We start from the raw sequence: 55967 nt of genomic DNA, 5'->3' as shown, positions 1-55967 counted from the left end.
TTCCGTCCCCTTTTGCCCGGCCGAATCGAGTATCTTGTCCACCAATGGGGCGCCATCTTCGGCCACGACGGCCAGAATGTCGGCGGTGATCTCAATGAGATAAGAATCCAGCTTACCCCGATTCCAGTCACTAAAAATGCGGCTCATCTTTGCCGGGGACAGACCCAACACAGTGCGCATCAGGTCATAGACCTCGCTGATCAACTGCATATCGCCATATTCAATGCCATTGTGGACCATTTTGACAAAATGGCCCGCGCCTTCTTCACCAACCCAATCACAGCAAGGCGTGCCATCGGCTACTTTAGCGGCGATGGATTGGAAAATCTCTTTGATGTGCGGCCAGGCGGCCGGCGAACCGCCAGGCATCAGCGAGGGGCCATGCCGCGCACCTTCTTCGCCGCCAGAAACGCCGCTGCCGACAAACAGGAAACCCTGAGCTTCAAGCGCCTGCGTGCGGCGCGTGGTATCCTGATAGTTGGAATTGCCCCCGTCTATGATGATGTCGCCCGGTTCCAGAAGGGGAACAAGCTGGGCGATGACATCATCAACCGGCCGACCGGCTTTGATCATCAACATCACCCGGCGCGGCCGTTTTAGTTTGCAACCAGTTCGGCTATGGAGTAAACGCCAGTCAGGTTGCTTTCTTGGGCGCTGCCGGCCAAAAATTCTGTGGTTATTTCGTCTGTGCGGTTATAAACCGCTACAGTGAATCCGTGGTCGCTCATATTCAGGGCTAAATTTTGCCCCATCACGGCCAGGCCGATCAGGCCGATGTCGGCCATTGTCTGTTTAGAATCGTTCATCAGGCTATTCTCCTCGAATGCGATTTGATACAAATGACGTGGTGGGAAGATACCAAAGTGACGCAGCGAAACGGGCAGTATGACGCGCCACATTCGCTAAATTAGGTTAGAATGCAAGAAACCAGTGAACATCGTTAGGGTAAAATGATGATCTATGGCATTTACAGGCCAGATGTCATGGAGTATTCTAAAAAAGAAACCCAAGCCATCGCAGTGTACATTGTTGTCTATTCTAACCCCAATTGTCATGAATGAACGGCCGTATCCAGCAAACTCTTATCGAAACCACGTCCGAACTCACTCGGCATACAGGAGCGTGTGATGGTCATTGAATTTGGAAGAGACGTTTGTGGCGATTTAGCCAATACGGAACGGCGCGAATGGCTGGTCACCAACGGCATCGGCGGGTTTGCATCGGGGACAATTGCCGGTTTACTCACGCGCCGCTATCATGGCCTGCTGTTTGTGCCCATGCAGCCGCCGGTCGGCCGGATGTTGTTGGTGTCTAAGTTGGAGGAAACGGCCGTTTACGACAACCACGACTACCCCCTATACATTGATCGCTGGACGGGCGGCGTCCTCAAACCGACCGGTTATCAATACCTGGAAGAATTTTGCCTCCGTGGAACCACTCCTGTCTGGAACTTCGCGTTTGCCGATGCCTTGTTAGAAAAGCGTATCTGGATGCAGCAGGGGGCCAACACCACTTACGTCCAATACCGTTTACGTCGCGGCATAAAACCCCTGAAATTAAGCGCCCGTGTCCTGGTAAATTACCGTAACTCACACAATAACTCTCACGCCGATAACTGGAATATGAAAATTGACCCCATCAAAAAAGGTCTCAAAGTGACCGCCTATGATGGGGCTGTGCCTTATTATTTGTTAAGCGACCGGGCCACTACCACGCCGCAGCACGATTGGTATCGCCGTTTCTTCCTCATGCGCGAGGCCAATCGCGGCCTGGACGCCATCGAAGACAATCTGCACGCCGGAGATTTTGAGATCACTTTGCAGGCCGGCGAATCGGTCACATTTGTGTTTAGCACCGAAACGACGCCCAAATTGGACGGCACGGCCGCTTACACCAAACGGGAAGAATATGAAGCCTCTTTGCTAAACAAGGCCAGCCACATCTGCTCCGACCCCGCCTACCAACCCTACATGAACCAACTGGTGCTGGCGGCCGACCAGTTTGTGGTGAAACGGCCGTTACCCACCCGACCCAACGGCCGTTCCATCCTGGCAGGGTATCATTGGTTCAGCGATTGGAGCCGCGACACCATGGTCGCCCTGCCCGGGCTGCTGCTGACCACCGGCCGGCATGAAGACGCCGCCACCATTTTGCGCACCTACGCCTACTTCATAGACCAGGGCATGTTACCCAATCGCTTCCCCGACGGCGCCGAAAAACCGGAATACCACGCCGTAGACGCCACCTTCTGGTACTTCGAAGCCATCCGCGCCTACTACGCCGCCACCCAAGACATGCACCTCGTCCGCGAACTCTATCCCGCGCTGCAAGACATCATCGCCTGGCACCAACGCGGAACGCGCTACAACATCGGCGTAGACCACGCCGACGGCCTGCTCTTCGCCGGTGAACAAGGCCATCGCCTCACCTGGATGAACGCCGAAGCCGCCAACTGGGTCGTTACGCCGCGCATCGGCAAACCGGTGGAGGTGAATGCCCTCTGGTACAACGCCCTGTGCATCATGGCCGAATTTGCCGCCATCCTGGGTTACGAAAGCCTCAATTACGAAGACCTGGCCGCTAAAGCCAAAACCGGCTTTGCCCGCTTCTGGGACGCCGAAAACCAGCGCTGCTTCGACATTATAGATGTACCCAAGCCCGATGGAAGCAAGTCCAACGATGCCCGCCTGCGCCCCAACCAACTTCTGGCCGCCTCTCTGCCCTACAGCCCACTGACCCCCGAACAACAAAAAGAGATCGTAGATGGCTGCGGCCGTCACCTGCTGACCTCCCACGGCCTGCGCACCCTCACCCGCAGCGATCCGGCCTATATCGGCAGCTACGGCGGCGACGAACAGCAGCGCGCCGCCGCTTACCACCAGGGCACAGTGTGGAGCTGGTTAATGGGGCCATTTGTCCAGGCCCACTTACGGGTTTATAATGACCCGGAACAGGCCCGCTCCTTCCTGACCCCTTTGCTCCATCACCTGTCGGATTATGGGGTAGGCAGCATCAGCGATGTTTTTGATGGCGACCCACCCTTTACGCCGCGCGGCTGCATTGCCAAAGCGTGGAGCGTCGGCGAATTATTGCGCGTTTGTCAGGCTACGTTTCAGTACGGAAGATTGGACAAATCTTCTGAGATTTATCCAATCTAAACGTGTAGATTTTTCAAATCTCGTTCCTTAGAGATCACTATGCAACAATTATTTGTACCTAAACTTGAAGAACGGTTTATCCGTTACGTGCAAATTGACACCCAGAGCGACGAACAAAATGCCGGTGTGCCCAGCACAGCAAAGCAGTTCGATTTGTTACGGCCGTTAGCCGATGAACTCCGCGCGCTCGGCGCAGCTGACGTCTGCCTGACCGCGGATGGTTTTGTGATGGCCACCATTCCGGCCACCATTCCGGCCAACGACGTCCCCACCGTCGCTTTTTTGGCCCACGTAGACACAGCGCCGGCGTTCAGCGGCACGGCCGTTAAACCCATCATCCACCGCCAATACGACGGCCGTCCCATCACCCTGCCCGACGACCCTACCCAGGTCCTCCACGCCGCCAACTCGCCCGAACTGGCCGGTAAAATCGGCGAAGACGTGGTAACGGCCAGCGGCCTGACGCTGCTGGGAGCCGACGACAAGGCCGGCATCGCCATCATCATGACCCTGGCCGAACATTTGCTGGCAAACCCGGAAATCCCACACGGCCGTATCCGCATCTGCTTCACCCCAGACGAGGAAATTGGCCGGGGCGTGGGCCACCTGAATCTGGACGACCTGGTCGCCGACGTGGCCTACACCCTGGATGGCGGCGATGTTGGCGAAGTGACCTACGAAACCTTCTCGGCCGACAAAGCCGTCGTCAAAATCAGTGGCGTCTCCACCCATCCCGGCACGGCCAAAAACGTCCTGGTCAATGCCCTGACGCTGGCATCCAACCTGATCCAACGCTTGCCCCAAGACAGCCACACCCCGGAGACCACCAGCGGCCGCGAGGGCTTCATCTTCCTCCACAAGCTGCAAGGCACAGCCGCCGCCGCCGAACTGCAATTCATTCTGCGTGACTTTGAAGTCGAGGGCTTGCAAGTCTACGGCGATCAGATTCGCGCCGCCGCCCAACACATTCAGGCCGCCGAACCCCGCGCCCAGATAGACGTTGCCATCACGCCGCAGTACCGCAACATGCGCTACTGGCTGGAACAAGATAAAACGCCGGTAGACATGGCCGTCCGCGCCGTAGAAAGAGCCGGCATCCCGCTCATCATCCGCCCCATTCGCGGCGGCACGGATGGCTCCTGGCTGACGGCCAAAGGGCTGCCCACACCCAACCTGTTCACCGGGATGCACAATTGCCATGGCCCGCTGGAATGGGTGACGCTGCAAGACATGGCCCGCGCCACCGAAATGTGCGTCCACCTGGCCCAAATCTGGGCCGAACCCCGCCCAGCATAGGCAAACAAATTCACCCATTTGCTCTTACGCCCCGACGCCGGGAAAGCGTCGGGGCGTTTATGTTCACCCTGGCAGGCTGGCGGAAAAGTAAGAGAATTGATACACGGATTGAACGGATTTACACGGGTTTTCTAATGGTCACGATTTGGTTGGAAGCACTGTCATTCTGACGAGTCTTCGAGGAAGAATCCCCTTACAGCCGACAACCCTGGGAGCGCAGGCGTCTCGCCTGCCGGGGGCGGACGAGACATCCGCGCTCCCATTTTCAGAGGAGAAGCCAATGAAACCAACCATTGACCCAGACTTCACCCGACAAACGCTGGTGGATTTGGTCCAGATCAACTCTATCAATCCTCACCTTTCGCCTGACGGCCCTGGCGAAGCGGCGATTGGCGCTTATGTGGCCGGGGCGCTGCAAGATATGGGCCTGGAAGTGACCACTTATGATCTCGGTTCCAACCGGGTGAATGTGGTGGGGCGGCTGAAAGGCGCGGGCAACGGCCGTTCCCTGCTGCTCAATGCCCATATGGACACAGTAGGCGTGGGCGGTATGGCCGATCCATTTGGCGCGGTGGTGCGCGACGGCCGTCTCTACGGCCGGGGCGCGCAAGACATGAAAGGCAGCCTGGCAGCGATGATGGCCGCCGTCCGAGCATTGGCCGACAGCGGCGTGCCATTGGGCGGCGATGTGCTGCTTACGGCCGTCGCCGACGAAGAATACGCCAGCATCGGCACAGACGACCTGATACGCCGCCTCACCGCCGACGCAGCCATCGTCACTGAACCAACCGACATGCGCCTCTGCCGCGCCCATCGCGGCTTCATCTGGTTCGACGTGGCAACAACAGGCCGCGCCGCCCACGGCAGCCGCTACCAGGAGGGCATAGACGCCAACATGCACATGGGCCGCTTCCTGGCAGAACTGGAAAAACTCAGCCAGGAACTTATCCAACGCCCGCCCCACCCGCTGGCTGGCCCACCATCGCTGCACGCCTCTCTGCTGCACGGTGGCAGCGAAATCAGCGTCTACGCCGCCCACTGCCGGCTGAAAATAGAACGGCGCACCATGCCCGGCGAAACGGTGGCCCAAGCCACGGCCGAACTGCAAGCCATCATAGACCGACTGGCCGCCGCCGACCCAACCTTTCAGGCCAGCGTCCATCCATTTTTTGACCGCGACGCTTTTGCAGTGGCCGCCAACACGCCCATCGTGGGCGCGCTAGAAAAAGCGATGACGGCCGTTTTACCAGCCCCACCCACCCATACTGGCGCAACCTTTTGGACCGACGCCGCTATTTTGGCTGCTGCGGGCATAGATACGGCCGTCATCGGCCCCATCGGCGCCGGGCTGCATAGTGACGATGAGTGGGTTGAGGTACAATCTGTCCTTGATTTCGCGCAGATTTTGGCGGAAACGGCCGTCATCTTCTGCAAGTAAAAAGCTGTAAGCTACAAGCTGTTAGCCTGAAGCCGCCAACTATCAACTATCAACTGTCAACTATCAACTATCAACTGCCCATGACTCAACAAAGCCGCTTGAATCAACAAAAAATAGCCCGCCGCCGCCAGGAGATGCGCGCCAGCCTGATTTTGCCCATCGGCATCACTTTTGCCGTCTGGCTGGCCGGGCTGGTCGCTTTTCTGCTGCTGCCGGAGCAATTTTACGCCATCGTCACCCTGCTCATCGGCGTGGGCATGTTCATTTTCCTGGCCATTTGGACGCGCAACGCCACGCCGCGGGTGCGCCGTCTGGCTGTTGCCCTGGCTGTTCCGGCGCTGATTGGCATTGCTCTGGGCATGGTATACGGCCGTGCCAGCTATGCCTTGCTGGGCGTGGGCATCACGATGGCCTTGTTACTCTTGCAGCGCATCGTTGACACCCCCATCTCTTTCCGGTTTGCGTCGCGCCAGTTTCAAAATGGCAGCATCGAAGCCGCCCTGGAACTGGTTAACCGGGCCATCAACGCCCGGCCCGATTTCTGGCAGTCATACCAGCTCCGCGCGCTGATTTATCTGACCAAACTAGACTTTTTGCGCGCCGAGAAAGACGCCCAATCAGCCATCGAGCGCAACCCCAAAGCCCACCCCGCCTATAATACCCTGGGGCAAGTTTATCTGGCCGATGGACGCTTTACCGAAGCCGCCGACGTGTACAATCGGGCGCTGGACCTGGCGCCCGATTACGCCCTGTATTATTACCACCTGGGCCTGGCGCAGTATCGGTTGGGCCGATACGACCTCGCCGCCGATTCGCTGGCCTCCGCTTCCCAGGGATCTTTGCCCATCGTCGAGTACGATCTGCAAGCCTATTATTACTTGGGACGCAGCCTGGAAGAAACAGGCGAGAACACCCTGGCTGCTGAAGCGTTCATCGAGATGGCAAAATTTGCCAATGGCCTGTGGCCGCTCACACGACAACTGGAAAACCAACCCGACTATCCCCACCTGGCCTACCTGCGCGCCGACCTGGCCGACATTGAACGGCGTTTACCGGCGACAAGCAGCAGCCAGACCACACAAACCAACGTTTAGGAATTTATTATGCACCTTTACATGATTCGTCACGGTCAGAGTTATGTTAATCTGCCAGATTGGGACAAGGGCAATACCGATGAGGGCCTAACCGAATTGGGTCAGCTTCAGGCGGAAGCCCTGGCAAAATGGCTGCCGGCCCGTCTGCCCCACATAGATGGCCTGTACGCCAGCACCATGCAGCGCACGCGGGAAACCGTCGCGCCGCTGGCGAGGGCCTATGGTGTGGCAGTTCAATTGGACGACCGCCTGCGCGAAATCGGCAACAATCGGCTGGACCACACGCCCTGGCCCAGTGACGGCCTGCCGGAATACAGCGACTATTGGGGATCGGAACGGCCGTTTGCCTCCATCACCCCGGACTACGACAACGGCGAGAGCCTGATGCACTCCCGCGTGCGCGTGGGCATGTTTATCGAAAGCGTGATCGAGCGTCACCGCACCCAAACAATCGTCGCCGTCTGCCACGGCGGCGTCATCGAGATGGCCTACGACCACATCTTCAACATTGGCCCCTGGCGGCGCTGCGAAGTATGGACCAAAAACACGGGCATTACCCGCTTCGAGCTGGTCGAACACCCCGCCCGCGAAACCTGGCGGCTGCACTACCACAGCCGCACCGAACACCTGGCCGATCTGCACGAACGCATGGCAGCGCCAAAAGATGTTTCATAGCCGACTGGTTGGTTGGCTAACCAACCAGCCAACCAGCCAACTCTCCACAAAGCGTTTCACCTGAAACCCAATTTGCGTTATACTGGTGGCGGGAGATAGAAATTCATCCTTCATCTGGCTAAACTATACAAGAAAGACTTCATGAGTGAGGTTTAGAGTTGTCAAATCTTAAAGATTTGACAACTCTATTTTCAAGGGAGACATCATGGGAAAAAGCGAACCCTTGTCCAACGTAGACGCCGCCTGGTTGGGCATGGAAGATCCTACCAACCTCATGATGGTCACGGGCGTCCTGACTTTCAAGGAAGTTGTGGAACTCGAAGTGATCAAAGATGTGCTGCGTAAGCGGTTTCTCAAGTTCGACCGCTTCCAGCAGCGGATCATGCCCAATCGCCTCCCGTTGGTGGCTCCGTATTGGGAAGATGACGCAGATTTTGACCTGAACGCCCACATTCATCGCGTCGCGCTGCCGGCTCCCGGCGACCAGACCGCTCTGCAAGAACTGGTCAGCGATCTGATGAGTACACCGTTGGACTTCAGTAAACCTCCCTGGCAAATGCACCTGGTGGAAAATTTCGGCGATGGCTGCGCTATTTTTGTGCGTCTGCATCACGCCGTCGCCGACGGCATGGCCCTCATTTACGTCTTGCTGTCATTGACCGATATGACGCCGGAAGCGTCGCTAAACCATCCGCCCGTGGCCGAAACGTCCACAGGAAATGGAGGGCGTGGCGGTTTGTTGGGCGCGTTGGTTAAGCAAGCGACGGGCACATTGCGCACAGCCCGCCGCATCACCGGCTGGGTATGGGACGAAGGACGCGAAACCCTGATCAACCCATCCCACGCGCTTGATCTGGCCGTGCAAGGGACCGATGCGGCCGTTGCCGCCGGCCGTCTCATTTTTCGCACACCCGATCCGCCCACTATTTTCCGTGGTGGGTTGGGCGCGGCCAAACGGGCCGCCTGGTCCAAACCCATCCGCCTGAAAGACGTGAAGGCCATCAAAGCCGTCACCGGCAGCACCGTCAACGACGTGTTAATTGCCGCCATGGTTGGCGGGCTGCGACGCTATTTGCTGGCCCGCGAACAACCCGTTGACGGCCTGAATTTCCGGGCAGCCGTGCCGGTAAATCTGCGCAAACAGGCTGAGATGGGCACGTTGGGCAACAAATTCGGCATTGTATACCTGTCGCTGCCGGTGGGTATTGCCGATCCGCTGGATCGCCTGCAAGTGGTTCATCAGCGCATGGAACAGCTCAAAAACACGCCGGAGGCCGTGGTGGCCATCGGCATTTTGAACGCCATTGGCTTGTCGCCTTCGGAATTGCAGGCGCAGTCGGTGTCTATGTTTGCCAGCAAGGCAACGGCCGTTATGACCAACGTCCCTGGCCCGCCCATCCCACTTTACCTGGCCGGTAAAAAGATCGAAAACCTGATGTTCTGGGTACCACAGGCCGGTCGGGTGGCCTTGGGCATTTCCATTCTCAGCTACGCCGGCAAAGTGTACCTGGGCGTCAACACCGACGCCGGTCTGGTCCCCAACCCGGATGAGATTATCGAGGGCTTTTACGAGGAGTTTGACGCCTTGCTGGAACTGGTGCATCAGGTGGAATATGAACCGCAGCAGGCGACGTCGCAGCCCTTGCCCATCGTCAACATCAATACCGCTTCTGTAGCTGAGCTAGATGCGCTGCCGGGCATTGGCGAGACGATGGCGCAGCGTATTGTGGATTACCGGGCGGAAAACGGCCGTTTCACCACCATCAACGATTTAACCAATGTCAGCGGCATCAACACCGCCAAACTGGCGCTCATTCAGGAGCAAATCACACTCTAAAGGTTCACAAATCGGACAGGTTTGAGGAGGGATAGATGGCTAAACGAGAACCGCTTTCCAGTGTAGACGCCGCCTGGTTGGGAATGGAAGACCCCACCAACCTGATGATGGTATCCGGCATTTTGACATTTAACGACACGCTGGACTTCGATGAGTTTCGCCAGGTAGTCGTCCATCGTTGGCTGCGATTTGACAGGTTTCGGCAGCGGGTAACGCACCCGCGACGGCCGTTGGCCGGCCCGCAGTGGGAATTAGACCCCACCTTCAACATCAATGCCCACATTCACCGCGTCGCCTTACCCGCCCCTGGCGATTATCATGCCCTGCAAACCATGATCAGCGACCTGATGAGTACCCCACTCGATTACAGCAAACCGCTGTGGCAGGTTCACTTCATTGAAGGTTACGAACAAGGCACGGTGGTGATGTCCCGCCTGCACCATGCCATTGCCGATGGCATCGCCTTGATGTACGTTCTCCTCGCCATGGCCGACGTGACACCCGAAGCCTCTTTGTCCCATCCACCAGTTCACACCGAAGAAATCCGGCAGCAGCGGGGCAGCCGCTTTGGGTTATTGGGAACCCTGGCAAAACAAGCCTCGTCAGCCATCCACACCGCCCGCGAAGTCACCGAACTGTTGGTGCATGAAGGGCTAGAAAGCGTCAACAACCCCTCCCACGCGGTTGATCGGGCCGTCCAGGGAACCGAGGCGGCGCTGGCCGCCGGCCGTCTGGTTTTCCGCACGCCAGACCCCAAGACCATCTTCAAAGGGCATTTAGGCGTCGCCAAACGTGCCGCCTGGTCCAAACCCATCTCGTTGGCCGAAATCAAAGCCATCAAAAACGTCACCGGCGGCACAGTCAACGACGTGCTGGTATCGGCCATGACCGGGGCGGTGCGCGCCTACATGCAGCAGCGGGGCGCGCCGGTGGATGGCGTCAGTTTCCGGGCGGCCATGCCGGTAAACATCCGGCCGCCGGAAAAAATGGAGGAGTTGGGCAATCAGTTCGGCATTATTTACCTGACGCTGCCGGTGGACATCGCCGATCCGTTGGACCGGCTGCTCGAGGTGCGGCGGCGGATGGAAGAACTGAAAAATACGCCGGAGGCCGTGGTGGCGTTTGGCATTTTGAAGGGAATTGGCCTGTCGCCGGCCGAGGCGCAGACGCGCATGGTGGATATGTTTGGCAGCAAGGCGACGGTGGTGATGACCAACGTGCCTGGACCGCAGATTCCGCTGTACATTGCCGGGAAAGAGTTGGCCGGGATCATGGCCTGGGTTCCGCAGTCTGGCCGGGTGGCCTTGGGTCTGAGCATCCTCAGCTATAACAGCAAGGTGTTTATTGGCGTCAACACCGATGTGGGGCTGGTCCCGGACCCGGACGCCATTATCGAAACGTTTTACGCGGAGTTTGAGGAGTTGTTGGAATTGGCCCGCCAGGTGAAGGCGCTGCCAGCAAAAACGCATCTGCCAAAACAACAGCCGGTGGCGCGGGTGAATGTGAACACGGCCGTACTCGCCGATCTAGAAGCGCTGCCTGGCGTGGGCAGCAGCATCGCCCAACGCATCATCGCTTACCGCGAAGAAAATGGCCCGTTTGCGACAATTGAGGCGCTAACGGCCGTGAACGGCATTGGTCTTAGAAAGCTGCAACTGTTCGCTGACCAGATCACCATCTGACGGCTGGCGCATGACCGGTCACACGTCCGGCGTCACAAACCAGACATATCCCGCAGGTAGCGGCGCGCCCCGGCGCGGCTGATTTCTTCGTCCAGCCGCAGTTTGTAGATTTCTAGATTTTCTAACGGCCGTTTCAAATTATAGCTCTCCACTGCTTTGTTTAGCTCCACCGCTTCCGCTTCGAGTTTCCGTACTTCATTGTCCCAGCCGATGATTAACCCACTGCGGATGCCGTCGTCCTGAGCGTAGTGGTATTCGCGTTCATAACGCTGCCAGACCCGCCCCAATTTTTGCCGAAAGTTCTGAATTTTCTCCTGCAAGGCATTGCGCTGCATCAGCCAGGCAGGGGACATCTGATTATCTTTGAGCAGGCTGTTCGCCAATTGCTGGCTGCCGGCGTAATGGTTTTGGTTCAGATCCAACGGTTTGCCTTTGCCCGGCAGGTTGTCGAAAAGACCTTGTTGACGGCCGTCTTCGATCAAATCGTCAATCAAATTATCGCGGTCGAAGCGCAGCCGCAAACGATGCTCAATCAATCGCTCCCGTTCTTCTTGTTGGGCCTGCAATTCCTCCGGCGTTTCCCGACGTTCGTCGCTCATAATCGCTCCTTCGCACAGTGGCAAGATAAGCGCATTATACCTGCTGCCAGCGCCACAACGGCGTTTATTAATCCATCATTTAACGCTGCTCCGCCTCTGGTGGATACATCGGCCCCGGCAGCGGCAGCGCATCCTGCCCATCACCCCAGGGCAATCGCTCTAGACTCTGCGAATCATACAAACCGGTCCACAACTGCGCGACATCTACAACCGCCGTTTCTGGGACGGTCAACGTGTGCCGGTCCAGCAGCCGTTCGCCGGGCAGCCAGGTGGTGGTGGGGCGCGTGCCAAACAGCGGTGCGCCATCATGTTGGGCAATCAGACGGCCGTCGGCGTCTAGCAGATGGACAAACATGGTGTAATCGGCCGGGGCCGGGGCCAGCGCGCGCCAGATCAGGGTCACGGCCACCTCCGCCCCAGGGCGCAGCGCGGTGTGCGGCGCGCCGCCTACTGTGATGTAATACCCCTCCAATTCTGCCCAATCGCCCACCGGCAGGCCAACCGGGACCATCACTTCATCTACGGCATGAGCCGGACGATAAGCTGTCAGGGTCAACTGCTGAAACGAGGAGGAGGCTTCTATCAGCGTGTGGTAATCCAACCAGCGGTGAACAACGGCCGTGCGGTCCCATTCGTCGCCAGCTTCCGGCACAAACCAGAGGCGGTCGTGCTGCCCGGCCAGCTCGGCCAGACTCTGTTCAACAGCCTCCGGCGGCGCCCCTACATCGGCCGGCTGCATGAGATAGGGCACGTCCAGGTGACGCAAATAATAAACCAGGGCTGGGTCGGGGAAATTTGCCACGAAGAGATCGTTGTCCATCTGCTGGCGCATCACATGGGCCGCCAGGCTGCGATAGCCCTGGGTACGGCCGTATTCCGTAGGACGGCCGTAATAATTGCCCAGGCTCCACCCGGCGGCCAGGAGGAGAGCCAGGGCACTGCCTACGGCCAGCCCTTTCGCCCAACGGCTGCGCCCCTGCCACAAGCTGAGGATGCCCAGCCCCACCAACGCCCACCAGGCCGGGGCGGCCGGGCTGACATAATAAGCGTTGAAAATACTGCGGCGCAGCAGCACCAAAAAAACGCCGCCTAGCGCCCCCCACAACCAGGCGCCCAGGATAACGGCCGTTACCCGGTCCCGCGCCCAGATTGCCCGCCAGCCCCAAAAACTCAGCAGCAGCGCCGCCAGAAAAAGCCAGCGCCCCGGCCCTGGCGGGAAGGCCGGCCCGGTGACTAATTCCCGCCCGACACGCTGCAAATAAGGCGCTAACTCAATCTGACTGGGATTGGTAAGCTGCACCACCCAGCCAGAAAATGTCACCAGCAGCCAGGGGGCAAACAGCAGCGCCGCCGCCAACCCAGACAAACCATAGGCCAGGAGATGGCGGCGGTAGGCAGGCAAAACCAGCAAAGCCAGGCCATGCGCCAGCAGCACAAAAATGCCGTAATAATGGCTGTAAATGGTCAGGGCGCAGGCCAGAGCATACCAGGCCCAGGCTGCCCGGCGTGGGCGTTCCAGGGCGCGCTGGAACAACCAGGTTGCCAGCGAGCCAAAGAAGATAACCATCACATACTGGTTGCGCACATCCTGCCCCAACCAGACCAGCGACTGCGACACAGCGGCAATAACAGCCAGCAGCAGGCCCAGGGAACGGCCGTGCCAGCGCCGCCCCAACTGCCACAACAGCGGCAGCAGCAGCACCCCCGGAATCACCGCCAGGAAGCGCATGGCAAACTCGCTGTCGCCCACCAACCGAATCCAGCCATTCAACATGATGTAATGCAGCGGCGGATGTTCCTCGCCCAGGGCGGCAATGGCCCGCAGCATCTCCACCAGCGGCAAACGCAGGAAGGGGTAGCCATACGCCTCGTCGCCACGCAGCTCCTGGCTGCCCAAAGTGTGCAGCCGCAAACCAAACGCCAGCCAGATAAGCAGCATGAGGACGGGCAAGCTGTGGGCAAACAACCGCCGACCAACAGCAACAAGCTGGGTGGCCTCAACTATGCGCCGCGGACTGCGGGTCAATGGGGGGGTACGATTTGGCGGACCGGTGATGACTACTTCCGGCTGCCAACGCCAGGCCAACAACACGGCCGTAATCAGCGTCAACAGACTCAGCGCCATGCCCACCGGCACATCCCACGGCCGAAACGCCACATCTACCTGATGACGACCAGCCGGCAGCCGCAGCCCTAAAAAGGCATAATCAGCCGGAAACAAATCGGCCGGCTGCCCATTTACCCAGGCGCGCCAGCCAGGATAGCGCCATTCGCTCAACACCAGAATGGCCGCCGTCTCCGTTGCCACATCCAGGCGCAGCGTGCCGCGCCCCAGGCGGCTGGCCGCCACCATCGGCGGCCGTTCCGGCGGCTGAATGCCGGTCAGGTCGGGGATCGCTTCATGCAGCACCACCTGTTCGGCCGGGTTAAACGCAGGGTCCGCCAGGGTTTGGCTGGCGGCCGCCTCACCATCCACCACCACCGGCCGATAACTGAGCCAGGCGCGGGGCAGCGGCGGCGGCAGTCTCCACACCTGCGCTTCGATGCGCCGCTCCGGGTAGATATGTTGGCGAATCGGAGCTATGGCTTCCGCGTTGGCTGTTGGCGCTTCATGGCTCAGAACATGCGTTACGCCCAGAAGCTGCCAAAAGCGTTCACGGGGTAATGTTCCCAGAGTACCCAGCCAGAGCGGTTTTAGCGGGCTGATACCGCCAACATCTTCCAGGTTGTAAACTGCGCCCAAATTGGCGTGCAGCAGATTCTGCGAATCTATGCGCGCCAGAGGCGGCAGTTCGGCGCGAAGCTGCTGCATCCAGGCTGTCTGGGGCCAAAAAGCGGCCGGGGAGCCGGGACGACGGTCTACGCTGCCGGCCGTGTTCACGAACAAATCGGCCGCCAACAGGGGGATAAGCAGCAGCAGGATGGCCCGACCACGGGCCGGAGAGCGTTGGGCAGCCACCAGATGTGCGCCCAACAACAAGGCGCTGATACCTAACAAAACAACCTGTCGCCCCCACAATATCGGCCACGGCCGGGCGCTGATGTGGGGATCGGCCAGGGCATACAGGCCGGCCGCCAGCAGGAATACGGCCGTCGTCAGACTGCTCTGCCACAACAACCGGCGGCGCGAAGGCGAATCGGCTTGCAGCCAGACGGCCGTGCCCAACGCCGCCAATAAGGCCACGCTCAGGCTCACCAGACTGAGCAGCCGTTCTTGCTGTTGAAAGAGGCGGAAACCAGGCAGCAGGCCATAGGCTGCTTGAAAGAGGATGCCGTTATCGCCCAAAGCCAGCCAACCGGCCACCAGCGCCATGCCCGCCCAAAAGGTGATTTCGGCCGTTTGTGGGGCGGTGGTGCTACGGGCGCGACGGCCGTACCAGGCCACCAAAACCAGCAGCAGGGCGGCCACGCCGCTGTATTCAGGAACCCAATGCGAACGCAAACCGGGCAGCATCAGTTGGACATAATCTTCCAGCGGCAGGCCGCTGGCGGTGAACTGATAGCTGACGCTGCGCCGGGTGGTGTAGAACATGTAGTGCAGCGTAGGCAGCAGGGCCGCGCCGGCCGTGCCCAGGGCTGTGCCCATCACCACAGCGCCCAATTTGCCCAACGTGCACCAGGACCAGCCGGCGCGCACAGCCAGAAACAGGAAATAGGCCGCCGCCGCGTAACTAACATGCAAGAAAGTTTGGGGATGACCGGCCAGAGCGCTGAGGCCCAGGCCAACACCGGCGGCCACCAACCAGGGAACCGGCCGGCTGACGGCCGTAGCCCGACGCAGCAGCCAGAGGACGAGCGGTAGCCAGATAACGCTCTCCAAGACGGCCAGCTGCAGCATGGGGTAAGCCGTCAGGTAGCCGCCTAGACCAAAAGCCAGGGCGGCCAGGCTGGCGGCGCTGCACCGCCTGGTCATGTCATAGGCCAGCAAGTAGGTGAAAACCCCGGCCAGCCAGATATGGGCGATGGCCTCCAACTGCAAAGCGTAAACGGGGAAGTCCCAGGGCTGGAAGAGCAGGAGGGTAAGCCAGCGCGGGGGATAAAACACGGCCGTTTGCGGATCAGCGGCGAAGGGAAAACCGCCATAACTGGCCGGTGACCAAAGCAGCCCTTGTCCACCGGCATCGTCGCCCAAAAGCGCCCGCCCCTGATAAACAGCCTCCGCATGGAACTGACCGAGGAAATCGCCATCAGGCAAATGGGTTGTGCCCCGCAGCAGAGAAGCAAAAAAAAGCGCGCAGACAAGGCTCCACAGCAGCAGCGGGATAAGGTGTGCGCGACGTACAGACATAAGAGAAGGTCTCCGCACGGTGTAATAAAGCGTCAACGTTCACCGTCAGGCGCGTGGCTGTCTTTGCGCAGCACCAGGCGCACCCATAACCCGGCCAGGTCGCGGGCTACATGCAGTAGACGACGAAGGTTAAAAAACTGCGATTTGCCGTAGGCGCGATGATAATGATGCACAGGCGTCTCTGTCAAACGAAATCCGGCGTCTTGCACCTTCTTCATTAATTCCACACAGATAACGCCGCTGTCGGCTTCCAGATGCACTTTGTCGAACACAGCGCGGCGCATCAGGCGAAAGTCGCAATCTACGTCTTTCAGTTTCAGGCTAAAGAGCAGCTTAATCGTATGCTGGTAAAGGCGACCGATGAGAATGCGATGCAGCGGGTCGTTGCGTTCAATCTTCCAGCCATTGATAAAATCCACCTCGTCAGAAACCAGCGCGACCAGATTTTTTAGTTCACGGGGATCATACTGGGCATCGCCATCGGTGTAAAAAATCCATTGTTTGCCCGCCTGGGCAAAGCCGGAGCGCAATGCACCGCCATACCCTTTGTTTTGCGGATGATGGACGATCCTTACCTCATTGGGATAGATACGCGCCAGTTCATCCAGCAGCGGGCCGGTATGATCTTTGCTGCCATCGTTGATCACAATGACCTCATAATCGTCGGTGATTTCGCGCAGGGTAAGCAGCACGGTGATGACCATACTGGGGATGGTTCCGGCGTCGTTGTAGGCCGGGAAGAAGGCCGAGATGCTCATGTCAGATTTCATGGGAACTCCAGTTGGGGTTTGTGAAAGATCAGGTTCCATCCGGGCCTGATGGGTCTTTGGCTTCTGGTTTACGGCCGATGGCAATGACGGTAAGGCCATAAGGCAAGTTGTGGCGGACAAGCCAACGCGCTTCGGCGCGTAAAAAGCGCACCAACAAGTTGTCTAGCCAGGGAGGATTGGGCTTCACATCGGATGTTTCTCCCTGAGGTGGGCGCAGCCGTTCGGCCAGACGGCTGAACAAAGCCAGAGGAAAGAGCAGGGTGTTGGCGTAGGTGAGTTTTTCGGGCAAGAAGCCAGTTTTTTGGAAGGCGCGGCGCAAATCCTGGGTGGTGAAACGGTGGGCGGTATGAATGACCTGGTCGTGGTGGGCGCGCAGCCAGTTGTAGGCGGGCAGGCGCAGGAAAAGCCGGCCGCCGGGTTTGAGGACGCGGTGAAATTCAGCCAGAGGGGTGTAATAGTCGCCAACGCTGCGGTGATAGAGGACGTCGAAGGAGGTGATGAGGTCAAAACGGCCGTCGCCAAACGGCAGTTCACGCACACTCCCCTGGTACAGGCGCACCAGTCCGCGCTGGCGGCAAAAAGCCAGAGCCAGCGGCGAGTAGTCGCAGCCCGTTACCCGGCCAAAAGGTTCCAGATAACGCATAGCTGCCCCTGTACCACAGCCGGCATCCAGAACAAAACGGCCGTCTAACGGCCCATAATACTGATGCAGCAAGGCGAGGCTAATTTGCTGCATCCCTACGTACCACCAATGACGATCTTCTACGGTAAACATGGTTTGGTATTCGCTCGGTTCCATGGCGCATAACTATAGTCAAATTGCCCCATTTAAGCTATGACCCACCACCATTCCGGTTGCTGTAGATGTCCACAGAAATCTTCGCGCAATTTGTAGAGCGATTTTCCAAATCCTCCTACAACCGCAGGAAAAGGCTTTTCGGGGTAGCAATAATAAGGTACCCCCTACTATTTGGGATAAATATCCCCTATAATATAGGTTCAGCATCACGCCATGCGGAGCCTGCACCTTTAACCCAAACCGCGCACTGTACATACTGAGCTTATTGATCGGAGGTGGGCCAACTGTCATCCATCAAACTCGGAGGTCAAGATGCGCAAATTTATCCTTTCCATTTTCCCTGGCATTTCTATTAGGGGCCGTCAGTCTCAGCCTCATACAAACAGCTCGCGGGCAAGGTTCAGGCAGCCCCAACATCCTCAGCCGCGAGGCGCAAGGCGAAAGTCAGCGGGAAATCGAAGGCGATCCTCAGGCTGAAAGTCCACAGGTACCCAATATCGGTTTCATAGATTCGCCCTCCGCCACCTGTTACCAACCCGATCCCTCTCGGGACGAGTGTTTCCTCACCTGGTACTATCTGGCCGTAGACGCCGCGCCCAATTACATGATCACCATGACCCTCACGTTGAACAACAGCGGTCCGGTAGCCCATACCCAGGGCTTCTTCCAAACCTCCATGTACGTGCCATACAACATGTTGGGTAAGGGCTTCAAAGTGGCCTGTGGTTCTCTTGGCGCCGGCGGCAATCCAACATTGGGCAACGTCTACGCCTATACCATTCGTGCCAGAGACAGCGCCAACTTGGGATCAGCCAACTATGGCACAGCCTACTGTCCGGCCTACCAGCCATAAACCAGACCATGAAACCCTATCAAAAGTTGAAGGCCTTATTGGGCGTTCTGGCGCTGTTTGTGATACTCAGCCTGGTGATGGTCCGCGCTATGCAGGCAACCGTGACTACGGCCGAGGCCGGGCCAGATCAGCCATATCGGGAGATTGACAGCAATGCCGAATCCCCGACCATTTCTTTTATAGACAGCCCCAGCGCCACCTGCTATCGCCCTGTGGCCGGGACCAACGCCTGTTACATTGAGTGGGACTATCTGTACGTGGCGGCTAATTCGGGCCAATACATTATCAGCATGACCGTCGCCATTGATAACCAGATACGGGCGTATCACGCTGGCTTTTTCCAGTCTTATATGTACATTCCAGTGAGTATGACTGCCCCCGGCTACAAGGTGGCCTGTGGACCACCGTCCAGCGTGACCGGATTGGGCAGCACCTATGCCTACACAATTCGGGCGCGGGAAACGGGTGGCTTGTCCGCGACTAACTTCGGTTCGGTCACTTGCCCTGGGGACATCATCAACCTCTTTCTACCTTTGATTCAGAGGTAGTACAGCTATCCAGAAAAGTCTTTTCCTGCGATTGTAGGGGGATTTTCCAAATTACCCAGTGAACGATTTGAAAAATCGTTCTACAAATTGGGCGACCAGACCTGGCAGGTCTCAGAGACCTGCCAGGTCTGGTCGAATCGTTGTCGGTCGTCTCATTTTCTATTCCCCTTTGCATAATCATTGCCTCCGCCAATCCCGACGGTTACAATCAGAAATTATCAGTAGCGCGATTTGGCAAGTAAGGAGTTAACCATGCCCGGAGTCATTTCTGCTGGTGGGCCGGAAACGGCCGCTGCCGGAGCCGCCATCCTCCAACAAGGGGGCAACGCTGTAGACGCAGCCATCGCCGCTGCCTTTGCCTCGTTCATCGCTGAAGTGGGTGTGGTCCACCTGGGCGGCAGCGGCATCGCCCATATTTTCGACCCGCAAAACGGCCGTTCCCTCGTCTACGATTTCTTTTCCACCACCCCAGGGGTGGACACCCCAGGGGTGTCCACCTCTGGGCTAGACGGCCGTCCACCCACCAGCATGGACTTCCAGGCTGTTACCATTGATTTTGGGGCTACCACCCAGAGCTTCCACCTGGGGCGCGCCTCCGTCGCCGTACCGGGCAACATTGCCGGGTTGTGTATGTTAGCCAGTAATCACGGCCGTCTCCCCCTGTCCACCCTGCTGCAACCGGCCATCCAACTGGCCGAAAACGGCACAGCCATCGCCCCATTCCAGGCCGATACCTGCGCCCTGTTGGCACCGCTGTATACCCATACCGCCGGGATGCGTGACATTTTTGCGGCCAACGGCCGTATCATCCAACCTGGTGAACGGCTCTTCATCCCCCACCTGGCCGACACCTTACGGGCGCTGGCCGTTGAAGGAGCCGATTATGCGCGGCACGGCCGTCTGGCCCAGGCCATCCTGGCCGACCAGCAGCAGCATGGCGGCCTGCTCACCGCCGCCGACCTGGCCGGCTACGAGGTGCGCCAACTACCTTCCATCCGCCTGCCCTACCGCGAGTTTGAACTGCTGCTGCCGCCGCCCAGTTCCACCGGCGGCGTCCTCACCGCCTTCACCATGAAGCTGCTCGCCGGTTTCAGCGTGCGCACCATGCGTCACGGTTCCGCTGCCCACCTTCAATTGTTATACGAAGTGATGGCGGCGGCCAGCCGCGCCCGCGCCCACTGGGAGCGCGACAGCGAAACGCTGCCGGTCCGCGAAGCGTTAGCCCGCTTCCTCAGCGATGAGTATGTGGCAGGTTATCACGCCGAAGTGGAAGCCGCCCTGTACGACAAAACCCCCTCCAGCGGACCAACCGAGCCAAAAAGCGCCAACAACACCAGTCACCTCAGCGTCATTGATGGCGACGGGTTAGCCGTTGGCCTGACGACGACGGCCGGGGAATCGGCCGGATTCGTCGTCCCTGAAACCGGCTACATCCCCAACAACATGTTGGGCGAGGAAGATTTGCACCCGCAAGGCTTCCACACCCGCCCCGCCGGGCAGCGCCTGCCCACCATGATGACGCCGACCATCGTCCTGAAAGATGGGCAGACGCGATTGGTGCTGGGCAGCGGCGGCAGCGTGCGCATCCGCAGCGCCATTTTGCAAGTCCTCAGCAACCTGCTCGACTTTCGCCTGCCGCTGCACGACGCCGTGAACACCGCCCGCGTCCACATCGAAAACGGCGTGCTGCAATGTGAACAGGGGTATGACGAGACGGCCGTCGCCGAACTGGAATCAATGGGCTACGCTGTCAACCGCTGGCCGACACGCAGCATCTACTTTGGCGGCGCGCACAGCGTCTCGCGCACGGCGGACGGCCGTCTGGTGGCCGCCGGTGATGATAGACGGGGTGGGGCAACGGCCGTTGGGTAAACTGGACAGCCGCAGAATTTCCCGCTAAAGTAGCCAGTCATGAATGATTTGCACACTCCCACGACAACCAACGGCCGTTCCCTCAAGCAGCTTTTAGCCGACTGGGCTACGGCCGTTCACCACACCCATCTGCCCCAACCACCGGCCTACGACGGACCCGACGTACACCTGACCCACCTCACCGAAAACACCAACGACGTCGCGCCGGGAGCCTGTTTTGTGGCGCGGGTGCGGGCCACCAGCGACGGCCACCCTTATATCGGGCAGGCGTTGGCGCGGGGAGCCAGCCTCATTCTGGCGCAGCGCCCCGCGGCGCAGCTAGACCTGCCCATTCCGCCAGACGCGGCTTATCTGGAAGTGGCCGACACGGCCGAAGCGCTGGCCTGGCTGGCCGCCGCCTGGGAAGGCTTTCCCAGCCGCCAACTGGTGATGATCGGCGTCACCGGCACAGACGGCAAGACGACGACGTGCAGCCTGCTGCACAGCATCTTACAAGCCGCCGGGCTGCGCGCCGGGCTGCTGAGTACGCTTAAGGCGGTGGTCGGCGAACAAGAGGAGCCATTGGCTCCCCACGTCACCACACCGGAAGCGCCAGTGGTGCAGCGTTATCTGCGCCGCATGGTAGACGCCGGTTTAACCCACTGCATTCTGGAATCCACATCGCATGGTCTGGCGCAGCGCCGGGTGACGGCCGTAGATTTCGACATCGCCCTCATCACCAACATCACCCACGAACACCTGGACTACCACGGCAGCTACGAGGGGTATTTTGCCGCCAAAGCCCGCCTGTTTACCGGTCTGCTGGCCGACGACTGGGCCATTGAAACGCAGAATCCGGCCAAGAAGCGGGTGGGGAAAACGGCCGTACTCAACTACGACGACAGCTCCTTCACCCGTCTGTCGGCCATTCCTGTGCCCCATCACGTCAGCTACGGCCTGAATGCCGCAGCGGACGTGACCGCCCACAACATCAGCTACGAAGCAGACAAAACGTGGTTCCATCTCCACTTCAATCAGCCGTTAGGCCGACTGCGCGGCGAAACCCAAAAAGCGCAGATGGACTTTAAGGTCCCCGGATTTTCCCACTTGTTGGGCGAATTTAACCTGTACAATATACTGGCGGCCGTCGCCGTCGCCCGTGTGCTGCAAATTGCGCCCGACGCCATCCAGGAAGGATTAAAAAAAGTATACGGCGTCAGCGGCCGGATGGAGCGCATCAACGGTGGGCAGGCTTTTTTAACCATCGTGGACTTTGCCCACACGCCCAACTCGCTGGCCCGGTCTATCGCCGCCGCGCGGCAAATGGTGGCCGACCATCACGGCCGTGTCATCACCGTGTTTGGCAGCGCCGGCAAACGAGACGTGGAAAAGCGGCGCATGATGGCTGAAATTTCAGCCCAACAGGCCGATATAACGATCCTAACGGCCGAAGACCCACGCACCGAATCGCTGGAAGACATCTTAGACATGATGGCTTTTGGCTGTCGCAGCAAAGGCGGCGTGGAAGGCCGGACCTTCTGGCGGCTGCCGGATCGCGGCGCGGCTATTTATTTTGCGCTGACACTGGCGCAAAAACATGACGTGGTCCTCATTTGCGGCAAAGGCCACGAGCAAACAATGTGCTTTGGCATCACCGAATATCCCTGGGATGACCGTAAAGCGGCTTATGCGGCCATCAAAGCCTTTTTGGCCCAAGAACCCATGCCCAACCTGGGTTTACCCACTTTTTATTGACGATTGGTCCTGAGCTTGTCGAAGGATTGACCATTCGTTATTTTCCACCATAGAGGTAATCATGCTCTCAGAAATCATCAGCCGGACACGGCGTAATCATGGCCTGGAACATGCCACCATTCATGTGCTTAGTGAAAAACACAAAAATTTCAACGCACAAGGCAATTCCGACCATCGGGGATTTTATTTGAATGTGTACGGCAATTTGCCAGAAGCGACGGTGGTTACGGCCGTTGAAGAAGCCTACCGACGCATGAAAGGGGGCGAGGCCAACCTGGCCGTACATCCCAACTGCGGCACGGTGCTGCTGACCACTGCGACGATGGCGACGCTGGCCGCCCAAACCACCCTGGCCCTGGAGCAAAGACGGCAAAAACGGCCGTCCTTCGATTTAAGCGTGTTTGCCAATGCGCTGCCGTCGGCGATTTTGGCGGTGGTGGTGACCTTGATTGTGTCACGGCCGTTAGGCATTTACCTCCAGGCCCAATACACCACCGAAGGCAACCTGGGCGACATGCAGATCGTCAGCATCGAAAAAATCCAGCCCTCGCCCATCACCCGGCTGTTCCAACTGCTGCTCACCGGCGGCAGCCAGACCCACCCGGCCACCGCCTATCGCATTCGCACAAGGGGATAGTTGTTAGTTGGGAGTTGATAGTGGATAGCCGACTCCCAACTCCCAACTAACAACTAACAACTGCCAACTACTATGTTCTACATCTTCCACGGGGACGATACCCACTCGCAAAAAGAAACGCTGGCCGATTTAATGGGCAAATTAGGCGATCCGGGTCTGTTGGACCTGAACACAACGCGGCTGGATGGCCTGGTTTCGCTGAACAATTTGCGGCAGGCGTGCAGTGTCATGCCCTTTCTGGCAAAAGTCCGGCTGGTGATTGTTTCTGGCCTGTTCATCAGCAAACCAGACAAAGCGTATCTGAAGGAGTTGGCCGCCTACCTGCCCCAACTGCCGGAAACCACCCGGCTGGTTTTCCTGGAACCAGAAGCGCTGCCCGACAGCCATGCTATCGTCAAATTGGCGCGAGCAGAGAAAACCGGTTTTGAAAAACTGTTCACCCGACCAGAAGGCCCGCAGTTAGACCGGTGGATTCGGCAGCGGGTGGAAGAGAAGAACGGCCGTATCACCCCCCACGCCATCCACCTGCTGGCCACCAACATCGGCAACAACCTGCAAATCCTGGACAACGAAATCGAAAAGCTGGTCATCTACAAAATAGATGGCGAAATCAACGGCGAAGACGTAACCATTTTAAGCCCCTATCTGGCCGAAGCCAGCATTTTTGACCTGGTAGACGCCTTGGGCAACCGCAACAGCAAAAAAGCGGCGCTGCTGCTGCAACAAAAATTTCAGGAAGGGGCCGACCCCTTCTTCCTCTTTTCCATGTTCGTGCGTCAGTTCCGGCTGCTCATTCAAGTACGAGAAATGGTAGACGCCGGCGGCCGCCCCCCGGCCATCAGCCAGCGGCTGAAGCTGCACAGTTTTGTGGCCGGCAAACTGCACCAACAAAGCGCGCAGTTCAGCCTGCCACAGCTAGAGCAAATCTACCGCCACCTGCTCGACGTAGACGTAGCCGTCAAAACCGGCCGCAACGACATGATCACCGCCCTCAACCTGTTTGTGGCCGCCCTGACCGCCCCATAACCGGACAATCTGGTCGCTTCAAAACCAGCAGCAGATATAATTAAGACCTGACAGGTCTATAGATTGAAAAAAGGAGCTTCATTTTTCATGGCAAACGTGAACAAAACAAAAGGGGTCATTGGCATCCTGACCGGCGGCGGCGACGTGCCGGGCCTGAATCCGGCCATTCGCGCCGTAACCATCCGCGCCATCCGCGAAGGCTATACAGTGATTGGGCTGCGCCGCGGTTGGGCCGGTATCACGGAATTAATCCGTGATCCCAAAGCCGACAACAGCTACAACTACCAGGTATTGACCGAAGAAGTCGTCAACAAAGCCGGCCGCACCGGCGGCACATTTTTACACAGTTCGCGCACCCGCCCCAGCCACATGCGCAAAAACGACGTGCCCGAACATCTACGCGACACCTACAACGATGAAATCAACGACCTGACGCCGGAAATCATCAAAAATCTGGAGTATTTGGGCATTGAGTACCTGATCCCCATTGGCGGCGACGATACGCTGAGTTATGGCGTGCGCCTCTACCAGGAAGGGGTGAAGGTGGTGGCTATCCCCAAAACGATGGACAACGACGTGCCCGGAACCGATTACTGCATCGGTTTTAGCACCTGTGTCACCCGCACTATTCAGATGACCAACAGCCTGCGCACATCGGCTGGGTCGCATGAGCGCTTTTTGGTGCTGGAAGTGTTTGGCCGCTATGCTGGTTTCACGGCCATGCTGCCGACGATGGCCGGGGCCGCCAACCGCTGTGTCATCCCGGAATATCAGTTCGACGTGGATTTGTTGACCGGTTTGTTGGCCGAAGATCGGTATAAAAATCCCAGCCGTTATTCAGTGGTGCTGGTTTCCGAAGGGGCGACGTTTGCCGGGGGTGAAATGGTGTTCAAGGAAGCGGAAAAGGACGCTTATGGCCATGCTAAATTAGGCGGCATTGGCGACATGGTGTCGGCCAAACTGAAGGAATTGTCACCCAAGTACAACAATGGCAAAGCCATTAACGTCATTAACCAAAAATTGGGCTATCTGGTGCGCGGCGGCGACCCCGACGCCATTGATTCGATTGTGCCGATGGCTTATGGTAACCTGGCGTTGGACCTGATTTTAAATAATATCTACGGCCGTCTGGTAGTCCTGAAGAACGGCCGTTACGATAACGTGCCAATCACCGTGGTCACCAGCAAGAAAAAGTTCGTCAACGTCAAAGAGTTCTACAACACAGAGCGTTTACGGCCGCATTACAAGAGCTTTGAGATGAAGCCGTTGATGATCATGACCAGCGAAGGGTAAAGTTTGCCGTTTACCAGCAGAACAGACAACTATAGAAACGGGGCAAGCCAATAGGCCAAGGGGTCAATGGCTTGCCTTTTTTTATGAACGGCCGTTGAGCCACACATCCATTTTTGAAGGAGACACAGATGAAAATTGGCATTTTAACCGGCGGAGGCGACGTGCCCGGCCTGAATCCATGCATCAAAGCCGTCGTCAACCGCGCGGTGGACCAGGGGCACGAGATTGTGGGTGTGCGCCGTGGCTGGGGCGGGCTGCTAGATTTTAACCGGGACGACCCGGAGAGTTTTGAGAAAAACTTTATCAGACTAGACAACCAGGTCGTGCGGACGATTGACCGCACCGGCGGCACATTTTTACATACCAGTCGCACTCATCCGGGCAAGGTAAAGCCCAGCCGCGTGCCCGAATTTCTAAAAGACCCGGAGCATCTGGCGGCGGAAGCCGAAGACACGCGCCTGCGCGACTTTACGCCGCACGTTTTGGCGAATCTGGAATTTCTGGGTATAGATCGGCTGATTCCCATTGGCGGCGACGATACATTAAGCTACGGCGAACGGCTGCACAGCGAAGGCTTCCCGGTAATCGCCATCCCCAAGACGATGGACAATGACGTATATGGCACAGATTATTGCATTGGTTTTAGCACGGCCGTTACCCGCAGCGTCCTCTTCCTCAATCAACTGCGCACCAGCACCGGCTCCCACGAACGCATCGCCGTGGTGGAACTGTTCGGCCGTAACAGCGGCGAAACCAGCCTGATCAGCTCCTACCTGGCCGGGGTAGACCGGGCCATCATCTCCGAAGTGCCCTTCGACCCGGAAAAACTGGCCGAACTGGTGCTGCAAGACAAGCGCACCAACCCCAGCAATTACGCCATGGTCACGATCAGCGAAGGGGCGCACATGGTGGGCGGCAAAGTGGTGGAATACGGCGAAACCGACGCCTATGGCCATCGCAAATTGGGCGGTATCGGCGAAATTACCGGCGAAGCGCTCAATAAAATCACCGGCGAAAACATCATCAACCAGCGCGTGGGCTACCTGATGCGCTCCGGCGCGCCCGACGCCCTGGACCTGATGGTGGCCGCCAATTATGCCCACATGGCCATGGACCTGATTGAAGATGGGGTCAGCGGCCGGATGGTGGCGCTGCGCGACGGCACATACACCCACATCCCCATGAGTACCGTCGCCACCGGCGTCAAGCGCGTAGACGTGGACGAACTGTACGACAAAAAGGAATACCGCCCTAAAGTCCGCCAGGTGATGGGTAAGCCGATGTTCCTTTATTAGCGAGAGCGAGAGCGAGAGCGAGAGGAAGAATGAACTCTTCCTCTAGCTCTATACTCTAGCTCTAGCTATATACTCTCGCTCAGGGTTTGGGCCACCAGGTCGCCCATGGCTTGTGTGCCGATGGGGGTTTGTCCTGGGGCGGCGATGTCGGCGGTGCGGTGGCCGGCGGCCAGGATGTGGGAAACGGCCGTTTCCACCGCCGCCGCCTCTGTGTACAAGCCAAAACTCCAGCGCAGCATCATCGCCACGCTCAGAATCGTCGCCAACGGGTTGGCAATGCCCTTGCCGGCAATATCCGGCGCAGAGCCGTGAATCGGCTCATACAGGCCAATAGAACCCGGCTCGCCCAACGACGCCGAGGGCAGCATCCCCAACGAGCCGGTGATCATCGAAGCCTCGTCAGACAAAATATCGCCAAACATATTGCCCGTCACCACCACGTCAAAATCGGCCGGGCGATTGATGAGGTACATCGCCATGGCGTCCACCAGCACGTCTTCATAGGCGATGTCCGGGTATTCGGCGGCCACTTCGTGGGCCACTTCACGCCAGACGCGCATCGTCGCCAGCACATTGGCCTTATCCACCGACGTAACTTTGCCACGACGGCCGCGCGCCAGTTCAAACGCCACCTTCAGCACCCGCCGAATCTCCAATTCGTTGTAACGCATTGTATCGTGACCGCTGCGCCCTTCCGGGACCATCTCCCGGCCCGATGGCTGCCCAAAGTAAATACCGCCGGTCAGCTCGCGCACAAACATGATGTCCACGCCCCGCACGCGCTCTAGTTTCAGCGGGCTGGCGTCGGCCAGAGCATCGAACACCTTCACCGGGCGCAAATTGGCGAAGGCGTTCAGCACTTTGCGTAGTTGCAGCAGCCCTTGTTCCGGCCTGACGGCCGCTTTTGGATCGCTCCATTTGGGGCCGCCCACCGCGCCTAACAGCACGGCGTCGCTGTGCAGACAGGCGTTCAGGGTTTCCTCTGGCAGAGGATGGCCGGTTTCGTCAATGGCAATGCCCCCGGCAAGCTGCTGGTTAAAGGTGAAGGTATGGTTGTATTGAGCGGCGATGACCGCCAGCACTTTATGCGCCTCAGCCACAACTTCCGGGCCGATACCATCGCCGGGCAGTAGGGTAATTTTTGCTTGCATCATGTCTCCTCTGAAAATGGGAGCGCGGACGTCTCGTCCGCCCTGGCAGGCGAGACGCCTGCGCTCCCAGGGTTTTCATCCGTGGTGGTGGGTAACCCACTCATGAAATCTCCTCTGAAAATGGGAGCGCGGACGTCCCGTCCGCCCTGGCAGGCGAGACGCCTGCGCTCCCAGGGTTTTCATCCGTGGTGGTGGGAAACGGCCGTGTCAACACCCAATTCCCCGATTATACCAAATCAGACGATATGATAAGATGGTTGTGGTGAGTTAGACTACAAGATTGGGTGTAAGCAACTGATACATCTTCACCGTAACTGTTCGTAACAATATAGTTACCGGAAATGTGAGAAAATGAACGAGAGAAAGCTTTCGGTGCATCAAATTATACGAGTATTACTGCCACTTTTGCTCATAAGCCTGGTGTATGAATATGCCAGCAGCGCGCCCGACAAAGATGTGGCAACTATTGTGCTGCCCAACGACAACTGCCCCGATGGTTGGAGTCCGTCGGACGCCAAGCGGGTGAAAGTGTGGCCTAAATATGTGTATAACTCCACGTATGGTTGGTTTGATACGACCCACTTCGCCACCGGCAGCCCGCACCAACTGCTGGCCGATGTGCAAACGGCCGTTGCCCAGGGTGGCGGCGTCATCACCATTACTCAGGGACTACACGACAATTTTACCGGCTACACCGCTCAATACCACGTAGCTGGCAGCGTGGCGGAAAACGAGATCATCGGCGTGGCCCTGGGCATTTATGGCGATTGGAGTTGGCGGTTTGAAGACTGGCAGGGCAGTCTGCCGCGCAGCCTGGTTAATCCGATGACCCCTTTTGCCATTGAAGATTTGCCCAGCCAATACGTCGGCTTTTTCGCCGCCGTCCGCAACCTGACACACAAGCAGGTATTTGCCTGCTACCTGGGCGGCGTTAAAGCAGCCCAAGAAGAACCGCCACACCTGGTAATTGCCACAGACCCGACAGACCCCAATGCCCTGCCGGGCGTGCAGCGGTTGACCAATGAATCATTTGAGCCGCTGGTGGAAACGGAAGATGGCTGGCAGCACCGCCCCTGGCCGGCGGCCATGCGGTTAACGGCCGTGCCCGGCGGTCCGACTACCTGGCTGTTCCTGGCGCAAGAGACATGGTATTTTGCGGAGTAAAAGACGGAATACGGATTACCGAATACGGGTAGTAGTTACCTTATTTCTTCAAATCGGCCGATTGAATTGTGTGGATTTGCGCCAACGTTTCTGGTTGAATGGCAAACACGGCAAAGGGCGTGCCGGCCGCCGCCCAAACCACCGCAAACGACAACAAATCTTCATCCAAAAACGTCGGCAGCGGCGACACATGGCCAAAAGGGGGTACGCCGCCAATGGTAAAGCCGGTAGACGCCTTCACCATATCGGCGTCGGCGCGCTGCACTTGTTTGCGGCTGACGCCGGCCAGGGCGGCCAGTTTGCGCTCGTCCAATTGGTTGGCCCCGGAGACCAGACAGATGGTGGCACGGCCGTTCACCACAAAACAGAGGCTCTTGACAATCTGCGCCACCTGGCAGCCAATGGCGTCGGCCGCTTCCTGCGCCGAGCGCGTGGTCTGGGCAAACTCCACAATCTCAATATCCAGACCCAAGACCTGGGCCGCGTCTGCTACCTTTTGCGCCGAAGGATGCATGGGCAATTTTCAATGGTGAATGGGCAACAGCCAATAGTCAACGGTTAGCAATTGACCCTTGGCTGTTGACCATTGACAATTCATTCCAAGTCCTCTTCATCATAAGAAAACCGGTCGCGCCGCCGATGGGTCCATTCCTCAGCTTGCGTGTCTGGGTCTTCTTCAAAGGCGTATTCCAGCGAAATCTCCCATACGGCGTCGGCGTAGGCATCGCCATCCAGCGGCGATTCTGCGCCAGAATTGAACTCGACTTCTTGTTTGAGTACGTCGCGTTCTACCAGTTTGCGGGTGATTTGCTCCTGGAGCTGGGCTTTGATTTCTATCTGCCAATCACGGCCGTTTTCTTCCGCCTGCACCGCCTGCCGCATTAATCGGGCGCTCTTGTGCTTTTCCAGCCGCGCCATTTCCTCTTTGATTTCCGCCAGCCGCCGCTGACAGCGTTCCAATTCTCGCAGCAGCACCTCGGCCAGGTGTTGGTCGCTGTCCGCCAAATCCAGCCCGTGAACCGAGTCCGGTTCCAAGACCAGTTGGCGCAGCTTTTCTAGATCGCCGGCCGCATAAGCGGCGTTAATCGCCATCATCAACTGCGTGCGATACTCACGGTCCACTGCGTCAACCGCCAGGTCAGGATGAAAACGCCGCGCCAGTTGTCGGTACAACCGCTTCAGCTCCGCCCCTTCATCTTCATTCAATCGCACCGGCGCTTGTTCTGGCCCGGCCGCCCGGTAACGATACGCGCCAGACGCCTGCGGGCCGTGTCCGGTAGCCACGTATTCCACGTCATCCACCGACCAGCCGCCTTTGCTGCTCCTCCCGTCACCCCACTGATTATCCAGCCCGCGCAGTTGGTCGCGCAACTGGCGAATTTCCGATTCCAACTGCTCCAGACGAGATACGAGCTGGCTGGTGGCCGCCCGCAGCTTAAATTCAAAGGAGTTGATGGCCGCCAGGCGTTCGGCCAGCTCTGTTTCGGCGTCAATGAGTTCGGCGCTGGCAGCTTGCAGCAATTTTTGCAGCTCTGCTACCTTTTCGCGCCAGTTATCAGGGTTTTCGATGAGGGTACGGTCAAACGTAGACATGTGAATCAACTCTCTAACCGGTGGGTGGCTTAACTTCGCCCACAATACGCCGAACTTCAGCCGACGAAATATCAGATTGGTCTGATTTTGAATAGATCGTTATGAGGATGATACTGGAATTGGTTTGAAGATAGTATAAAAGACGATAACCGGCGCTTTTCCCTTTCTGCAAATCGCTGTTGCGGACGCGCACTTTGTAAATCGTATAACCGATATGAGGGACCTGTTCTCCGACAATATTCCCAGCCTGAAGCTGGTCTATGACCGTCTGCACATCGGAACGAATATGCCGATACTTCTTGGCTAAAGCACGAAGATTACGTTTGAATTCCGGGGTAAAACGGATTTCAAACTGGTCTTTTGTCTCATTGGGCATCAATGCCCGCCCACAAATCATCTAAGGGCATAGTTTCGCCAGCAAGCGCTTCTTGCCATCCCTGGCGAAAGCTCTCGTCTGCCGGGTTCAGAGACACACTCTGGCGGTAAGAGCGCACAATGTTGAGCAAAGTAGGTAAATACTCTTCTGGAGTCGCTTCGATTTCCTGAAGGAGTTTCTCTTTATAGACGATTGGATAATTGATCATTCCACTTTCTCCATAGTCTGTGTCTGACCCAATTGTACTCAATTTTTTCAAGATATGGTCATTCAGGATATGGTCTTATAAGTCCCTGGTACTTTCGAAAGTACCAGGGACTTATAAGACCATCTTTATTTATTGCAGCAGGGCGTATTCCATGCTGTCGGCCAGGGCCAGCCAGCTTGCTTCGATGATGTTGGCGCTGGCCCCGATGGTGCTCCAGCGGTTGTGGCCCAGTTGCGTATCAATGAGAACGCGGGTGGTCGCGGCTGTGGCATTGTCGCTGTCTATGATGCGCACTTTGTAATCTACCAATTTCACGTTGGCTAGCTTGGGATAAACGTCAATCAGCGCCGCCCGCAGCGCGCCGTCCAGGGCGTTGACGGGACCGTTGCCTTCAGCGGCCGTGTGCAAAATCTTAGGCCCGACGCGCACTTTGACGGTGGCTTCGGCCAACATGCCGCGTTTGCGCCGCTGCTGAACCACGACCATGAAATCAATCAGCTCAAAGGGTGGTACGTAGGCAGGATGGGTGCGGCGCAGCATCAACTCCACCGACGCTTCCGCGCCTTCGTAGGTGAAGCCTTTGTTTTCCAGCGTTTTGATCTGTTCCAGCACGGTGCGCAGGTCCAGACTTTCGGCATCCAGGCCAAATTGCAGCGCTTTATCCACGATGTTGCCCCGGCCGGAAAGCTCAGAAACGACGCTGCGCTGTTGGTTGCCCACCAGGGTCGGGTCTATGTGCTGATAGCTGAGCGGGTTTTTAAGCATGGCGGCCACATGGATGCCACCTTTGTGGGCAAAGGCGCTGGCCCCGACGAAGGGGTAATGGCTGTCGTGGGTCAGGTTGGCCACTTCGGCCACGTAGCGCGACAGTTCGGTGAGGTCGCGCAGTTTTTCTGGCGGCACGCAGTCGCGGCCCATTTTTAGCTGCAAATCGGGGATGACGATGCACAGATTGGCATTGGCGACACGCTCGCCATAACCGTTGATGGTTCCCTGTACCTGGTTGGCCCCGGCGCGCACGGCCGCAAGGGTGTTGGCGTTGCCCATGCCGCCGTCATCGTGGGTGTGAATGCCAACGGCCGTGTTGCCTAACTGCGCCTTCACGTCACGTACAATCTCTTCTACTTCCCAGGGCAAAGAGCCGCCGTTGGTATCACAAAGAACCACGGAATGGGCGCCGTTGATAGCGGCCGTTTTCACCGTCGCCACGGCATACTCGGCGTTGGTTTTGTAACCATCAAAAAAGTGTTCGGCGTCGTAGATGACTTCTTTGCCCTGCTGGCGGCAGTAGGCCACGCTCTCGCCGATCATCGCCAGGTTTTCTTCCATGGTTGTTTCCAGCACGTCGGTGACGTGCAGGTCCCAGCTTTTGCCCACCAGGGTGACGACCGGCGTATTGGCGTCTAGCAGCGCCTTGATGTTGGGGTCGGTGGCGACGTCGGCGTTTTTGCGGCGGGTGCTGCCAAAGGCGGCGATTTTGGCGTGTTTCAGTTCCAGGTTGGCGGCTTTGCGGAAAAATTCAACATCTTTGGGATTGGAGCCGGGCCAGCCGCCTTCGATGTAATCAATGCCAAATTCGTCCAGTTTGTGGGCGATTTTGATTTTGTCGTCCAGGGAATAGGATATGCCTTCGCGCTGCGTGCCATCGCGCAGGGTGGTGTCGTACAGGAATACTTTGCTCATCGTTTCTCCTCATAAAAAAGATTGAAGACTAAAAATTGGTGGGCTTCTTCAATCTTTAATCTTCAATCTTGAATCCGTTGCTTATCAAAGGATGGCTAACGGCTAAGGGCGTTGACGCGCGCCGGATGCGCCGCTTCATAGGCGGCGACGTGGTCGCTTTGCTTAAGCAGGTAGCCAAGTTGGTCCAGCCCTTCAAGCAGGCAGGTTTTGCTGAAGTTGTCTATGGGGAACGTGACGGAACGGCCGTCGCCCAGCATTAGCTTCTGGCTCGCCAGATCAATACTCACCTGGGTTCCCGGTTCCTCGGCCACCAGACTGAGAAGCTGCCGGTGCGTATCCTCATCCACAATGATGGGCAGCAAGCCATTCTTCAGCGAGTTATTGCGAAAAATATCGGCAAACGACGTGCTGATAATCGCCTGAAAGCCAGAATCCATCAGCGACCAGGGGGCGTGTTCGCGGCTGGAACCACAACCAAAGTTGTCGCCGGCCAGCAAAATGGCCGCGCCTTCCGCTTCTGGCCGGTTCAGCGGAAAATCCGCCTTCGGCGTACCATCCTCGTTGTAGCGCCAATGGTAAAACAGATTCTTGCCAAGCCCCTGTTTGCTGATGGTTTTTAGAAATTGCGCCGGAATGATCTGGTCGGTATCAATATTTTCTGTCGGAATCGCCACCATATGGCTGGTTAATGTGGTAAATGCTTGCATAGTATCCTTTCAAATAAGGCGGCATGGATACACGGATGGGACGGATTTTCACGGATAAAAATCCGTCCCATCCGTGTTATCCGTGTACCTATTGAATCACAATCACGCCATCCTCTTGTAACTGGGTTAAAAAATCGGCGGTGATCCAGCCGCCAAAGAGGGTGCATTGGCGGAATTTGTTGTGGGCGGCAAAGAGGCGGCGGTCTTCGCACTCCAGAAACAGGTGGACGATGTGCGAACGAATGCCCACGTGCTGCAACACAGAGGTTTTAAGTTGATAAGCATTGGCCTGATTGAGTGGAATGGTGACACGACTATGCAGCGGGGCAAATAAATCGTCGCCGGTTTCCTCTTTGTGGGCTTCATCGCGTACCAGCCCGGCCAGACCAATGCTGCTAAAGCGGGACAAATCCCCTTCCAGCGTCAGCCAGGTGTTTTCAACTGCCTGGTCAATGAGCTGGCGCAGCAGTTCGATGGACTGCCGCACTTCGATCACATGGGTCTGGCTGATGACCGCCGGCCGCTGGCGCGGCTGTCGGGCCGCTTGTTTATATAGTAAACGGCGTTTCAGTTGGTTTTGGAAACGATCACTGGTTTCGTATGGTTGCATGGTTTACTCTCCGTATAGCTTGCCGGTTAGCCATCATGGCGATTGCATACAGAATGAACAAAACAATTTGCGTGCTGGAAATGCCGATTATCTGCCAGTGGGACATGGTAAACCTCTCGATTCTTAGATTGGACCAATCTCAGAGATTGGTCCAATCTTGCCGTTAACAAGTTTGCGCAATGGTACGAACATCGGTGACAACGCCGGTGAGGGCGGAGGCGGCGGCGGTGAGTGGGCTGGCCAGAAACGTGCGCCCGCCTTTGCCCTGCCGCCCTTCAAAGTTGCGGTTGCTGGTGCTGATGGCGTATTGGCCGGGCTGCAACTGGTCGCCGTTCATGGCGATGCACATGCTGCAGCCGGCTTCGCGCCACTCGGCCCCGGCTTCTTTGAAGATGACGTCGAGCCCTTCGGCTTCGGCTTGCTTTTTCACCTGCTGTGAGCCGGGCACAACCATGACGCGCAGACCTTCTTTTACTTTGTGACCTTTCATGAGTTGGGCCGCCAGACGCAAATCGGAGATGCGCGAATTGGTGCAGCTGCCGATAAATACGACATCGAGGGGATGGCCGAGCAACGGCCGCCCCGCCTCCAACCCCATGTACTCCAACGCCTTGATCACCGTGTTGCGCTGGCTGATATCGCCAATGCTCATCGGGTCGGGGATGGTCTGGCTGATAGAAATGCCCAGGCCGGGATTCGTGCCATAGGTGATCATCGGCTCCAGGCTGCTGGCGTCTATGGTAATTTCTTTGTCGAAGGCTGCGCCGGCGTCGCTGGGCAGCGTGCGCCAATAGGCCACCGCTTCGTCCCAGGCCGCGCCCTGCGGCGCATGTTCCCGGCCGGCCAGATAGGCAAACGTGGTTTCGTCCGGGGCAATCAGGCCGGCGCGCGCGCCGCCTTCGATGCTCATGTTGCAGATGGTCATGCGCTGTTCCATCGTCAGGGCGCGAATGGCCGAGCCGCGATATTCAAAGACGTGGCCGGTGCCACCGCCTACGCCGATGCGGGCGATGAGCGCCAGGATAATGTCTTTAGAGGAAACGCCGGGCTTGAGCCGCCCTTCGACGTTGACGGCGTAGGTTTTGGGTTTGGTTTGCAGCAGGCATTGGGTCGCCAACACGTGTTCCACTTCGCTGGTTCCGATCCCGAAAGCCAGCGCGCCAAACGCGCCATGCGTGGCCGTGTGGCTGTCACCACAGACGATGGTCATGCCCGGCTGCGTCAGCCCCAATTCTGGGCCGATGACGTGGACGATGCCCCGATTTTCGCTGTGCATACCAAAGAGACGCAGGCCAAAATCGCGGCAGTTTTGTTCCATGGTGGCAATTTGCTTGGCGGCGATCTGGTCGTAGATGGGCACATCGAGCGGCGTGGTGGGGATGCTGTGATCCATGGTGGCGATTGTTTGCGACGGCCGTTTCACCGTCAACCCCCGCTCGCGCAATCCTTGAAACGCCTGGGGCGAGGTCACTTCATGCACCAGGTGCAAATCAATATACAACACAGCCGGGCTGCCCGGCTCATCCACCACAATATGATTGTCCCATATTTTGTCAATGATGGTTCTGGGTTGATCTGTCATAAAACTCCTGTTTTAGCTAGAGCAAGAGCAAGAGCTAGAGGGTCCTCTTCCTCTCGCTCTTGCTCTAGCTTCTGTTTGGTCTAACGCCGCCAAAAACGGCGAGTTCAAAAATTTTCAGGTAGCAATCTACGTGTTCATAGCCGATGGCGCGCAGCCATTGGCACTGGGTTTCCACCGGAGCCAGGATGTTGGCGACTTTATCCGGGCGGTAGTAGAACTCTTGGGCCATCTGATCGCGGCTTTTGCCCAGATTTTGCGTCTGGCTGTAACGATAGAGCGCGTCCACAAACAATTCGTCAAACTGCCGTTCCACCCACTTCGTGGCCGAGGCGACGTGTTCCACGTTAATAAAAATCCCACCCGGCCGCAGCAGCCCATAAATCTCCGCGTAAATCTCCCGCTTGCGCTCATCCGGCTGATGATGAATAGAGTAACCGGACACCACCACATCAAATTGACCATTGACCATTAACCGTTGACCATTGGCAATGATCTTCTCCGTCCAGCCCGGTTCGCCATAATCGGCCAGGATGACGGCCGTATCTCCCCCATCACCCAACCGTTGCCGCGCCACCGCCAACATCGGCTCGGAAAAATCCACAAACACGCCCTGAGCGCGCGGATATTCGTCCAGAATCGCCCGTCCCAGGATGCCATCGCCGCAGCCCAGGTCGAGGAAGCGGCCCACATCCGGGCAGGCGGCGCGGATCAGGCGCAGCATCACCTCGATTTGCTCGTTGGCGTGCGGGATGGCCCCACGCACGCCGGTGAGATAGGTTTGGACCAGGGTATTGGCTTGCCAGACACGGCCGTTATCTGCCACAGATCACTCCCGGAAAACAGTTGATAGTTGATAGTTGGCAGTTGATAGTTCACTGCTCATCCTACCGTCATTGAAACCTCGCTAGAATATTCCTCTCGCGCTGCCAACATCTTGTTCAGGGCGCTGATGTAAGCGCGGGCGCTGGACACCACGATGTCTGTGCTGGCTCCATGGCCGCTAAACGTGCGCACAAACGGCTGATTGGTCTGCGGGTTCAAGCTGTACGCCGTGCCGCCATTTTCCGGCTGGAGACGAATGGTCGTCTCGGCCACGGCGTCCAGACCTTCGGTCACGGCGTTGATGGTGAACTCGGTCAGCCGGTTAGAGACGCCAACGATGCGGTTAACCGCCTGATAGACCGCATCCACCGGGCCGGTTCCCAGAGCGGCGTCGCGGTATTCCACGCCATCCGGGCCGGTGAGGCTGACGGTGGCGGTGGGCATACTTAAATCACCGCACGACACCTGAATGTGGTTCAGCTTCCAGATTTCCGGCGGCTGGTAAATTTCGTCGGCGATGATGGCTTCAATGTCGGCGTCGGTGACAACTTTTTTCTTGTCGGCCAGCCGCTTAAACCGTTGGAAAGCGGCGTCCAATTCCTCTTTGTCCAGGTCGCCATACCCCAGGTCTTGCAAGCGCATACGGAAGGCATGACGGCCGGAATGTTTGCCCAACACCAATTTAGAAGCGTGCAGGCCCACCGTTTCCGGCCGCATGATTTCGTAGGTTTGCTGGTTTTTCAACATGCCATCCTGGTGGATGCCGGCTTCGTGGGCAAAGGCGTTGGCCCCGACGATGGCTTTGTTGGGCTGCACCACCATGCCGGTGTAGGCGCTGACCATGCGGCTGGTGCGAATGATCTGGGTGGTGTCTATGTTGGTTTGCAAGTTGAACGTTTGCGGCCGGGTGGCAATCGCCATAGCCACTTCTTCCAACGAGGTATTGCCAGCGCGTTCGCCGATGCCGTTGATGGTCACTTCGACCTGGCGCGCGCCGTTTTGCACGCCCGCCAGGGTGTTGGCCGTCGCCAGCCCCAGGTCGTCGTGGCAGTGGACCGACCAGACGACTTTGTCCGCGCCAGGCGTGTTGGCGATCAGGTATTTGATCAGCCAGCCAAATTCGTCCGGGGTGGTGTAGCCGACGGTGTCGGGGATATTCAGGGTAGTTGCGCCCGCCTTGATGGCTTCGCCGAGGACCTGGACCAAAAAGTCGGGGTCGGAACGGCCGGCGTCTTCGGGCGAAAATTCCACATCGCGGCACAGGCTGCGGGCGAAGGTAACGGCCGTAATCACCTGGTCCACGCACTCTTCACGGTCAATTTTGAGTTTGTGCTTTAAATGGATGTCGCTTGTCGCCAGGAAGGTGTGGATGCGGTGGCGCGGCGCGACCTTGACGGCGTCGTAGGCGCGTTGGATGTCTACCTGGCTGGCGCGAGCAAGACCGGCGATGACCATGGGTTGGCCGGATTTACGGCCGTCTACCAACGGTCCCACTTCCTCGGCAATCCGCCGCACGGCGTCGAAATCGCCGGGCGAAGCAATCGGAAAGCCCGCTTCGCACACGTCCACGCCCAGCCGCGAAAGCTGCCGGGCGATTTCTAATTTCTCATCCACGTTCAACGTCGCCCCCGGCGATTGCTCACCGTCGCGCAAGGTAGTATCAAAAAAGATTACGCTATCCTTGTTCACAACCCCATCTTCGTCCATTTTGTTCTCCTTAGGCGAGTAGCGAGTAGCGGGTAGCGAGTGTAGATACACACGCTACTCGCCACCCGCTACCCGCTAATTAATCTCTTTTGGGTTCAGCCACGGCATCATCGAGCGCAGTTGTTTACCCACCGTCTCAATTTGGGAGGTGCGGGCTTCTTCGCGGCGCTGGTTGAACCAGGGACGGCCGTTGGCATTCTCGTCAATCCAACCCTCGGCATAAGAGCCGGAACGAATGTCGGCCAGGATTTGCGCCATCGCCTCTTTGGTCTGGTCGGTGATGATTTTCGGCCCGGCGGTGTAATCGCCGTGTTCGGCCGTGTCGCTGATGGAATAGCGCATGTAGCTCATGCCACCCTGATACATCAGGTCCACGATCAATTTCAGCTCGTGCATACATTCAAAGTAGGCGATTTCCGGCTGGTAGCCGGCATTGACCAGGGTGTTAAACGCGGCATCCACCAGCGCCGTCACGCCGCCGCACAACACCGCCTGCTCGCCAAAGAGGTCGGTCTCGGTCTCTTCGGAGAAGGTCGTTTCGATGACCCCGGCGCGGGTGCAGCCGATGCCTTTGGCGTAGGCCAGGGCAAACGCTTTGGCCTGGCCGCTGGCATCTTGATGCACGGCCACCAGGCCGGGCGTACCGCCGCCTTCGGCAAAGACCTCGCGCACGCGGTGGCCGGGCGCTTTGGGGGCCACCATGCTCACGTCCACGTTCGCCGGGGGCACAATTTGCCCAAAACGAATGTTGAAGCCGTGGCTGAACATCAGGGTTTTACCGGCCGTCAGGTACGGCTCGATGTCCGATTTGTAGATGGCCGCCTGGCTGGTGTCCGGGGTCAAAATCATGATGGCGTCGGCCGCTTGCGTCGCCTCGGCGACGGTTTTGACGGTGAGTCCGGCCGCTTCCGCCTGCCGCCACGATTTGCTGCCTTCGTACAGGCCCACCACCACGTTCACGCCGGAATCTTTCAGGTTCAGCGCATGGGCGTGGCCCTGGCTGCCATAACCGATAATGGCGACGGTTTTGCCGTCTAACAGACTCAGGTCTGCGTCTTTGTCGTAAAAGATGTTTGCCAAGATGAATCTCCTTTTAGTTGGGAGTTGATAGTTGGGAGTTGATAGTTTTGGCTAACAACTATCAACTATCCACTATCAACTAACCATTTCCATTGGTGTAGCCGCGAACGGCCGTTTCCACATCCCGCTGTTTTTCACTTTTGCCACCGCGCACCATCGCCACCCGGCCGGTGCGCACCATTTCGTCAATGCCAAAATTACTCAGCAGCTTGATAAACGATTCCACCCGCTCCTCTGGGCCGACAATTTGTACAATCATCGAATCCAGGTCTACATCAATGATGCTTGCGCGATAAATATCCACGATCTGCATCACCTGCGACCGGTTGCCATTGCTCGCCTGCACCTTTAGCAGCGCCAGTTCACGCATCACCACCGGCTCATTGGTCACGTCCTGAATGTCCACGACGTTGATCAACTTATCCAACTGCGTCCGAATCTGGCTCATATCGCGGGGCGTTCCCCGCGCCACAAACGTCATGCGGCTGATGCCTGGCGTTTCACTATGCCCCACAGCCAGACTCTCAATGTTAAAGTTGCGGCGGCGGAACAACCCGGCCACCCGGTTCAAAACGCCCGGTTTATCTTCCATCCAGGCAATCATCGTGTGTTGTTTCGTCTGTATTTCGCTCATTATTCTGCACCTTCCATCAAATTAGGCATCGGACGACGAATCATGTCGGCGTTGCTCTTGCCAGGAGCGACCATCGGATAGACGTTGGTGAATTCCTCCACCTGGAAATCCAGCAGATACGGACCATCGGCGGCCTGCGCCTCTTTGATGGCGCTGTACACATCCTCTTTGCGCGTCACCGATTTGGCCGGGATGCCATAGGCATCGGCCAGCTTCACAAAATCGGGGTTGAACAATGGCGTGCCGGCGTGCCGTTTGTTGTAAAACACGTCTTGCCACTGGCGCACCATGCCCAGGTAGCCATTGTTGATGATGGCTATTTTGATGGGCAGCCGCTCCTGCATAACGGTCGAGAGTTCGATCATCGTCATCTGGAAACCGCCATCACCAGCCACCACCCAAATCTCTTCATCGGGCAGCCCCATTTGGGCGCCAATGGCCGCCGGCAGGCCAAACCCCATCGTGCCCAAACCGCCAGACGTCAGCAGGCTGCGCCGTTTGGTGTGGTGGAAGTATTGCGCTTCCCACATCTGATGCTGGCCTACGTCGCTCACCACGGTGGCGTCGCCTTCATTGGTGGCGTGCCAGAGTTGGCGCATGATGTATGGGGCCACCAGTTCGTCGGTTTCCTGGGCGATAATGTCACGTTCGGTGGATTCTGTTTTCCAGTCGGCGATCTTGGCCAGCCAGGCCGGGTGTTCGTTGGGCTGCATTTGCGGCAGGAGCATTTTCAGCGTGAGCAGGGCGTCGCCAACAACGGGGGTATCAATGGTGATGTTTTTGCCCATTTCGGCCGGGTCCAGGTCTACGTGGATGATTTTGGCGTTGGGGGCAAAGGTATCAAAGGCGCCGGTCAGCCGGTCATCCAGGCGCGCACCGATGGCGAACATGACATCGCACTCTTGCATGGCGTAGTTGGTATACGCTTCGCCGTGCATCCCGCCCCAACTGATGGACAGGGGGTGGGTGGAGGGGAACGTGCCGATGCCCAGCAAACTGGTAGATACGGGGATGTTGGCTTTTTCAGCTAATTGGCGCAGTTCCTTCTCTGCTCTGGCGATGGAAACGCCTTGTCCGGCGACGATCAGCGGTTTTTTGGCTTCGTTGAGCAGGCGGGCGGCGCGGGCGACAGAAGCCTCATCGGGGGCGTTCAGGTTGGGTTTGTAACCGGGCAGGTAGACCGATTCGGGATATTCATACTCCACGGAAGCCTGTAACGCATCTTTGCAAATGTCCACCAAAACAGGGCCGGGGCGGCCAGTTCCGGCGATGTAAAACGCCTCTTTGATGGCATCGGCCAAATCGCGGACGTCGGTGATGAGATAATTATGCTTGGTTACAGGCAAGCTGACGCCCTGAACGTCGGCTTCCTGAAAGCCGTCGCGGCCGAGCAAGGAGGTGGGAACCTGGCCGGTAATGGCGACGATGGGCGAGGAATCCATGTAGGCGGTGGCTAACCCGGTGATGAGGTTGGTTGCCCCAGGGCCGGAGGTGGCGATGCAGACGCCAACGCGGCCGGTGGCGCGGGCGTAACCATCGGCCATGTGGGCCGCGCTTTGCTCGTGGGTCACGAGGACATGATGAATGGGGTATTCGTACTTCATTAAGTCATCGTAGGCCGGCAAGATGGCGCCGCCTGGCAGACCGAATACAACGTCTACGCCTTCTTTGAGAAGGCTTTCCCAAACAATCTGACCACCTGTTTTCATTTTACTCATATGGTTGCTCCTCCTTGTTGAGCAATAGAGATTTGCTGATAAAAATTGGCTGATGTGGGGATAGAAGGTGAATGAGGGACAAAAAAAGCAGAAAACTGGTTGGTTTTCTGCTTTGGTACACACAGGGGAGGGTTGGCTACCGCCGAACACATGGACATTGAAGAGGACTGACGGCCGTGCTTGGCGTCAGTCTGAGTCTGCGAATCGGTTTGTGTCTCAAAGTTAAATGTGTTCATGGCTTCTGTACTAAAAAACAAAAAACCGCCCTGTTGGGCGGCCTGGATTCAAACGATGGTTTGTTTGTTTATCCTTGTTCACCCAACCGGCAACGGATCCTTAACGACGATAATAAGGACCAGGCTAATAAGGCTAATAAGGACAAAGTTCAAAGTACGTTTCATGTTCTCACAAAAAAGCATTTTCAGATGTTCACAAGGGTAACGGCCGTTCCCATCATCGTCCATAGGCCAAAACACACAAGAAAAACGGCCATAGATTTGTAAGATGTGTACAAGGGTGGGAAACGGCCGTTTGTTTAAACCAAAAAGAGCGCCAGCCGCAGCCGCGCTCTTTTTGTTTCCCACTATTTCCCACTGAACCGCGCATTTCAGCACAAGTCATTTAGAAGTATAAAGCGGCCTGCGTGAGAAATATACAGTTAACTTACAAGAATCCTGAACCATTTATTAGTAAAAACTATACAAAACTTAACTTATCCGCGGTGATTCTGGGCGCAGCTGCCATAATTTGAGCGCCAGTTGCAGCGCCAGCCGCATATTGGCCTGGCTCAGATTGTGGTTGGTCAGCTCCTGAATGCGGTCCAGGCGATACAATAAGGTATTGCGGTGGATGAACAGCGCTTCGGCCGTCTGACTGATGTTGCCGTGATGGGTGAAGTAGGCGTCAATGGTTTGCACCAACGTGCTGCGATGCTGATCGTCGTAGCGCACCAGCGGCCCAATCACCTGATCGGTAAACTCCACCACGGCCGGCACATTCTCCAGCCGCCCCAACAGGCGGTAAATGCCCAAACTGCCAAATTCCACCACCTGGTTCATCTTTAGCCGTTGGCCCAACTGCATCGCTTGCAGCGCCTCGTGGTAAACCTGGGGCCAATCGGCCAACGTCAACACCGGCCCGCTGATGCCACCCATCAGGTGCGTATTCGGGTATTCGGCGTCTACCTGCTCCAACAGCCGTCGGGCCAGTTCATGCGCCGATTCCATGTCTTCGACGCTCTTGAGCGATTGGAAAACACAGGCGTGCTGGTCGCCATAAATGTGTACCAGCGCCGGCCGGGGATGATTCCGCAGCAGCCAGTTAATGGTGGTTTCCAGCCGTCGCAAAGAAGGCAGTTCCGGCCCATTCCAGGCAAACGTCATCACCGCATGGGGCTGAGTGGTATCGTGGTCCAGACGGCCGGCCAGCCGTTCGATCTCTTTTTGCGGCAGTGTTCCGGCCAGCAAACCCTCCAAAAAATCACCGCGCAGCGACTTTTTGGCTTCGCTGACCGCTTTGGCCTTTGCCATTTCCAGCGCGCAGGCAGCCGCGCCATGCTCCACCGTCAGGTTATCCAACAGATCAAGCTGATCGGCCGGGCCAACCACAGACAGATACCCACGCGCCCGGTCGCCGGAAATAATAGGGCTGACCAAACGCGCCAGGTTCTTAACGGGTAAAAGCTGCTGCCAATAGCTTTGCCGCGCTTTGGCCGCCGCTTTGCGGTTGCGCAGCACGGCCGGCAGTTCGTCGCGCTGCATCAGCACTTCAATGAGTTCCGCTTCATCCACGTCGGTGGTGCGAGGCGAACTAATAGCCCGCACCTCCAGCCGTTTATCCTGGATGACCACAATTTTGCCGGTGAGCTTAGACATGACATCGGTCATGGCTTGCAGCCCTTGTTCCTCGCGGGACATTTCCGATAGTTTGCGGTAAAGCTGCATCCCACGTTCGGCCGTGGCCGCCTGCCGGTCGGCCAGGAGGAAGACGATGGCCTGATGCGCATCGCGGACGGAGATGCCGGGCGGGGCGACTAGCAGGGGCAGGTTAAGGGCGCTGGCTTTTTCGGCGATGTTTTCGGGCACTTCTTTGAAGATAAGCAGCCCGGCAACTTCAAGCTCGACCACCTTGTCTAGCAGGTCCATCAGGCTGGTTGTGGGGGTCTGTTCTTCCAAAACCGGGGGGATGATCAGTAGATCACCTTGCTCTACCTGGTCGTCCAGATCCGCCCAGCTTGTCAGCAGAACGGCCCACTTGACGTTGCGCCGGGCGTGCCGCGCCCCGGCGGAAACCGTGGTGCTGAGGGGTAAAGCCAGGCGCAAGACATCGCCTATATTTAGTTCGGTAAGTGTTGTTTGGTTATTCATGGCTGTTTGTTAACGGCCGTTACCCTGTGGCGTCACAGGCAAACGGACGATAAATGTCGTTCCTTCGTTTGGGGCGCTGACCACATGAATGTCACCGCCGTGTTGGTCTATGATACGATGACTTGTGGCTAAACCCAAACCAGTTCCTTTGCCCGGCTCCTTTGTAGTGTAAAACGGTTCAAAAATATGCTGCGCTTCGGCCGCCGACATTCCGTGACCATTGTCACGGATCAACACTTGAATATAGTCGTTTTCCGGCGATAGGCGCGTGGTAATTTCGATTTGCCGATTGGTCGGCGCGGTTTGTACAGCATCCCGCGCATTGACCAACAAATTCAGCCAGACGCTTTTCAAATGTTCCCAACTGGCGGTGATGGGCGGCAAATCGGACGATGTTTTGTCTATGATGGCGATGTCGGCCGTTTGAAATTGATAGCTGATCAAGTCTAATGTCTGGCGGATGGAGCGGTTTATATCGCTGCTGGTAAATTTATACTGTTCCTGCCGGGCGAAGTCCAATAAACCGCGCACCACTTTGGTGGCCCGGTCCCCAGCGCGGGCGATCAGGTCTACCGCTTCGTAGTTTTCATCTTCGGGCGGAATGAACATTTTAAGCATTTCGGCGTTGGCGTTGATGACAGTGAGGGGGTTGTTGATCTCATGGGCCACGCCGGCCGCAAGCTGCCCAATCGCCGCCAGTTTACCGGCTTGCAGCAGCGTGCTTTCCATGCGGCGCTCCTCGGTGCGGTCTTGCCAGAGGATGACGGCGCGGACGGAAGCGGCCTGGCTGCTGGGGATGGGGTAGGCGTTAACATCCCAATCGCGGGGTAGATGGTCTTCGCCCTGCCAGCTTACAGACCAGCCTTGCGCCTGTCTTTGGGCCAACGTCAGGGCAACCTGGCAGTGTTCGCAGGGGGTATCCCGGTGGAAAAAGGCGCGGTAACACGGCCGTCCTATCAGTTCGGCGTCTGTTTCTAAATGTTGGTTGGCCTTGTTTTTGTTGATGGAGATGAGCGTCCAATTGTCGTTGATGGTGTAAATGGGATGGGGGATGCCATCAATGAGGGCTTGAAGGGTGTTGCGGTTCTCCAGCAGCTCTTGCTGCCGCAGCCGGATACGTTGGAACAGCCAGGCATTTTCGATGGAGCCGCTGATGGAGATAGCCAGGGAGGAAAACAGCTCTAAGTCTACTTCCTGGAAACGGCCGTTCACCTTGTTGTAGCAGGTTAAAATGCCTACCGGCCGGCCGCGCACCAGCAGCGGCGCGGCCATCAGGGTGTGTGGCGCAATGCCGGGCGGGGCGTCGGTGGTGGCTTGGAAACGGCCGTCGCTCTCTGGGTTATTCAGCAAAGCTGGCGCTTGCCGGGCAAAAACATGGCCCACAAACCCCTGGTCCACATCCAGGTCATGGTCGGTGGCTACCAGGCCATCGGCCGTGCGCAGCGCCTTGCTGCGCAGCCGCCCCCCTTCCAACATAAAGGCGGCCGCCGACTCGACGCCTAAAATTTCGATAGCCCCAGCAACGGCCGTTGCCAACACTTCTTGCGTCTCCAGCGTCGTCGCCAACCGTTGGCCCATCTGGTTCAACGCCGCCAACTGCTGGCTCTGGCGCTGAAGCTGCTTCTCTAACTGCTGCGTGCGCAAAATAGTCTTCACCCGCGCCAACAGCTCTTGCGGATAATAGGGCTTGGTGATGTAATCGTCGGCCCCGGCCGAGAGCGCTTCTACTTTATCATTGCTGCCGGCAGCGGCCGTTAGCAGCACCACCCGCGTATATTGCAGCACCGGATGCCGCCGAATCCAGGCCAACACCTCCAGCCCAGACATCCCCGGCATCCGCATATCCAACAGCACCAGATCAACTTCGTGGTTTTCGCCAATCGTTGATTTTAGAAACTCTATCGCCTCTTCCCCGGTGCTGGACAACGAAACGACGAACCCCTCTTTGCGAACCAAAAAGTCGGCCAGGGATTCGGCAATTTCCGGTTCGTCATCCACAACCAGAATGCGCGTTGGCGTCGGGGATTGAGCATTGTTTGCCATGATAAGTGAACCCCAGAAACCCTGACAGTTTCTACGTCTCTTGCCAGACAACGCTGGCAAAAGACGGTGTCATTCTGACGAGTCTTCAAGGAAGAATCCCCTTGCGGCAGACAGAAGGGGATTCTTCACTCCGCAGACTCCGCTCAGACTTGTCCTGAGCAACGCCGAAGGAATGACAATTTAATTGTCCATAGTCGCTCTGTTAGCGCCTAACCAGTTGCCGCCGAGGAGAACGTATATCCATGCCCCTGAATTGTGCGAATATAGATGGGGTCGCTGGGCGCAGGTTCAATCTTTTCCCGCAGGTTTTTAATATGGGCGCGCACCAACTCCGGGCTGCCGGTGTCGCGGGGGTAATCCCACACATCTTGCAGCAGCTGTTGGCTGTTAAAAACCTGGTCGGCATTGCTCATCAGGTGATACAACAAATCGAACTGCACGTTGGTCAATAGGGCCACACCGGACGGCGTCACCACCTTAAAACTGCGACAATCCAACGTCACATTGCCCACCACCACCTCATTCGGCGGTTCCGGGTCCAGGGTGATGGGGCTGGTCCGGCGCAAAATCGCCTTCACCCGCAGTTGCAGCTCCTCCATGTTAAACGGCTTGCTCAGATAATCGTCGCCGCCCGCGCGGAAGCCTTCAATCTTGTCCTCATCTTTAACTTTAGCTGTCAGGAACAAGACGGGCAGATCGCTCAACAATGGATCGCCGCGAATCTGGCGGCACACCTGATAGCCATCCGCGCCAGGCATCATAATATCCAAAATGAATAAATCGGGCCGATGACGGCGCGCCGTTTGCAGCCCTTCGGCCCCGCTGTTAGCCACCATCACCTGATGACCATACAATTTCAGGGCGCGTTGTAAGGTTCGGGAAACCAATTCATCATCATCTATTACCAGGATTGTGGCCATTAAACTTCCTCCACAGAGTCAGGCTTATCGGTTAACCATTGGAGGGGGTGAACATCCAAAAGATTAGACCGGGCAGCGAAAATGTTTTATGTGAACACGCCGGATTTAGTATAGCAGATTTTACGGTGGAACTGTACTGTCGGAGACGAGGGATTGAAGATTACAGCGGGAAGACGAAAGATTGGAGAAGTTGGGTTATCTCCAATCTTTCATCTTTTGTCTGCTTAAAGCAGCAGGCGCAGCGGATGTTCGAGGATGGACTTGAAGGCTTGCATGAAGCGGGCCGCTTCCGCGCCGTCGGTGACGCGGTGGTCGGCGGAGATAGTGGCCTTCATGCGCGTGCCGACAGCCAACTGCCCATCTACCACCACCGGAACCTGCCGGGCGGAGCCAACGGCCAGAATGGCAGCGTCGGGTGGGTTGATAATGGCGATGAAATGGTCTACGTCGAATCCACCCAGGTTGCTGATGGTGAAGGTGCTGCCTTCTACGTCTTCGGGCTTGACTTTACCAACGCGGGCACGGCCGATCATTGCCCGGTTATCGGCGGCAACCTGGGCCAGTGGGGTCAGGTTGGTGTCTCTTTGAACAACGGTGAGCAGACCGCCTTCTACGGCTACGGCCGTTCCCACGTGAATCCGGTTGTGGCGAATAATCTTGTCCCCGGCAAAAGCCGCATTCAGGTTGGGAAACTCCTGCAAAGCCAGAGCCGCCGCCTTGACAATCATGTCGTTGACGCTGATTTTTTGCTCGTCGGCCAGCAGGTCGTTGATTTGCTGCCGCAAGGCCAACACCGGCTCCATGTCTATCTCGTTGGTGACGTAAAAGTGGGGCACGCTGGTTTTGCTTTCGGTCATGCGCCGGGCGATGGCCTGGCGCAGGCGGCTGGCCGGGATTTCGGTGGTTTCCGGGCCGGCGGGCGCGGCCGCGCCCATTACCTGGGTAGGCGTGGCTGTGGGCGCGGGGGGCGCAGCCAGATAGGCTTCGACATCGCTTTTGCGAATACGGCCGTCTGGTCCCGACCCGTTCACGCGGCGCAAATCCACACTGCGCTTTTCGGCCAGACGGCGGGCGACGGGGGTGGCCTTCAAGCCACCGGGAAATTCAGTGGATACGGCCGTTTCCAGTGCAGGCGCGGCGGCCGGAGCAGGCGTCTGTTCCGCCGCCGCGTCAGCTTTTGGGGCCGCTTCCTCGGCCGGCGCCTGGCTCTCGCCATTGCCCGACGCCAGCGACGAAATATCTTCCCCGGCTTCGCCAACAATCGCCAGGTTTGCGCCTACAGGCACAACCGAGCCTTCTTTCTCCAACTGTTTTAACAGCGTGCCGGACACCAACGATTCCAACTCCAGCGTCGCCTTGTCCGATTCAATCTCGGCCACTACTTCGCCTTTGGTCACCGGCTCGCCGACCTCTTTTAACCAGCTCACCAGCACAGCTTCGCGCATATCGAAGCCAAGTTTGGGCATGACGATAAACTCAGCCATTAGAGAATCTCCTTTACGGCCGCAATGACCCGATCTGCATTGATCAACGCAGCCTGTTCTAAATCACGCGAATAGGGCAGGGGCACTTCAAACTGGGCCACCCGTTTGATGGGCGCGTCCATGTAATCGAACGCTTCTTCTTGCAGCCGGGCGGCCACTTCCGCACCAATGCCATACGAGCGGTAGCCTTCTTCGACAATGACCGCTTTATAGGTTTTTTGAAGGATGTGACGACGGGACCCATGTCTAACGGCCGTAACGACCGCAAATCCACCACCTCCACGCTCACCCCTTCAAGGCCCAATTTTGTTGCTGCTTCCAGCGCCACCTGCAAGCCCTGAGCATAACCCACCAGGGTCACATCCGTACCCTCGCGCTTCACGTCCGACACACCCATGGGGACCTCGTAATCCCCATCCGGCACTTCGCCGCGCTGTTGATAGAGCGTGGCATGTTCAATGAACAGCACCGGGTCGTCAGAGCGGATGGCGGCTTTCAGCAGCCCTTTGGCGTCATATGGCGTGGCCGGGGAGACCACCTTCAGGCCGGGGAAATGAGCAAAAATCACGTCCGGCGTGTGGCTGTGGGTCGCGCCCAACTGCCGCCCGCCGCCGCCCGGCGCGCGGAACACCACCGGCGCTTTCATCTGCCCGCCAAACATGTAGTGGACCTTGGCGGCATGATTAACCATCGCATCCAGGGCCAGAAAAGCAAAATTGATGGTCATAAATTCAGCCACCGGCCGCAGGCCATTCATCGCCGCCCCGGTGGCCGCGCCGCCGATAACCATTTCGGAAATCGGGGTTGTCTTTTACCCGGCGAGGGCCAAATTCATCGTAAAAACCGCGTGTGACGGCGTAAGTGCCGCCCCACACGCCCACTTCTTCCCCCATAATAAAGACCGTATCGTCGCGCTTCATTTCTTCGCGCAGCGCATCGCTAATTGCTTGTCGCATGGTTATAAAGGCCATTGTTTGTCTCCAAGGAATGAAGTTAGTGTTCGGTGTTCAGTGTTCGGTGTTCAGTGGGTATACACTAGACATAACGTCCACTGAACACTGGTTACTAATTGTCTACATAAATATTGGTGAACAACTCTTCGTAAGCCGGGAAGGGGGATTCTTCAGCGAAGCGCACGGCGTCTTCCATTTCTTGCTCAACGCCTTTGTCCAGGTCTTCCAGTTCCTCACGGGTGGCGATGTTTTCGGCGAGGACGTGGCGCTCCAGGATGCCGATGGGGTCGTCTTCGCGCCATTTTTCCACCTCGACTTTGGTGCGGTAGCGCAGCGGATCGCCCATGCTGTGCCCTCGAAGCGGTAGGTGAGCATTTCCAGGAACTGCGGTCCCTTGCCTTCGCGGATGGCTTGCAGGGCGGCGGCCGTGGCTTCGTAGACTTCGATGACGTTCATGCCATCCACCTGCTTGCCTACCATGCCATAAGCCGGCGCTTTGTCAATCATGCGGGTGACGGCCGAGGCGCGGTCTACGGCCGTTCCCATGCCATACTGATTATTCTCAGCCACAAACACCACCGGCAAATCCCACACGCCGGCCAGGTTTAAGGATTCATGAAAATAGCCAATATTGGTGGATCCATCTCCAAAATAACAAAGGACGGCATTGTCCGTGCCTTTGTACTGCTCGGCCAGGGCCAAACCAGTCGCCAGCGGCACATGCCCACCGACCACGGCGTAACCGCCCCAATAGCGGCGCGGCACATCGGCCAAGTGCATGGAGCCACCTTTTCCTTTGCTGACGCCGGTGGCCTTGCCCAGCAGTTCAGCCATTACCGGCCCCGTCTCGCTGCCCACCGCCAGCGCGTGGGCGTGATCGCGGTAGGCGGTAATCACATGGTCGCCTTCCTGACGGGCGGCGATGGTCCCAACGGCAACAGCTTCTTGCCCGATGTACAGGTGCAAAAAGCCGCCAATCTTGCCCAGGCTGTACAGATCAGAGCAGCGTTGCTCAAAACGACGAATGAGTACCATTTGCCGGTACCATTCTAACAGGGTTGCTTTTTCCATTAACATGTCTCCTGAAGATAATTTCACGCATAAACACGGGGGAAACTCCGCTTGTGCCACTTAATGGCAACACGCTGGCGTGGGAATGGTTGCGGATTCTGATCGTTAAAGGGCGAATGTGAAGTAAAAGAGCGCGGATTGTGGTCGGTCAACAGCCTAAAGCCAACAGCTTACGAACGCAAGGGGCGTAACGGCCGTATCCAGCCCATCACACCCCTTTTTCTTAATTTCATGATAAAGATGCCTTTAAACGCCAAGATTATACCGCAATCCGCCTGAAACGACAGACTAGCCTACAATTTCATTAAGTTTTCAAGCGGACGCAGCTATGCAGACCCGGCTGCCCTGGGTATCCACCGCCAAAATCCAGGTGCGGCTGGCGAGGGCGTGTTGGGCGAACACGGCCGTTATCGCCGCGCCAATCGCCTCATGTCCATCCGGGGCAAAGGCTATCAGGCTGGGGCCGGCGCCGCTGAGGGCCACACCGGCCGCGCCGGCCGCATAAGCCGCGTCGAACGCCGCCGCCAGACCGGGGATAAGCGGGATGCGGTATGGCTGGTGCAGCCGGTCCTGCATCGCCACGCAACCCAAAATCAGGCCGCCGTGCATCGCCGGCGCCACATTGTCCGGGTGGCCTTCCAGGTCGGTGGCCTGCTGCAAAATCTGGGCGCGGCTGAGCGGGCTGCCCAGCAGGGCATTGCCCCCCAACAAACCGGCCAACACCGCCGACGAACTGCTGCCCAACCCGCTGCCGATGGGAATTTGATTGTCCTGGTGAATGTGCAGGCCAAACGGCCGTTTCCCAAACCGGTCAAACAGCAATTGGGCCGACTGCCGCACCAGGTTGCTCTCATCCGTCGGGATTTTGTGGGCATCTTCGCCGCTGGCGGTAATCACCACCCCCGGTTCGAGGCGGGTAGAGAAGGTAACTGTCTGGTAAAGCGTCAGCGCCAGGCCTAAACAATCAAAGCCTGGGCCAAGATTGGCGGATGTTGCCGGAATGGTTATAGTCACTTGCATAGGATTATTCGTTGGTTAGTTGGTTGGTTGGTTAGCGAACCAGCCAACCAACATCTTCTAAAACCGTTCGCCATTTTACGCTAAAATGAGCCACAGGCCGATTGTTCATTTTGTCAGAGAGGTTCCTCTTGGCTGCTGAGTCGTCTATCCATCTTGCCCAGTTCAACCAACCGCCGATGAAGCGGCTGGCTTTGCGCGTCAGCCCGGCAGCCGAGCGGGCTGTCCGCGGCGGCCACCCCTGGCTGTTTGCCGAATCCATTACCCGCCAAAACCAGGACGGCCGTTCCGGGGACCTGGCCGTTCTCTTCGACCACAACAACCGCTTTCTGGCTGTCGGCCTGTTCGACCCCGATTCGCCGCTGCGGGTGCGCATTCTTCACCAGGGCAAACAGGCCGCCATTGACGCCGATTGGTGGACACAGCAGCTTCGCCTGGCGGTCGCCCTGCGCGCCCCGTTGTCCACCGCCCAAACCACCGGCTGCCGCCTGGTCCACGGCGAAAACGACGGCTTCCCCGGCCTGGTGATAGACCGCTACGCCGCCGTTTACGTGCTGAAACTGTACACGGCCGCCTGGCTGCCCCACCTGGCCGATGTCTTGGCCGGGTTGACGGCCGTCTGCCACCCTGAAACCATCGTCCTGCGCCTCAGCCGGGCCATCGCGGCGCCCCTGGCCAAAGTTGGGCTGGTGGATGGCGCGGTTTTGGCCGGACCACCGCCCACCGCGCCGGTGCTCTTCCGCGAAAATGGCCTCTCTTTTGCCGCCGACGTGACCCAGGGGCAGAAAACCGGCTTTTTCCTCGACCAACGCGACAACCGGGCGCGGGTGGAGGGGCTGGCGGCGGGCAAGGATGTGTTGAACGTCTTTGCCTACAGCGGCGGTTTTTCACTTTACGCGGCGCGCGGTGGGGCGCGGCGCGTGGTCAGCCTGGACATCAGCCAGCCGGCGCTGCACGCCGCCGCCGACAATTTTGCCCTGAACCGGCACAATCCGGCGGTAGCCGCCTGCCACCATGATCTGCTGGCCGGGGATGCGTTTGGGGAGATGGAACAGTTGCGGGCCAACGGCCGTACCTTCGACCTGGTGATCATAGACCCACCATCCTTCGCCAAAAAGCAAAGCGAAATGGCGCGGGCGCAAAACGCCTACGGCCGGCTGGCGCGCCTGGGACTGGCCCTGCTGCGCCCCGGCGGTCTGTTGGTCATGGCTTCCTGCTCCAGCCGGGTAGCCGCCGATGATTTTTTTAAGCTAATCCATGAGACGGCGCGGGATGTAGGACGGCCGTTGCGCGAAATCGCCCGCACCGGCCACGCCCTGACCACCCCATCCGCTTCCCTGAAGCCGCCTACCTGAAATGCCTGTTTGCGCTGGTCGAATAGCCAAACGCTCTGAGGTAGCGTTTGCGTCACTTTTGGGCACAATCTGCCCTTATCGTCCAAAGCCGCTCGTTAGAACTGGAGAATTTATTACAAAGAAACAAAGGCACAAAAAACAAAGAGATTCTTTGTGCCTTTGTTTCTTTGTGCTTTGTAATAAGTTTTTATAGAAACGCTAGAACCAGAGTAATCCTTAACAAGCGCTAAAGGTCAGCGCCAAAAGCGCCGCCAGATAACCCGGTTAGTTGATGATTGGCCGCGATTGCCGTATGATCCCCACGCGCGACCCACCTTGCAAAGCGCTTCGCGTCTGGAGTTTAGACTGTGCAAGTAGTCAGGAGAACCGTTGTAATGGAGCAAATCGAGGCTTTTCCCTCGTTGACCGCCTTGCGTATCACCCATCGCCGTCTGCTAGAACGGCGCGGCAAAGACAGCCAATCGGAGCTGTTCTTAGACGAAGTGGCCCAATTTGTAGCCCAGGGAATCGCTACTGGCGCCTTTTTAGATACGCGCAGCGACCGCTGGCAGGCGCAAAATCTCATTGATTATTGGGCCAACGAACTATACCACGCCCGGCGGCAGGCCCCAGAAACCAACTTAATGGAATACGACCCCGGTCTGGCCCCGGAATTGGATGATTCCCTATGCCCTTACCTGGGCTTGCAGACCTTTGGCACGCTGCAACAATCTTTCTTTTTCGGCCGCACCACCCTCATCAAAGAGATGGTGGAAAAGCTAAAGTACGGCCGTTTCCTGGCTATCATCGGCCCTTCCGGCAGTGGCAAATCCTCTGTCGCCCAGGCCGGGCTGTTGACCCAACTGCAAAATGGCGCGCTGCACGGCAGCCGCAGCTGGCGCTACTATCCCCCCATTGTGCCCGGCGCCGACCCTCAGGCCAGTCTCATCCGCGTCCTCAAACCCGAAGGCGCAAACATCCTGGAATGGATGGCCGATGTCGGCGAAAAATGCGCGCAAAACTCCACTTACCTGGTCAACCTCATTGACCAGAGCGATCCCGAACCGGCGGTGCTGGTCATAGACCAGTTCGAGGAAATTTTCACCATCTGCCAGGACGAACAAAAACGCCGCGCCTTCATCATCACCCTGCTCAACCTCATTCAAATGCCCAAAGCGCGGCACACCGTCGTCATCACCATGCGCGCCGACCTGGAAAGCAACCTGGTGCAAATCCCGGCCCTGCAAAGTGAATACGAAAAAGCCCAGGTGCGCGTGACGGCCATGAAGGCCAACGAACTGCGCGAAGTCATCGAAAAACCGGCCGAACTCGTCGGCCTGAAATTCGAGGAAAACCTGGTCGAAGAACTGGTCGGCGAAGTGCTGGGCAAACCAGCCGCCCTGCCCCTGCTGCAATTCACCCTGCTGAAGCTGTGGGAAACCCGCGACCACAACCGCGTCACCTGGGACGCCTACCGGCGGCTTGGCGGCGGCCAGCAAGCCCTGGCGAAAAGCGCCGACGCCTTTTACGACGCCCTCTCATCGGAAAACCGAGCCATTGCCCGCCAGGTCGTTCTGGGCATTGTGCGCCCCACCGTTGAGCAGCACATCACCAGCGACCGCGTTTTGCTGGCCGCGCTCTACCCCAAAATAGACAAACCCCAGGTGCAAATCGAGGGGGTGATTGACCAACTGCTCGGCGCGCACCTGGTCCGCCGCATTACCGGAACCAGCGCCGACGATGATCAACTGAGTCTGGCGCATGAATCGCTGGTGCGCATCTGGCCGCGACTGGTGGGTTGGATTGAAGAATCGCGTGTAGCCCAGCGCCAACGGCTGCGGCTGGCGACCACCGCCGAACAATGGCACACACTCGGACGGCCGTCCAGCGTTTTGCTGCGTGGCGTTTTGTTAGAAGAAGCGCTGCAATATCCTGACTTAACCCCCCTGGAAGCAATGTTTGTGGAAGCCAGTGAAACGGCCGCCCACAAAGAACAGCTAGAACGCGAAACCCGCCAGATGCGTGAATTGGAGCAGGCGCGCGCCCTGGCCGAAGCTGAACGGCAGCGCGCCAGCGAAAGCGATCGGGCTGCCCGGCGGCTGGCGCGCGTCTCCATCGCCCTGGCGTTGATCTTTGTGGTCGCTCTGGTGTCGGCGTTTTGGGCGGCGCGTAACGGCGCGGTCGCCGCGCAAAATGCGGCCACCGCGCGGGATAACGCCACCATCGCCGAGACCCTACGCCGGGAAGCCGAATCCAGTGCGGCTACGGCCGTATCTGCCCAATTCGCCGCCCAGGAAGACGCCAGCCTGCGCGCCACCGCCGAAGCCAACGCCCGCGAGCAGCGCGACGTGGCCGAACAAAGCGCCGCCGAAGCCGAACTGGCCCGCGCGACGGCCGTTGCCAGCGCCGCCCTGGCCGAGGCCAGCGCCGCCCAGGCCGAAGCCAACGCCCGCGAAGCCGAAGCTCAGACCCGCCTGGCTACTGCCCGCGAACTGGCCGCCGCCGCCATAGACCAACTCACCAGCGACCCGCAATTGGGCCTGTTGTTAGCCATCGAAGCGGTCAACCGCACCCTGCCCATAGACGGCACAGCCGCCGCCGAAGCCGAAGACGCCCTCTACCGCGCCCTGCAAGCCTCCCAGTTGCAGCTTACCCTGTCCGGCCACACCGACTGGTTAAGCGACGTCGCTTTTAGTCCAGACGGCCGTTACCTGGCTACAGCCAGCTACGACAACACCGTCAAACTATGGGACGCCCAAAGCGGCCGCGAACTGCGCACCTTCAGCGACCACAGCCGCGTGGTCAACGGGTTGGCATTCAGCCCGAACAGCCGACTGCTGGCCTCTGGCG

General features: G+C 57.9%; 39 protein-coding genes and 5 pseudogenes (1 of these 44 only partly in view). 18 read left to right on the top strand and 26 right to left on the bottom strand.

The features are described from left to right. A pseudogene (gene gnd / locus IPM39_14575) lies at positions 1 to 806 on the bottom strand (decarboxylating NADP(+)-dependent phosphogluconate dehydrogenase). 321 nt (positions 807 to 1127) lie between these two features. Between gnd and IPM39_14570 the strand changes: the two are divergent. The 7 genes and pseudogenes from IPM39_14570 (at position 1128) to IPM39_14540 (ending at position 10943) form a co-directional block, all read left to right on the top strand. After that, positions 1128 to 3158, top strand: a complete 2031-nt coding sequence (locus IPM39_14570; protein ID MBK8987278.1) for a glycogen debranching enzyme family protein — start codon at positions 1128 to 1130, stop codon at positions 3156 to 3158. A gap of 39 nt (positions 3159 to 3197) precedes the next feature. Beyond that, a complete protein-coding gene (gene pepT / locus IPM39_14565; GenBank protein MBK8987277.1) occupies positions 3198 to 4454 on the top strand; it encodes a peptidase T in 1257 nt (418 codons plus the stop codon). Between the two features lie 280 nt (positions 4455 to 4734). Continuing rightward, positions 4735 to 5892 carry an ArgE/DapE family deacylase gene (locus IPM39_14560; GenBank protein MBK8987276.1) on the top strand — a complete coding sequence of 386 codons (1158 nt, stop codon included), beginning with the start codon at positions 4735 to 4737 and terminating at the stop codon, positions 5890 to 5892. Positions 5893 to 5972: 80 nt separating this feature from the next. Next, entirely contained in the window at positions 5973 to 6986 is a 1014-nt protein-coding gene (locus IPM39_14555; GenBank protein ID MBK8987275.1) for a tetratricopeptide repeat protein, read from the top strand. Positions 6987 to 6995: 9 nt separating this feature from the next. Continuing rightward, a complete protein-coding gene (locus tag IPM39_14550) occupies positions 6996 to 7661 on the top strand; it encodes a histidine phosphatase family protein (GenBank protein ID MBK8987274.1) in 666 nt (221 codons plus the stop codon). A 205-nt stretch (positions 7662 to 7866) separates the two neighbouring features. Then, positions 7867 to 9498 (top strand): wax ester/triacylglycerol synthase family O-acyltransferase, encoded by a 1632-nt coding sequence (locus IPM39_14545; protein ID MBK8987273.1) that lies wholly within the window; start codon positions 7867 to 7869, stop codon positions 9496 to 9498. 35 nt (positions 9499 to 9533) lie between these two features. After that, positions 9534 to 10943 (top strand): annotated as a pseudogene (locus IPM39_14540) (wax ester/triacylglycerol synthase family O-acyltransferase). A gap of 269 nt (positions 10944 to 11212) precedes the next feature. On the opposite strand, the gene IPM39_14535 reads toward IPM39_14540, so the two are convergent. The 4 genes from IPM39_14535 to IPM39_14520 all read right to left on the bottom strand — a co-directional run bounded on the left by IPM39_14535 (position 11213) and on the right by IPM39_14520 (position 17636). After that, positions 11213 to 11779, bottom strand: coding sequence for a DUF1992 domain-containing protein (locus IPM39_14535; GenBank protein ID MBK8987272.1), 567 nt, complete (start codon positions 11777 to 11779; stop codon positions 11213 to 11215). 79 nt (positions 11780 to 11858) lie between these two features. Further along, entirely contained in the window at positions 11859 to 16067 is a 4209-nt protein-coding gene (locus IPM39_14530; protein MBK8987271.1) for a glycosyltransferase family 39 protein, read from the bottom strand. A gap of 32 nt (positions 16068 to 16099) precedes the next feature. Further along, a complete protein-coding gene (locus IPM39_14525) occupies positions 16100 to 16837 on the bottom strand; it encodes a glycosyltransferase family 2 protein (protein MBK8987270.1) in 738 nt (245 codons plus the stop codon). A 28-nt stretch (positions 16838 to 16865) separates the two neighbouring features. After that, a complete protein-coding gene (locus IPM39_14520; protein MBK8987269.1) occupies positions 16866 to 17636 on the bottom strand; it encodes a class I SAM-dependent methyltransferase in 771 nt (256 codons plus the stop codon). A 613-nt stretch (positions 17637 to 18249) separates the two neighbouring features. On the opposite strand from IPM39_14520, the gene IPM39_14515 reads away from it, so the two are divergent. The 8 genes from IPM39_14515 (at position 18250) to IPM39_14480 (ending at position 26894) form a co-directional block, all read left to right on the top strand. Continuing rightward, the gene (locus IPM39_14515) at positions 18250 to 18489 is read left to right on the top strand and encodes a hypothetical protein (protein MBK8987268.1); all 240 of its coding nucleotides are present in this window, start codon (positions 18250 to 18252) and stop codon (positions 18487 to 18489) included. An 8-nt stretch (positions 18490 to 18497) separates the two neighbouring features. Then, a complete protein-coding gene (locus IPM39_14510) occupies positions 18498 to 19037 on the top strand; it encodes a hypothetical protein (GenBank protein MBK8987267.1) in 540 nt (179 codons plus the stop codon). Positions 19038 to 19289: 252 nt separating this feature from the next. Beyond that, positions 19290 to 20909 carry a gamma-glutamyltransferase gene (locus IPM39_14505; protein MBK8987266.1) on the top strand — a complete coding sequence of 540 codons (1620 nt, stop codon included), beginning with the start codon at positions 19290 to 19292 and terminating at the stop codon, positions 20907 to 20909. A 39-nt stretch (positions 20910 to 20948) separates the two neighbouring features. After that, positions 20949 to 22643 (top strand): UDP-N-acetylmuramoyl-L-alanyl-D-glutamate--2,6-diaminopimelate ligase, encoded by a 1695-nt coding sequence (locus IPM39_14500; GenBank protein MBK8987265.1) that lies wholly within the window; start codon positions 20949 to 20951, stop codon positions 22641 to 22643. Positions 22644 to 22704: 61 nt separating this feature from the next. After that, positions 22705 to 23280 (top strand): hypothetical protein, encoded by a 576-nt coding sequence (locus IPM39_14495; protein MBK8987264.1) that lies wholly within the window; start codon positions 22705 to 22707, stop codon positions 23278 to 23280. 72 nt (positions 23281 to 23352) lie between these two features. Beyond that, positions 23353 to 24306 (top strand): DNA polymerase III subunit delta, encoded by a 954-nt coding sequence (gene holA / locus IPM39_14490; GenBank protein ID MBK8987263.1) that lies wholly within the window; start codon positions 23353 to 23355, stop codon positions 24304 to 24306. Between the two features lie 87 nt (positions 24307 to 24393). Beyond that, a complete protein-coding gene (locus IPM39_14485; protein ID MBK8987262.1) occupies positions 24394 to 25599 on the top strand; it encodes a 6-phosphofructokinase in 1206 nt (401 codons plus the stop codon). Positions 25600 to 25727: 128 nt separating this feature from the next. Next, on the top strand, positions 25728 to 26894 hold the full coding sequence (locus IPM39_14480; GenBank protein MBK8987261.1) for a 6-phosphofructokinase: 1167 nt from the start codon (positions 25728 to 25730) through the stop codon (positions 26892 to 26894). A gap of 65 nt (positions 26895 to 26959) precedes the next feature. Here the strand turns inward: IPM39_14480 and leuB are convergent, their stop codons facing one another. Then, complete coding sequence (gene leuB, locus IPM39_14475) at positions 26960 to 28045, bottom strand: 3-isopropylmalate dehydrogenase (protein MBK8987260.1); 1086 nt, start codon at positions 28043 to 28045, stop codon at positions 26960 to 26962. Between the two features lie 351 nt (positions 28046 to 28396). Between leuB and IPM39_14470 the strand changes: the two genes are divergently transcribed. Continuing rightward, the gene (locus IPM39_14470) at positions 28397 to 29209 is read left to right on the top strand and encodes a hypothetical protein (GenBank protein ID MBK8987259.1); all 813 of its coding nucleotides are present in this window, start codon (positions 28397 to 28399) and stop codon (positions 29207 to 29209) included. A 40-nt stretch (positions 29210 to 29249) separates the two neighbouring features. Here the strand turns inward: IPM39_14470 and IPM39_14465 are convergent, their stop codons facing one another. From IPM39_14465 to IPM39_14370, 20 genes and pseudogenes are all read right to left on the bottom strand, one after another. After that, positions 29250 to 29723: a YbaK/EbsC family protein gene (locus IPM39_14465; protein ID MBK8987258.1), complete on the bottom strand. Its 474-nt coding sequence runs from the start codon at positions 29721 to 29723 to the stop codon at positions 29250 to 29252. Positions 29724 to 29803: 80 nt separating this feature from the next. Continuing rightward, complete coding sequence (locus tag IPM39_14460; protein ID MBK8987257.1) at positions 29804 to 30802, bottom strand: hypothetical protein; 999 nt, start codon at positions 30800 to 30802, stop codon at positions 29804 to 29806. 13 nt (positions 30803 to 30815) lie between these two features. Beyond that, positions 30816 to 31178, bottom strand: a complete 363-nt coding sequence (locus IPM39_14455; protein ID MBK8987256.1) for a type II toxin-antitoxin system RelE/ParE family toxin — start codon at positions 31176 to 31178, stop codon at positions 30816 to 30818. Next, positions 31168 to 31386: a hypothetical protein gene (locus tag IPM39_14450; protein MBK8987255.1), complete on the bottom strand. Its 219-nt coding sequence runs from the start codon at positions 31384 to 31386 to the stop codon at positions 31168 to 31170. Before IPM39_14450 ends, IPM39_14455 begins: the two co-directional genes overlap by 11 nt. Positions 31387 to 31515: 129 nt before the next feature. Continuing rightward, complete coding sequence (locus tag IPM39_14445; GenBank protein MBK8987254.1) at positions 31516 to 33069, bottom strand: citramalate synthase; 1554 nt, start codon at positions 33067 to 33069, stop codon at positions 31516 to 31518. Between the two features lie 95 nt (positions 33070 to 33164). After that, complete coding sequence (leuD, locus tag IPM39_14440; GenBank protein MBK8987253.1) at positions 33165 to 33776, bottom strand: 3-isopropylmalate dehydratase small subunit; 612 nt, start codon at positions 33774 to 33776, stop codon at positions 33165 to 33167. 88 nt (positions 33777 to 33864) lie between these two features. After that, positions 33865 to 34386: a hypothetical protein gene (locus tag IPM39_14435; GenBank protein ID MBK8987252.1), complete on the bottom strand. Its 522-nt coding sequence runs from the start codon at positions 34384 to 34386 to the stop codon at positions 33865 to 33867. A 163-nt stretch (positions 34387 to 34549) separates the two neighbouring features. Further along, positions 34550 to 35968 carry a 3-isopropylmalate dehydratase large subunit gene (gene leuC / locus IPM39_14430; GenBank protein ID MBK8987251.1) on the bottom strand — a complete coding sequence of 473 codons (1419 nt, stop codon included), beginning with the start codon at positions 35966 to 35968 and terminating at the stop codon, positions 34550 to 34552. A 64-nt stretch (positions 35969 to 36032) separates the two neighbouring features. After that, a complete protein-coding gene (locus tag IPM39_14425) occupies positions 36033 to 36791 on the bottom strand; it encodes a methyltransferase domain-containing protein (GenBank protein ID MBK8987250.1) in 759 nt (252 codons plus the stop codon). Positions 36792 to 36847: 56 nt separating this feature from the next. After that, positions 36848 to 38497: a 2-isopropylmalate synthase gene (locus tag IPM39_14420; GenBank protein ID MBK8987249.1), complete on the bottom strand. Its 1650-nt coding sequence runs from the start codon at positions 38495 to 38497 to the stop codon at positions 36848 to 36850. Positions 38498 to 38572: 75 nt separating this feature from the next. Then, positions 38573 to 39577 (bottom strand): ketol-acid reductoisomerase, encoded by a 1005-nt coding sequence (gene ilvC / locus IPM39_14415; protein MBK8987248.1) that lies wholly within the window; start codon positions 39575 to 39577, stop codon positions 38573 to 38575. A 79-nt stretch (positions 39578 to 39656) separates the two neighbouring features. Beyond that, entirely contained in the window at positions 39657 to 40202 is a 546-nt protein-coding gene (ilvN, locus tag IPM39_14410) for an acetolactate synthase small subunit (GenBank protein MBK8987247.1), read from the bottom strand. A gap of 8 nt (positions 40203 to 40210) precedes the next feature. Further along, entirely contained in the window at positions 40211 to 41920 is a 1710-nt protein-coding gene (gene ilvB / locus IPM39_14405) for a biosynthetic-type acetolactate synthase large subunit (GenBank protein ID MBK8987246.1), read from the bottom strand. A 716-nt stretch (positions 41921 to 42636) separates the two neighbouring features. After that, positions 42637 to 44295 carry a helix-turn-helix domain-containing protein gene (locus IPM39_14400; GenBank protein MBK8987245.1) on the bottom strand — a complete coding sequence of 553 codons (1659 nt, stop codon included), beginning with the start codon at positions 44293 to 44295 and terminating at the stop codon, positions 42637 to 42639. Between the two features lie 9 nt (positions 44296 to 44304). After that, positions 44305 to 46338, bottom strand: a complete 2034-nt coding sequence (locus IPM39_14395; GenBank protein ID MBK8987244.1) for a response regulator — start codon at positions 46336 to 46338, stop codon at positions 44305 to 44307. Between the two features lie 209 nt (positions 46339 to 46547). Continuing rightward, on the bottom strand, positions 46548 to 47258 hold the full coding sequence (locus tag IPM39_14390) for a response regulator transcription factor (GenBank protein MBK8987243.1): 711 nt from the start codon (positions 47256 to 47258) through the stop codon (positions 46548 to 46550). A 224-nt stretch (positions 47259 to 47482) separates the two neighbouring features. Next, positions 47483 to 48742, bottom strand: coding sequence for a 2-oxo acid dehydrogenase subunit E2 (locus IPM39_14385; protein ID MBK8987242.1), 1260 nt, complete (start codon positions 48740 to 48742; stop codon positions 47483 to 47485). Then, positions 48742 to 49713, bottom strand: a pseudogene (locus tag IPM39_14380) (alpha-ketoacid dehydrogenase subunit beta). The gene IPM39_14385 and the pseudogene IPM39_14380 overlap by 1 nt, the downstream one beginning before the upstream one ends. A 94-nt stretch (positions 49714 to 49807) precedes the next feature. Beyond that, positions 49808 to 50766 (bottom strand): annotated as a pseudogene (gene pdhA / locus IPM39_14375) (pyruvate dehydrogenase (acetyl-transferring) E1 component subunit alpha). A 312-nt stretch (positions 50767 to 51078) separates the two neighbouring features. After that, entirely contained in the window at positions 51079 to 51786 is a 708-nt protein-coding gene (locus tag IPM39_14370) for a hypothetical protein (protein ID MBK8987241.1), read from the bottom strand. Between the two features lie 176 nt (positions 51787 to 51962). Between IPM39_14370 and IPM39_14365 the strand changes: the two are divergent. After that, positions 51963 to 53164 (top strand): annotated as a pseudogene (locus tag IPM39_14365) (class I SAM-dependent methyltransferase). A 348-nt stretch (positions 53165 to 53512) separates the two neighbouring features. After that, positions 53513 to 55967, top strand: the 5' portion of a protein-coding gene (locus tag IPM39_14360; protein ID MBK8987240.1) for a hypothetical protein. It continues 1664 nt past the right edge of the window; only the first 2455 of its 4119 coding nucleotides appear in the window; its start codon is at positions 53513 to 53515; its stop codon lies beyond the right edge, outside the window.

The sequence above is a fragment of the Candidatus Leptovillus gracilis genome (assembly GCA_016716065.1).
GTDB classification, from domain to species: domain Bacteria; phylum Chloroflexota; class Anaerolineae; order Promineifilales; family Promineifilaceae; genus Leptovillus; species Leptovillus gracilis.
This window is presented reverse-complemented; position numbering and strand designations above follow the sequence as displayed.

Coding starts and splice junctions, on each gene's coding strand:
- IPM39_14570 (MBK8987278.1), top strand. CDS start 1,128: ATGGTCATTGAATTTGGAAGAGACGTTTGTGGCGATTTAGCCAATACG.
- pepT (MBK8987277.1), top strand. CDS start 3,198: ATGCAACAATTATTTGTACCTAAACTTGAAGAACGGTTTATCCGTTAC.
- IPM39_14560 (MBK8987276.1), top strand. CDS start 4,735: ATGAAACCAACCATTGACCCAGACTTCACCCGACAAACGCTGGTGGAT.
- IPM39_14555 (MBK8987275.1), top strand. CDS start 5,973: ATGACTCAACAAAGCCGCTTGAATCAACAAAAAATAGCCCGCCGCCGC.
- IPM39_14550 (MBK8987274.1), top strand. CDS start 6,996: ATGCACCTTTACATGATTCGTCACGGTCAGAGTTATGTTAATCTGCCA.
- IPM39_14545 (MBK8987273.1), top strand. CDS start 7,867: ATGGGAAAAAGCGAACCCTTGTCCAACGTAGACGCCGCCTGGTTGGGC.
- IPM39_14535 (MBK8987272.1), bottom strand. CDS start 11,779: ATGAGCGACGAACGTCGGGAAACGCCGGAGGAATTGCAGGCCCAACAA.
- IPM39_14530 (MBK8987271.1), bottom strand. CDS start 16,067: ATGTCTGTACGTCGCGCACACCTTATCCCGCTGCTGCTGTGGAGCCTT.
- IPM39_14525 (MBK8987270.1), bottom strand. CDS start 16,837: ATGAAATCTGACATGAGCATCTCGGCCTTCTTCCCGGCCTACAACGAC.
- IPM39_14520 (MBK8987269.1), bottom strand. CDS start 17,636: ATGGAACCGAGCGAATACCAAACCATGTTTACCGTAGAAGATCGTCAT.
- IPM39_14515 (MBK8987268.1), top strand. CDS start 18,250: ATGACCCTCACGTTGAACAACAGCGGTCCGGTAGCCCATACCCAGGGC.
- IPM39_14510 (MBK8987267.1), top strand. CDS start 18,498: ATGAAACCCTATCAAAAGTTGAAGGCCTTATTGGGCGTTCTGGCGCTG.
- IPM39_14505 (MBK8987266.1), top strand. CDS start 19,290: ATGCCCGGAGTCATTTCTGCTGGTGGGCCGGAAACGGCCGCTGCCGGA.
- IPM39_14500 (MBK8987265.1), top strand. CDS start 20,949: ATGAATGATTTGCACACTCCCACGACAACCAACGGCCGTTCCCTCAAG.
- IPM39_14495 (MBK8987264.1), top strand. CDS start 22,705: ATGCTCTCAGAAATCATCAGCCGGACACGGCGTAATCATGGCCTGGAA.
- holA (MBK8987263.1), top strand. CDS start 23,353: ATGTTCTACATCTTCCACGGGGACGATACCCACTCGCAAAAAGAAACG.
- IPM39_14485 (MBK8987262.1), top strand. CDS start 24,394: ATGGCAAACGTGAACAAAACAAAAGGGGTCATTGGCATCCTGACCGGC.
- IPM39_14480 (MBK8987261.1), top strand. CDS start 25,728: ATGAAAATTGGCATTTTAACCGGCGGAGGCGACGTGCCCGGCCTGAAT.
- leuB (MBK8987260.1), bottom strand. CDS start 28,045: ATGCAAGCAAAAATTACCCTACTGCCCGGCGATGGTATCGGCCCGGAA.
- IPM39_14470 (MBK8987259.1), top strand. CDS start 28,397: ATGAACGAGAGAAAGCTTTCGGTGCATCAAATTATACGAGTATTACTG.
- IPM39_14465 (MBK8987258.1), bottom strand. CDS start 29,723: ATGCATCCTTCGGCGCAAAAGGTAGCAGACGCGGCCCAGGTCTTGGGT.
- IPM39_14460 (MBK8987257.1), bottom strand. CDS start 30,802: ATGTCTACGTTTGACCGTACCCTCATCGAAAACCCTGATAACTGGCGC.
- IPM39_14455 (MBK8987256.1), bottom strand. CDS start 31,178: ATGCCCAATGAGACAAAAGACCAGTTTGAAATCCGTTTTACCCCGGAA.
- IPM39_14450 (MBK8987255.1), bottom strand. CDS start 31,386: ATGATCAATTATCCAATCGTCTATAAAGAGAAACTCCTTCAGGAAATC.
- IPM39_14445 (MBK8987254.1), bottom strand. CDS start 33,069: ATGAGCAAAGTATTCCTGTACGACACCACCCTGCGCGATGGCACGCAG.
- leuD (MBK8987253.1), bottom strand. CDS start 33,776: ATGCAAGCATTTACCACATTAACCAGCCATATGGTGGCGATTCCGACA.
- IPM39_14435 (MBK8987252.1), bottom strand. CDS start 34,386: ATGCAACCATACGAAACCAGTGATCGTTTCCAAAACCAACTGAAACGC.
- leuC (MBK8987251.1), bottom strand. CDS start 35,968: ATGACAGATCAACCCAGAACCATCATTGACAAAATATGGGACAATCAT.
- IPM39_14420 (MBK8987249.1), bottom strand. CDS start 38,497: ATGGACGAAGATGGGGTTGTGAACAAGGATAGCGTAATCTTTTTTGAT.
- ilvB (MBK8987246.1), bottom strand. CDS start 41,920: ATGAAAACAGGTGGTCAGATTGTTTGGGAAAGCCTTCTCAAAGAAGGC.
- IPM39_14400 (MBK8987245.1), bottom strand. CDS start 44,295: ATGAATAACCAAACAACACTTACCGAACTAAATATAGGCGATGTCTTG.
- IPM39_14395 (MBK8987244.1), bottom strand. CDS start 46,338: ATGGCAAACAATGCTCAATCCCCGACGCCAACGCGCATTCTGGTTGTG.
- IPM39_14390 (MBK8987243.1), bottom strand. CDS start 47,258: ATGGCCACAATCCTGGTAATAGATGATGATGAATTGGTTTCCCGAACC.
- IPM39_14385 (MBK8987242.1), bottom strand. CDS start 48,742: ATGGCTGAGTTTATCGTCATGCCCAAACTTGGCTTCGATATGCGCGAA.
- IPM39_14370 (MBK8987241.1), bottom strand. CDS start 51,786: ATGCAAGTGACTATAACCATTCCGGCAACATCCGCCAATCTTGGCCCA.